49 protein-coding genes and 2 pseudogenes are annotated in these 48,194 nt (G+C 69.6%); 25 read left to right on the top strand and 26 right to left on the bottom strand.

Going from position 1 to position 48,194, the window contains the following annotated elements; genetic code table 11:
- Positions 1-158: 158 nt before the first annotated feature.
- From mqnE to ACIBEI_RS43935, 6 genes are all read right to left on the bottom strand, one after another.
- The gene (mqnE, locus tag ACIBEI_RS43960; protein WP_398896629.1) at positions 159-1,322 is read right to left on the bottom strand and encodes an aminofutalosine synthase MqnE; all 1,164 of its coding nucleotides are present in this window, start codon (positions 1,320-1,322) and stop codon (positions 159-161) included.
- Between the two features lie 53 nt (positions 1,323-1,375).
- Positions 1,376-1,831, bottom strand: a complete 456-nt coding sequence (locus tag ACIBEI_RS43955) for an Lrp/AsnC family transcriptional regulator (protein WP_055616806.1) — start codon at positions 1,829-1,831, stop codon at positions 1,376-1,378.
- A 118-nt stretch (positions 1,832-1,949) separates the two neighbouring features.
- Positions 1,950-2,627 (bottom strand): UbiX family flavin prenyltransferase, encoded by a 678-nt coding sequence (locus ACIBEI_RS43950; RefSeq protein ID WP_398896628.1) that lies wholly within the window; start codon positions 2,625-2,627, stop codon positions 1,950-1,952.
- Positions 2,628-2,658: 31 nt separating this feature from the next.
- The gene (locus tag ACIBEI_RS43945) at positions 2,659-3,231 is read right to left on the bottom strand and encodes a Uma2 family endonuclease (protein ID WP_398896627.1); all 573 of its coding nucleotides are present in this window, start codon (positions 3,229-3,231) and stop codon (positions 2,659-2,661) included.
- A 47-nt stretch (positions 3,232-3,278) separates the two neighbouring features.
- Positions 3,279-4,181 carry a menaquinone biosynthesis prenyltransferase MqnP gene (mqnP, locus tag ACIBEI_RS43940; RefSeq protein ID WP_398896626.1) on the bottom strand — a complete coding sequence of 301 codons (903 nt, stop codon included), beginning with the start codon at positions 4,179-4,181 and terminating at the stop codon, positions 3,279-3,281.
- Positions 4,178-5,638, bottom strand: a complete 1,461-nt coding sequence (locus ACIBEI_RS43935) for a menaquinone biosynthesis decarboxylase (RefSeq protein ID WP_398896624.1) — start codon at positions 5,636-5,638, stop codon at positions 4,178-4,180. The genes mqnP and ACIBEI_RS43935 overlap by 4 nt, the downstream gene beginning before the upstream one ends.
- Before the next feature lie 106 nt (positions 5,639-5,744).
- On the opposite strand from ACIBEI_RS43935, the gene ACIBEI_RS43930 reads away from it, so the two are divergent.
- Together ACIBEI_RS43930 and ACIBEI_RS43925 are read left to right on the top strand one after the other, a co-directional pair.
- Positions 5,745-6,218, top strand: coding sequence for a PLD nuclease N-terminal domain-containing protein (locus tag ACIBEI_RS43930; protein WP_398896622.1), 474 nt, complete (start codon positions 5,745-5,747; stop codon positions 6,216-6,218).
- A gap of 273 nt (positions 6,219-6,491) precedes the next feature.
- On the top strand, positions 6,492-8,477 hold the full coding sequence (locus ACIBEI_RS43925) for an NACHT domain-containing protein (protein ID WP_398896620.1): 1,986 nt from the start codon (positions 6,492-6,494) through the stop codon (positions 8,475-8,477).
- On the opposite strand, the pseudogene ACIBEI_RS43920 reads toward ACIBEI_RS43925, so the two are convergent.
- Both ACIBEI_RS43920 and ACIBEI_RS43915 read right to left on the bottom strand, forming a co-directional pair.
- Positions 8,422-8,538: pseudogene (locus ACIBEI_RS43920) on the bottom strand (DUF397 domain-containing protein); the annotation flags it as partial. The gene ACIBEI_RS43925 and the pseudogene ACIBEI_RS43920 overlap by 56 nt on opposite strands.
- On the bottom strand, positions 8,507-9,451 hold the full coding sequence (locus ACIBEI_RS43915) for a Scr1 family TA system antitoxin-like transcriptional regulator (protein WP_398896618.1): 945 nt from the start codon (positions 9,449-9,451) through the stop codon (positions 8,507-8,509). The pseudogene ACIBEI_RS43920 and the gene ACIBEI_RS43915, both read right to left, overlap by 32 nt.
- A gap of 213 nt (positions 9,452-9,664) precedes the next feature.
- Between ACIBEI_RS43915 and ACIBEI_RS43910 the strand changes: the two are divergent.
- A pseudogene (locus ACIBEI_RS43910) lies at positions 9,665-10,023 on the top strand (hypothetical protein).
- 57 nt (positions 10,024-10,080) lie between these two features.
- Positions 10,081-11,265, top strand: coding sequence for a sensor histidine kinase (locus ACIBEI_RS43905; protein WP_398896617.1), 1,185 nt, complete (start codon positions 10,081-10,083; stop codon positions 11,263-11,265).
- Between the two features lie 130 nt (positions 11,266-11,395).
- Here the strand turns inward: ACIBEI_RS43905 and ACIBEI_RS43900 are convergent, their stop codons facing one another.
- Positions 11,396-12,157 (bottom strand): helix-turn-helix domain-containing protein, encoded by a 762-nt coding sequence (locus ACIBEI_RS43900; protein WP_398896616.1) that lies wholly within the window; start codon positions 12,155-12,157, stop codon positions 11,396-11,398.
- Between the two features lie 257 nt (positions 12,158-12,414).
- On the opposite strand from ACIBEI_RS43900, the gene ACIBEI_RS43895 reads away from it, so the two are divergent.
- From ACIBEI_RS43895 to ACIBEI_RS43865, 7 genes are all read left to right on the top strand, one after another.
- The gene (locus ACIBEI_RS43895) at positions 12,415-13,089 is read left to right on the top strand and encodes a DUF4097 family beta strand repeat-containing protein (RefSeq protein ID WP_398896614.1); all 675 of its coding nucleotides are present in this window, start codon (positions 12,415-12,417) and stop codon (positions 13,087-13,089) included.
- Positions 13,090-13,179: 90 nt separating this feature from the next.
- Positions 13,180-14,169 carry an ATP-binding cassette domain-containing protein gene (locus ACIBEI_RS43890; protein WP_398896613.1) on the top strand — a complete coding sequence of 330 codons (990 nt, stop codon included), beginning with the start codon at positions 13,180-13,182 and terminating at the stop codon, positions 14,167-14,169.
- A complete protein-coding gene (locus tag ACIBEI_RS43885) occupies positions 14,166-14,960 on the top strand; it encodes an ABC transporter permease (protein WP_398896612.1) in 795 nt (264 codons plus the stop codon). Before ACIBEI_RS43890 ends, ACIBEI_RS43885 begins: the two co-directional genes overlap by 4 nt.
- 171 nt (positions 14,961-15,131) lie before the next feature.
- Complete coding sequence (locus tag ACIBEI_RS43880; protein ID WP_398896610.1) at positions 15,132-15,590, top strand: nuclear transport factor 2 family protein; 459 nt, start codon at positions 15,132-15,134, stop codon at positions 15,588-15,590.
- 69 nt (positions 15,591-15,659) lie between these two features.
- Positions 15,660-16,652, top strand: coding sequence for an aldo/keto reductase (locus ACIBEI_RS43875; RefSeq protein WP_398896609.1), 993 nt, complete (start codon positions 15,660-15,662; stop codon positions 16,650-16,652).
- A gap of 318 nt (positions 16,653-16,970) precedes the next feature.
- Positions 16,971-17,438, top strand: a complete 468-nt coding sequence (locus ACIBEI_RS43870) for a GNAT family N-acetyltransferase (RefSeq protein ID WP_398896608.1) — start codon at positions 16,971-16,973, stop codon at positions 17,436-17,438.
- A 94-nt stretch (positions 17,439-17,532) separates the two neighbouring features.
- Complete coding sequence (locus tag ACIBEI_RS43865) at positions 17,533-18,312, top strand: VOC family protein (RefSeq protein WP_398896607.1); 780 nt, start codon at positions 17,533-17,535, stop codon at positions 18,310-18,312.
- A 7-nt stretch (positions 18,313-18,319) separates the two neighbouring features.
- Here ACIBEI_RS43865 and ACIBEI_RS43860 read toward each other — a convergent pair whose 3' ends face one another.
- Together ACIBEI_RS43860 and ACIBEI_RS43855 are read right to left on the bottom strand one after the other, a co-directional pair.
- Positions 18,320-18,976, bottom strand: a complete 657-nt coding sequence (locus ACIBEI_RS43860) for a DUF6518 family protein (protein WP_398896606.1) — start codon at positions 18,974-18,976, stop codon at positions 18,320-18,322.
- A 71-nt stretch (positions 18,977-19,047) separates the two neighbouring features.
- Positions 19,048-19,572, bottom strand: a complete 525-nt coding sequence (locus ACIBEI_RS43855; RefSeq protein ID WP_398896604.1) for a hypothetical protein — start codon at positions 19,570-19,572, stop codon at positions 19,048-19,050.
- A gap of 167 nt (positions 19,573-19,739) precedes the next feature.
- Here ACIBEI_RS43855 and ACIBEI_RS43850 point away from each other — a divergent pair, with 167 nt between their 5' ends.
- From ACIBEI_RS43850 to ACIBEI_RS43840, 3 genes are all read left to right on the top strand, one after another.
- Positions 19,740-20,219 carry a nucleoside deaminase gene (locus tag ACIBEI_RS43850; RefSeq protein WP_398896603.1) on the top strand — a complete coding sequence of 160 codons (480 nt, stop codon included), beginning with the start codon at positions 19,740-19,742 and terminating at the stop codon, positions 20,217-20,219.
- Between the two features lie 97 nt (positions 20,220-20,316).
- Positions 20,317-21,267 (top strand): isopenicillin N synthase family dioxygenase, encoded by a 951-nt coding sequence (locus tag ACIBEI_RS43845; protein ID WP_398896631.1) that lies wholly within the window; start codon positions 20,317-20,319, stop codon positions 21,265-21,267.
- 156 nt (positions 21,268-21,423) lie between these two features.
- A complete protein-coding gene (locus ACIBEI_RS43840) occupies positions 21,424-22,560 on the top strand; it encodes a hypothetical protein (protein ID WP_398896602.1) in 1,137 nt (378 codons plus the stop codon).
- A 121-nt stretch (positions 22,561-22,681) separates the two neighbouring features.
- On the opposite strand, the gene ACIBEI_RS43835 is transcribed toward ACIBEI_RS43840, so the two are convergent.
- The 9 genes from ACIBEI_RS43835 to hemL all read right to left on the bottom strand — a co-directional run bounded on the left by ACIBEI_RS43835 (position 22,682) and on the right by hemL (position 32,558).
- Entirely contained in the window at positions 22,682-23,713 is a 1,032-nt protein-coding gene (locus ACIBEI_RS43835) for a CU044_5270 family protein (protein WP_398896601.1), read from the bottom strand.
- Positions 23,710-24,297 carry an RNA polymerase sigma factor gene (locus tag ACIBEI_RS43830; protein ID WP_398896630.1) on the bottom strand — a complete coding sequence of 196 codons (588 nt, stop codon included), beginning with the start codon at positions 24,295-24,297 and terminating at the stop codon, positions 23,710-23,712. Before ACIBEI_RS43830 ends, ACIBEI_RS43835 begins: the two co-directional genes overlap by 4 nt.
- A gap of 158 nt (positions 24,298-24,455) precedes the next feature.
- Entirely contained in the window at positions 24,456-25,565 is a 1,110-nt protein-coding gene (ccsB, locus tag ACIBEI_RS43825) for a c-type cytochrome biogenesis protein CcsB (protein ID WP_398896600.1), read from the bottom strand.
- Positions 25,562-27,436 carry a cytochrome c biogenesis protein ResB gene (locus tag ACIBEI_RS43820; protein ID WP_398896599.1) on the bottom strand — a complete coding sequence of 625 codons (1,875 nt, stop codon included), beginning with the start codon at positions 27,434-27,436 and terminating at the stop codon, positions 25,562-25,564. The genes ccsB and ACIBEI_RS43820 overlap by 4 nt, the downstream gene beginning before the upstream one ends.
- Positions 27,437-27,439: 3 nt before the next feature.
- Positions 27,440-28,207, bottom strand: a complete 768-nt coding sequence (locus ACIBEI_RS43815) for a cytochrome c biogenesis CcdA family protein (RefSeq protein ID WP_398896597.1) — start codon at positions 28,205-28,207, stop codon at positions 27,440-27,442.
- Between the two features lie 6 nt (positions 28,208-28,213).
- The gene (locus ACIBEI_RS43810) at positions 28,214-28,915 is read right to left on the bottom strand and encodes a TlpA family protein disulfide reductase (RefSeq protein WP_398896595.1); all 702 of its coding nucleotides are present in this window, start codon (positions 28,913-28,915) and stop codon (positions 28,214-28,216) included.
- A gap of 101 nt (positions 28,916-29,016) precedes the next feature.
- Entirely contained in the window at positions 29,017-30,309 is a 1,293-nt protein-coding gene (locus ACIBEI_RS43805) for a hypothetical protein (protein WP_398896594.1), read from the bottom strand.
- Between the two features lie 237 nt (positions 30,310-30,546).
- Positions 30,547-31,221 (bottom strand): histidine phosphatase family protein, encoded by a 675-nt coding sequence (locus ACIBEI_RS43800; RefSeq protein WP_398896592.1) that lies wholly within the window; start codon positions 31,219-31,221, stop codon positions 30,547-30,549.
- On the bottom strand, positions 31,218-32,558 hold the full coding sequence (gene hemL, locus ACIBEI_RS43795) for a glutamate-1-semialdehyde 2,1-aminomutase (RefSeq protein ID WP_398896590.1): 1,341 nt from the start codon (positions 32,556-32,558) through the stop codon (positions 31,218-31,220). Before hemL ends, ACIBEI_RS43800 begins: the two co-directional genes overlap by 4 nt.
- A gap of 489 nt (positions 32,559-33,047) precedes the next feature.
- On the opposite strand from hemL, the gene ACIBEI_RS43790 reads away from it, so the two are divergent.
- A complete protein-coding gene (locus tag ACIBEI_RS43790) occupies positions 33,048-33,707 on the top strand; it encodes a hypothetical protein (RefSeq protein WP_398896589.1) in 660 nt (219 codons plus the stop codon).
- Between the two features lie 180 nt (positions 33,708-33,887).
- Entirely contained in the window at positions 33,888-34,070 is a 183-nt protein-coding gene (locus tag ACIBEI_RS43785; protein WP_398896588.1) for a hypothetical protein, read from the top strand.
- 47 nt (positions 34,071-34,117) lie between these two features.
- Here ACIBEI_RS43785 and ACIBEI_RS43780 read toward each other — a convergent pair whose 3' ends face one another.
- Both ACIBEI_RS43780 and ACIBEI_RS43775 read right to left on the bottom strand, forming a co-directional pair.
- On the bottom strand, positions 34,118-34,672 hold the full coding sequence (locus ACIBEI_RS43780; protein WP_398896586.1) for a flavoprotein: 555 nt from the start codon (positions 34,670-34,672) through the stop codon (positions 34,118-34,120).
- Positions 34,669-35,940: a helix-turn-helix domain-containing protein gene (locus ACIBEI_RS43775; RefSeq protein ID WP_398896585.1), complete on the bottom strand. Its 1,272-nt coding sequence runs from the start codon at positions 35,938-35,940 to the stop codon at positions 34,669-34,671. The genes ACIBEI_RS43780 and ACIBEI_RS43775 overlap by 4 nt, the downstream gene beginning before the upstream one ends.
- Positions 35,941-36,115: 175 nt before the next feature.
- Here ACIBEI_RS43775 and ACIBEI_RS43770 point away from each other — a divergent pair, with 175 nt between their 5' ends.
- The 7 genes from ACIBEI_RS43770 to ACIBEI_RS43740 all read left to right on the top strand — a co-directional run bounded on the left by ACIBEI_RS43770 (position 36,116) and on the right by ACIBEI_RS43740 (position 42,445).
- Positions 36,116-36,565 (top strand): ATP-binding protein, encoded by a 450-nt coding sequence (locus ACIBEI_RS43770; RefSeq protein ID WP_398896584.1) that lies wholly within the window; start codon positions 36,116-36,118, stop codon positions 36,563-36,565.
- A 5-nt stretch (positions 36,566-36,570) separates the two neighbouring features.
- Entirely contained in the window at positions 36,571-37,890 is a 1,320-nt protein-coding gene (locus ACIBEI_RS43765) for a UDP-N-acetylglucosamine 1-carboxyvinyltransferase (RefSeq protein WP_398896582.1), read from the top strand.
- Entirely contained in the window at positions 37,887-39,116 is a 1,230-nt protein-coding gene (locus tag ACIBEI_RS43760; protein ID WP_398896580.1) for a metallophosphoesterase, read from the top strand. Before ACIBEI_RS43765 ends, ACIBEI_RS43760 begins: the two co-directional genes overlap by 4 nt.
- A complete protein-coding gene (gene dcd, locus ACIBEI_RS43755) occupies positions 39,113-39,652 on the top strand; it encodes a dCTP deaminase (RefSeq protein WP_398896578.1) in 540 nt (179 codons plus the stop codon). Before ACIBEI_RS43760 ends, dcd begins: the two co-directional genes overlap by 4 nt.
- Complete coding sequence (locus ACIBEI_RS43750) at positions 39,649-40,185, top strand: dCTP deaminase domain-containing protein (RefSeq protein ID WP_398896577.1); 537 nt, start codon at positions 39,649-39,651, stop codon at positions 40,183-40,185. The genes dcd and ACIBEI_RS43750 overlap by 4 nt, the downstream gene beginning before the upstream one ends.
- On the top strand, positions 40,182-41,279 hold the full coding sequence (locus ACIBEI_RS43745) for a glycosyltransferase family 4 protein (protein WP_398896575.1): 1,098 nt from the start codon (positions 40,182-40,184) through the stop codon (positions 41,277-41,279). Before ACIBEI_RS43750 ends, ACIBEI_RS43745 begins: the two co-directional genes overlap by 4 nt.
- A 92-nt stretch (positions 41,280-41,371) precedes the next feature.
- Complete coding sequence (locus tag ACIBEI_RS43740; protein ID WP_398896573.1) at positions 41,372-42,445, top strand: serine hydrolase domain-containing protein; 1,074 nt, start codon at positions 41,372-41,374, stop codon at positions 42,443-42,445.
- A gap of 39 nt (positions 42,446-42,484) precedes the next feature.
- Here ACIBEI_RS43740 and ACIBEI_RS43735 read toward each other — a convergent pair whose 3' ends face one another.
- Positions 42,485-42,700, bottom strand: coding sequence for a KTSC domain-containing protein (locus ACIBEI_RS43735; RefSeq protein ID WP_398896572.1), 216 nt, complete (start codon positions 42,698-42,700; stop codon positions 42,485-42,487).
- A 110-nt stretch (positions 42,701-42,810) separates the two neighbouring features.
- Positions 42,811-43,110 carry a DUF6087 family protein gene (locus tag ACIBEI_RS43730; RefSeq protein WP_398896571.1) on the bottom strand — a complete coding sequence of 100 codons (300 nt, stop codon included), beginning with the start codon at positions 43,108-43,110 and terminating at the stop codon, positions 42,811-42,813.
- A 291-nt stretch (positions 43,111-43,401) separates the two neighbouring features.
- On the opposite strand from ACIBEI_RS43730, the gene ACIBEI_RS43725 reads away from it, so the two are divergent.
- Positions 43,402-43,956, top strand: a complete 555-nt coding sequence (locus tag ACIBEI_RS43725) for a GNAT family N-acetyltransferase (protein WP_398896570.1) — start codon at positions 43,402-43,404, stop codon at positions 43,954-43,956.
- A gap of 70 nt (positions 43,957-44,026) precedes the next feature.
- Here the strand turns inward: ACIBEI_RS43725 and ACIBEI_RS43720 are convergent, their stop codons facing one another.
- A complete protein-coding gene (locus ACIBEI_RS43720; protein ID WP_398896569.1) occupies positions 44,027-45,253 on the bottom strand; it encodes a M20 family metallopeptidase in 1,227 nt (408 codons plus the stop codon).
- 102 nt (positions 45,254-45,355) lie between these two features.
- Positions 45,356-46,909 carry an AbgT family transporter gene (locus ACIBEI_RS43715; RefSeq protein WP_398896568.1) on the bottom strand — a complete coding sequence of 518 codons (1,554 nt, stop codon included), beginning with the start codon at positions 46,907-46,909 and terminating at the stop codon, positions 45,356-45,358.
- Positions 46,910-47,024: 115 nt separating this feature from the next.
- On the opposite strand from ACIBEI_RS43715, the gene ACIBEI_RS43710 reads away from it, so the two are divergent.
- Complete coding sequence (locus ACIBEI_RS43710; RefSeq protein WP_398896567.1) at positions 47,025-48,050, top strand: Lrp/AsnC family transcriptional regulator; 1,026 nt, start codon at positions 47,025-47,027, stop codon at positions 48,048-48,050.
- The last annotated feature ends 144 nt before the right edge of the window (positions 48,051-48,194 follow it).

Genomic DNA, 48,194 nt, shown 5'->3' with positions numbered 1-48,194 from the left:
CGGCGCCCCCCCCCGCCCCCCCCCCCCCCCCCCCCCCCCCACCCCCCCCCCACACCCCCCCCCCCCCCCCCCGCCCGGGGGGGGGGGGGGCGCCGCCCCCCCCCCCCCCCCGCGACCAGCCCCCACCCACCCGCACCCGACCAGTCACACCAAGAACGTCAAACCCTCATCGGCTGAGGCGACTCACGACGCCCCGCGTCGGGACCGTCGTACTCGCGGATGATCTCGTACCGGGTGTTCCGCTCGACCGGGCGGAAGCCGGCGTCGCGGATCAGGTCGAGCAGATCCTCACGCGTCAGCTTGTTCGGCGTGCCGTAGTTGTCCGCGTCGTGCGTGATCTTGTACTCGACGACCGACCCGTCCATGTCGTCCGCACCGTGCTGAAGCGCCAGCTGCGCGGTCTGCACACCGTGCATGACCCAGAAGACCTTGACGTGCGGGACGTTGTCGAACAACAGCCTCGACACCGCGAAGGTCTTCAACGCCTCCGCACCCGTCGCCATCTGCGTCCGCGCCTGGAGGCGGTTGCGGACCTTGCCGTCCTTCACGTCGACGAAGTCGTGCTGGTAGCGCAGCGGGATGAAGACCTGGAAGCCGCCGGTCTCGTCCTGGAGTTCACGCAGCCGCAGCACGTGGTCGACCCGGTGGCGAGGCTCCTCGATGTGCCCGTAAAGCATCGTGCACGGAGTCTTGAGACCCTTCTCGTGCGCGAGGCGGTGGATGCGCGACCAGTCCTCCCAGTGGGTGCGGTGGTCGACGATGTGCTGCCGGACCTCCCAGTCGAAGATCTCGGCGCCGCCACCGGTCAGCGACTCCAGACCCGCGTCGATCAGCTCGTCCAGGATCTCGGACGCCGACAGACCGCTGATCGTCTCGAAGTGGTGGATCTCCGTGGCCGTGAAGGCCTTCAGGGAGACGTCCGGAAGGGCCTTCTTCAGTTCGCTGAGCGAGCGCGGGTAGTAGCGCCACGGCAGGTTCGGGTGGAGGCCGTTCACGATGTGCAGCTCGGTGAGGTTCTCGCCCTCCATCGCCTTGGCGAGACGGACGGCCTCCTCGATGCGCATCGTGTACGCGTCCTTCTCGCCCGGCTTGCGCTGGAACGAGCAGTAGGCGCAGGACGCGGTGCACACGTTCGTCATGTTGAGGTGGCGGTTGACGTTGAAGTGGACGACGTCGCCGTTCTTCCGCGTCCGCACCTCGTGGGCGAGCCCGCCCAGCCAGGCCAGGTCGTCCGACTCGTACAGCTCGATGCCGTCCTCGCGGGTCAGCCGCTCACCGGCCCGGACCTTGTCCTCCAGCTCGCGCTTGAGCCCGACATCCATGCTGCTTCTACCTCTCGTAAGTGACGAACCCTGCCAACCGTACGCCCCGCTGCCTACTCCTCCTCGGGCAGCTCACCCACCCGGTTCTCCCACTTCGTGGAGAGCACGATGGTCGTACGGGTCCGGGAGACGCCCTTGGTCCCCGACAGCCGCCGGATGGTCTTCTCCAGACCGTCCACGTCGGGCGCCCGCACCTTGAGCATGTAGGAGTCGTCGCCGGCGATGAACCAGCAGTCCTCGATCTCGTTGAGGTCCTTGAGCCGGTGCGCCACGTCCTCGTGGTCGGTGGCGTCGGAGAGCGAGATGCCGATGAGGGCGGTGACGCCGAGGCCGAGCGAGGTCGCGTCGACCGTCGCGCGGTAGCCGGTGATGACACCGGCGGCCTCCAGGCGGTTGATGCGGTCGGTGACGCTGGGTCCCGACAGTCCGACGAGGCGTCCCAGCTCCGCGTAGGAGGCCCGGCCGTTCTCCCTGAGGGCCTGGATGAGCTGCCTGTCCACCGCGTCCATGCGATCGATAGCCTTCCGCTGAAAAGTTCCTGAAGTGATGTGTGGGTACTGCGCGTTGCTCGGTCGTACGGGTCGAACGTGGTGCTCGGGTGCTGCCCGGGTGCTACTCCGGTACTGCTCAGGTCGTCGTGCGTGAGCCCCCGCCGAGTTCGCCCTCCCAGCGGCGGTAGAGCGTGTGCCCGACGCCCGCCGCGTCCAGCACGCGCCCGGCGACGAAGTCCACCAGGTCCTGGATGTGGGTGGCTCCCGCGTAGAACGCCGGGGAGGCCGGCAGTACGGTCGCGCCCGCGTCGTCCAGTGTCACCAGATGCCGCAGGGTCTGCCCGTTCAACGGGGTCTCGCGGACGGCGACGACCAGCTTGCGCCGCTCCTTGAGCGTGACGCTCGCGGCGCGCTGCAACAGGTCCTTCGAGAGGCCGAGCGCGACCCCGGCGACACAGGCGGTGGAGGCGGGCACGATCAGCATGCCCTTCGAGGCGTACGAGCCCGACGACGGCCCCGCCGCCAGGTCCCCCGCGCTCCAGTGCCGTACGTCGTCGACGTCCACCGCGAAGGTGCCGGGCTTGCCGTCGGCCCCCCGGCCCAGCCACTCCCGGAGGTCCTCCTGCCAGTGGCCGTCCCGGAAGCTGATCCCGGTCTCGTCGAGCAGCGTGAGCCGCGAGGCCCGCGAGACGACCAGGTCGACGCTCTCACCGGCCGCGAGGAGGGCACGCAGCACGGCTGCCGCATACGGCGTTCCGGACGCGCCGGAGACCCCCACGATCCAAGGCCGACGCTGAGTTTCTCCTGCGTTCACACCCTGAGCCTACCGGCGGACCGCCCGGAGCTCAGGACCGGTCGCGCGCCTTCGGATCCATGGGAAGACCTGCGGTGGCGATCGTCAGCTTGCCCAGCGGCGAATCGACGGTCAGGTCCGTGCCGTACGGGATGATGTCGCGGCCCCGGTAGCCGTCGGCGCCCGGGTTCCACATCGTGACGCAGTGGCCCTTGAGCGGGTCGAGGATCAGGTAGTTGGCGATGCCGCGGGAGGCGTACCAGCGGGGCTTCACCTCGTAGTCGCGCCGGACGCTCTCCGGAGACACCACCTCGGCAAGGAACTCGATCAGGTCGAACGGGTACGCGCTGCGGTTCTCGGCCTCCGCTTCGGCGGGGATGACCGCGAGGTCCGGGCAGAACTCGTTGGCGTCATCGAATGGAAAGGCCACATCTCTCACCACGACCCACTCCGGCGGCAGCTGGTCCTCGACGAGGGCCCACGGGCGCTGGATGGTCCGCCCGTGGAACGGCCTGACCGGATCCATCACGATGCTGCCCTCGACAATCTCCGTCAGGTAGCCGGGGAACATGTCCTCCAGCTTGCTGAGCTGCGAGTGCAGGCGGTCACGGTCCGAGACGGTCACGGTGGCCTCCCTGGGGTTCCTGCCCTCGATGGTAGGCCGCACGCTATTCACACGGTCAGACCGCGAACCAGAAGATCAAGCAACGCACACCCGAACAGGGCAATCCCGATGAAGCCATTGACGCTGAAGAACGCCCTGTTCACGCGGGACAGGTCATGGGGCCGGACGATCGAGTGCTCGTACAGGAACGCGCCCGCGACGATCACCAGGCCGACCCAGAAGAAGGTGCCCGCGTCGGTGGCCAGGGCGTACCAGACGAAGAGGGCCGTCGTGAGGGTGTGGCAGACGCGCGCGCCCCAGACGGCCGCCGGGATGCCGAAGCGGGCCGGGACCGACATGACGCCGATCTCGCGGTCCGTCTTCACGTCCTGGCAGGCGTAGATGAGGTCGAAGCCGCCGATCCAGATGCCGACCGCGAGGCCGAGGATCACCGCGTCCCAGGACCACTCGCCGGTGATCGCGAGCCAGCCGCCGATCGGCCCCATCGCCTGCGCGAGACCGAGGATGGCCTGCGGGAAGTTCGTGAACCGCTTGCCGTACGGGTACACGACCATCGGGATGACCGCGATGGGCGCGAGCGCCAGGCAGAGCGGGTTGAGCAGGGCCGCCGCGCCGAGGAAGAAGACCAGGGCGACCAGCGCGCCCGTCCACGCGTGCTTCACCGACATGGCTCCGGTGACCAGCTCGCGATGGGCCGTACGGGGATTGCGGGCGTCGATCTCGCGGTCGATGATCCGGTTCGCGGCCATGGCGAACGTACGGAGGCCGACCATCGCGATGGTCACCAGCAGCAGCCGGCCCCAGTGGATGTTCCCGTCCAGCGTGAACATCGCCGTCAGCGCCGCAATGTACGCGAAGGGCAGCGCGAAGACGGAGTGCTCGATCATGACGAGGCGCAGGAACGCCTTGGTGCGCCCCGGCTGCGGGATCGCGGCTGATGCGCTGCTCACGAGAGTCCGTACTCCTTCCACCGGCGGTCGACCTTCGCCGCCGTCTCCGGGTCGGACAGCACCATGTCGGGCCAGCCGCCGTCCCGTGTGTACCCCTCCTCGGGCCACTTCTTCGTGGCGTCGATGCCCGCCTTGCCGCCCCAGAACTGCTGGTACGAGGAGTGGTCGAGGTGGTCGACCGGCCCCTCCACGACGGTGAGGTCACGGGAGTAGTCCGTGTTCCCCAGCGCGCGCCACGCGACCTCGTGCAGATCGTGGACGTCGCAGTCGGAGTCGACGACCACGATCAGTTTGGTCAGGGACATCATGTGGGCGCCCCAGACGGCGTGCATCACCTTCTGGGCGTGCTTCGGGTACTTCTTGTCGATCGCGACGATCGCGCAGTTGTGGAAACCGCCCGCCTCGGGGAGGTGGTAGTCCACGATGTCCGGCACGATGATCTTGAGGAGGGGGAGGAAGAACCTCTCCGTCGCCCGGCCCAGCGGACCGTCCTCCGTCGGCGGCCGGCCGACCACGATCGACTGGAGCAGCGGCCGCTTGCGCATCGTCACGCAGTCGATGGTCAGGGCGGGGAAGGGCTCCTGCGGCGTATAGAACCCGGTGTGGTCGCCGAAGGGGCCTTCCGGGAGCATCTCGCCGGGCTCCAGCCACCCTTCCAGTACGACCTCGGCCTGCGCCGGCACCTGCAGCGGCACGGTCTTGCAGTCGACCATCTCGATCCGCTTGCCCTGAACGAACCCTGCGAAGAGGTACTCGTCGATGTCACCGGGCAGGGGGGCCGTGGACGCGTACGTCACCGCGGGCGGACACCCGAAGGCGATCGCGACCGGCAGCCGCTCGCCCTTCCGCGCGGCCACCTGGTAGTGGTTGCGGCTGTCCTTGTGGATCTGCCAGTGCATGCCGATGGTGCGCTTGTCGTGGCGCTGGAGGCGGTAGAGCCCGAGATTGCGGATGCCGCTCTCCGGGTCCTTGGTGTGGGTCAGGCCCAGGTTGAAGAAGGACCCGCCGTCCTTGGGCCAGGTGAAGAGGGCGGGCAGTTGGTCCAGGTCGACCTCGTCGCCCTGCAGCACCACCTCGTGCACCGGCGCGTTGTCGGACTTGATCTTCTTCGGCGGTACGTGGGTCATGGCGCCGAGCTTCCCGAAAGCCTCGCGCACGCCGATGAACCCCTGCGGCAGCTCCGGCCTGAGCAGTCCGCCGATCTTCTCGCTGATCTCCTCGTACGACTTCAGGCCGAGCGACTTGAGGAGCCGGCGGTCCGTCCCGAACACGTTCATCGCGAGCGGCATCGCCGACCCGCGCACGTTCTCGAAGAGCAGGGCGGGACCGCCCGCCTTCTGGACGCGGTCGACGATCTCCCCGACCTCCAGATACGGGTCCACCTCGGCCTTGATGCGCTTGAGGTCGCCCTCACGCTCGAGCGCCCGGAGCAGGGAGCGAAGATCGTCGTAAGCCATGCGTTCCAGTATCGGCTACTCGCTACCCTGAACCTGTGACGGGGGCCGCTCACCCGGCCCCGATCTTGCACGCATCTCCACTCTCCACACGCAGGGGGACCGCCGAATGCTTCGGGTGCTGATGATTCTGGTGCCGTTGGGGCTCAGCATCTATGCGTTCATCGACTGCATCACGACCGACGAGAAGGACATCCGGTACATCCCGAAGCCCCTCTGGGCGATCCTCGTGCTGCTGTTCCCGCTCGTCGGCTCCATCTCCTGGCTGATCGTCGGCCACCAGCGCAAGCCGCGCGGCATCTCCGGCCGGGGCGGCCGGGGCGGCTGGGTCGCGCCCGACGACAACCCGGAGTTTCTGAAGTCCTTGAAGGACGACAGCAAGGACCAGGGCAAGGACAAGGGCAGGGGCAGGGGCGAGGGCAAGGACAGCGGCAGCGACGACGGCCCGACGGACGCCGTGACGGGCGACGAGGCGCACCTCAAGAACTGGGAGGACGACCTCCGCCGCCGCGAGGAGGAACTGAAGCGCCGGGAGGGCGGGACGGGCGAGGGCCCTGACGACGCCGCCCCGCCGAAGGCCTGAGGATCTCGCCCCCGCCGCCCCTACCCATTCCCGTCCCGATGCTGTTGGCGCATCCCGTCACCGGCTGGCAACTGTGGGCACAGTCCCAGCGACACACCGTGCAGACGGTGTGTCGCTGGGACTGTGCCCACACTCGCCCCTCGCTCGGCCCGGAGTGCTCCACACGGTCAGTTCCCCGCGGGGGCGGCCCGGCGGTAGAACGCCTGGGTGGTGCGCACCGAGCGTTGCGCGATCCTGCGTGGGTGCCGTTAACTTCCTTGTCGGGAGGGAGAGTTGGCAGACGACGACAGAGTTGGCGTACGCAACACCGTGCACGGCGGCCTCCGCGACAGCACGTTGATCCAGGCCCAGAGCGTCGATGTCCACCGCCACGAGGTCGTGCCGCGACGCTGGACCACCTGGGCGGAGGATCTCGCACGGCAGGTGCGGGACGTCGAGCAGGCGGCGTGGCGGCGGTTGCTGGGTGACGATCACAGGCGGATCGACCTGCGGTACCGCCTCGTCGACGAGGCCGGACGCCCGGCCCGAAACGCGCGCGAGGCGGGTCGGACGCTTGCCTTCGAGTCCGCCCTGCCGTCGGGGCCTGGGGGTTCCTCCGAGTCGGAGCCGTCCAGACTCCCGGACATCTGGACGTACTTCACCTCCCTCAGCCCGCGCCGTCTCGTCATCACCGGACCCGCGGGTTCCGGCAAGACCATGCTCGCGCTGGAGCTGCTGCTCGCGCTGATCGAGAAGCGCGGGCCCGGCCATCCGGTGCCCGTGCGGATTCCACTGGCCAGCTGGGACACGCGCACATCACTGGACGAGCTGCTGATCGACCAGTTGCGCCGGGTGTACGACTGGCCGCGCCGCCGCGCCCGGCAGCTGGTCGAGCACCGTCTCGTGCTGCCCGTACTCGACGGCCTCGACGAGATGGACGAACCGTTGCCCTCCGGCCACACGGACCCGAACGCCCCACGGGCCCGGGACGCCCTTGAGGCGCTCAATCGCCATCAGCACGGCAGGGAGCCCGGCGCGCTCGTCCTGACCGTCCGGGACGAGGCGTACGCGGCCCTCGCCCGCAGCGAAGAGCCCGACCGGAAGAGGCGGTTGCTCGACGCCGCGCGCGTCGCCGTCGAACCGGTGCCCGCGCCCGACGCCCTCGCCTACATCACCGAACGCGCCACCGACCGCACCCGCTGGCAGCCCCTGCTCGACCACCTCGCCGCCTACCCGGACGGCCCGCTGGCCCAACGGCTGTCCACACCGTGGCGGCTGTGCCTGGTCGCCACGGTGTACGAGGCCGGCGGCGACCCGGGCGAACTGCTCCAGCGGCGCCGGGCGCGGAAGCTGGACGAGTTCCTGCTGTCGCGATACATCCAGGCCGTCACGGCGCTGCACCCGGGCGGCCACGATCACGCGGACGCCCACCGGTGGCTGCACCCCCTCGCCCGGCACGCCCGCGGTGACGGGGACGCGGACAACGGGCCGCACGCGGTGCTGGCGTTGCACGAGCTGTGGCGGATGGAGGGTGCCAGGAAGATCTTCGACACTCGTCTGGTGGCGTCCCTCATCGCGTACATCCTCCTGCCCTGGGTGTCGACAGCCTTCGGCCTGACGCCGAACGTCGTGGGCTTCACCGCCGCGCTGATCGCTGGTGCAACCCTCGCCTGGAAGGACTACCCGCTCGACGTGAACCCGCGTACCCTGCGCCATCTCGTGCCGTGGCGCCATCCGGGACTGGTCGCCGCGCTGCTCGCGGTCACGGCGGCCGTCGGGGGTGCCACCTGGCTGGCCCTGGACTTCAGGTGGGCGGTGAGCGCCGTGGCCGGGATGGTGCTCCCGGCGGCGGTCGCGAGTCTGCTGCGCAGGCCCTCCGACGTCGCGACCCCCCGCCAGGTCATGAGACAGGAGTTCACGGCGACCGCGGCGAGCGCACTCCTCGTGATCGTGGGCTCGGTGGCCACCCTGAGTCACTGGTACAGCTTCGGGGACAGCCTGATCATCGCGGTACCCGTCACCCTGTACGGAGCCGCTTTCAGCTACGGCGGCGCCGGCTCCCGTTACCTCGCCTTCCGCTACGGCACCCGCGGTACGTTCCCGCTGCGCCTCGGTGCCTTCCTCGACTGGGCAGCGGAAGCCGGACTGTTACGGCGCAGCGGTTCGGGATTCGAGTTCCGCCACCGGGAGTTGAGGGACTGGCTGGCGGACCACACGACGGCCGCTAGGCCGAGTACCGCACGCCCTCGACGAACACCGCCCAGGCGCTCCGCTGGATGAGCAGGGTGGGCCCGGTGGGGTTCTTGCTGTCACGGACGGGGACGATGTCGGGGATAGCGGGGGCGACTTCGACGCAGTTGCCGCCGTTGTTGTCGCTGTAGCTGCTCTTGATCCAGGTCGCCGCGCTCAGCTCGTACCTGTCCATGATGCTCGTACCCCTCCATCACGTCGCTGATGAGAGCGGCGGATTCGCGGGCCGACGGGATGTCCGCCCTGAGCACATCATAGGTCTGGCTGTAGCGCGCGAAGACGGCCGGATCGTCGTTGAAATGCCCACGGTCCAGCGACTCCGAGTACACCCACTCGTGCCCGTCGGGCAGCTTGATCAACGACATCGAGCCCCTGGGGCGGACGAGCCCGAAGAGGCCCGCCGGGGCCACCTGGATACGGATGTTGGGGCGCTGTCCGACGCTCAGCAGATGCGCGCACTGGTCACGCATGACCTCCGGACTCCCCACCGCGTTGCGCAGACAGCTCTCGTCCAGGACGGCGACGTACATCGGACCACCGTCGGCCAGGAAGCGCGGCTGGCGGCTCAGCCGCGCCCGGACACGCTCCTCCACCTCATCACCGCTCGCGACTTGGGAGAACAGCGCGTGCGCGTAGCCCGGCGCCTGCAACAGGCCCGGGACGACCCGTTCTTGATACTCCCGCAGGGCCACCGCCTGCGCATCCATCTCGGCCCTGCGCTCGAACCAGTCCGGATGCTGTACCTCCGGATACCAGTCGATCCGCCCCCACAACCGCACCAACACCCCACCCGTACCCAGCAGTTCGTCGCACGACTTGGCGAACGTGTCCTGCGGGACGCGCGTACCGGCCTCCACGCGGGCCACGTGCGAGCGGTCGCAGGGGATCTGGCGGGCCAGGCCCTCCTGGGTGAGGTCGGCGGTCTCGCGGAAGTGTTTCAGGACCTCCCCGAACACGGCGGCGGTCGTGACCGCCGAACCACCCTCGGCGTTGCGTCGACTCACGGCGTCCGTTCCCCTCCGTGACAGTGGGCCAGTGGCACGCGTCATGCGTTGAAACGGGCTGCTCCGTTCAGCAACGCTGGATGCACCCAGAGTAATGAGCCAACGTACGGAGCGTCAGTGGAAGCAGAAACAGCGCCGGAACGCGGAGCCCTCGTCTACGACCCGGTGACACAACGGGTCGGCGAGTACCGGGACACGACAGGCCCGTACGCGATGCTGCGCCCGGTGGGCGGCGGCCGGGAGTGGCAGGCCGACCCGGAGCGGATCCGCCCGGCGACCGCCGACGAGCGCCTGGCGGCGGCTCTCAAGGCCGCCAACAGGCGGTCGGGGAGGGCACTGTGACGGTACGTCAGGCTGTGGAGGAGGAAGACCTGAGCCGTCCGCCCGTGCCCGTCCCCGGCTGCCCGGCTTGCACGGAGCTGGCGATACGCCGTGACGACGCCCGTGCCTGGTGCGACCGCAGCGCGGAGACCGACGCCGATGTGCTGCTGAGACGGCATCTGCGTGCGGCCAGCGTGGAAGACATGCACCGTCAGAAACATCACGCCGACCACGGGGAAGCAGGCCGTTGACGGGAAGGGGGAGGGGCAGGTGAGGGGCGGGTGAGGGGCAGAAGGAACCGGCGGTTCATGACCAGGCGTCCGCGACCGCGACCGCGTCCGATGCCGATGCCGGTGTCGGTGTCGACGGCCCGGCTCGTCGACGCGCTGCTCGTCGCCCTCGCGGCGCTGGACGTGTGGTGGCAGCTCGACCGGGACACCCCGGTTGAGGTGGTCCTCTCGGTCGCCGCCTGCGCGGCTCTCGCGATGCGGCGGCGCTTCCCGCTGCCCGTCTTCGTGCTGTCGCTGCCCGCCGCACTGTTCTCGTCGGTCGTGGTGGCACCCCTGGCCGCGCTCTACACACTGGCCGAACTCAGCCGGGACCGGCGTCTGTTGACCGTCTGCGCCACCGCGTCGGCGGCGGCCTCCGCCATGCCGTGGCCACTGTCGGAGTACGCGTCGGACGACCGCACCTGGACCTTCGTCAACTTCGTCTACCTGCTGGCCACCGCGGCGGCCCCGGTCTTCCTGGGCCAGCTGGTCCAGGCCCGGCGCGACGCCGCGGTCCGGCTCGTCGAGATCGAGGAGGCACGCGAGCACGAGCGGCTGCTGCACGCCCAGAACGTGCTGGCCCGCGAACGCGCCCAGCTGGCCCGGGAGATGCACGACGTCGTCTCCCACCAGGTGAGCCTCATCGCCGTACGGGCCGGGGCGCTGCAGGTCGGCGCGCCGGACCCCGGCACGCGCGAGGCCGCCCGGACCATCCGCGAGCTGAGCGTCACGACGCTCGACGAACTGCGGCACATGGTCACGCTGTTGCGGGCCTCGGGCGGCCGTACGACCGAGCTGACCCCGCAGCCGACACTCGCGGACCTGCGCCAACTGATCGACACGAGCGGTATCGAGGTGAGCCTGGAGGGCGAACTGCCGCCCGGCATCGGGGCCCCGGTCCAGCGCGCGGTCTACCGGACCGTGCAGGAGGCCCTCACGAACGTACGCAAACACGCGCCCGGCGCGACGGCGACCGTACAGCTGTGGCACCGGGACGACGAGCTTGGCGTGACCGTCACGAACACCCCGCCGACCCGTCCCACCCTCGAACTGCCCGGTTCCCAACAGGGATTGATCGGCCTGGGCGAACGGGCCGAGAACCTCGACGGCTCCTTCGAGGCGGGCCCGACGACGGACGGCGGCTACCGGGCCCGACTGCGACTGCCTGCGACGACGACGGCGACGGGGACGGGGACGGGGACGGGGACGGCGGCGGCGGACTGACGAGCGCGGGGAGGCCGTCGCTGCGGGGCGCGCAGAAGGGGCCTCGCGCTTCTGCCGCTCACCCCCGCAACCCGCCCCGCCGCTCACCCCATCCCTCGCCCCCGTAGCTCACTCCCACCAGTCGCTCCCGTCACTCACCACCCTTGTCCGGGCTCGGCTCGGCGGCGCCGCTCGGGGTCGGTTCGGGTTTCGTGTGGAGGACTTCGCGGGCCTGGTCCGCGGCGCGGATGAGGCTCTCGCTCACGAAGTCGAGGAAGCGGGCGATGTTTTCGAGGCGGGCGGCGGCCGGGGTGTCGGGGCCGAGGACTCCGACGCCCTGCCGTGCGGTCTCGGCGAGCTGGAAGGTGCCTCGGGCGCTGGCCACCATCGACTGGTACCAGACGTCGTCGTCGACCGTGTACCGCTCGCGACGGTTCTCGTCGCGGTCCCGGCGGACGAGGTCCTGGCTCTCCAGGAACGCGATCGCCTTGGAGATGGACGCCGGGCTGACCTGGAGGCGCCGGACGAGTTCGGACGCGGTGAGGCTGCCCGAGTCGCTGGTGAAGAGGCAGGCCAGCACCCGGGACATCATCTTGGGCAGGCCCTGCCGCATGAAGACGGTGGTGAACGTCTCCTCGTACTCGCGCACGGCTTCCGCGTCACGCCCGTACGGCTGCGGGGTTGCCGCCGACCCGCGGGGCTCGGCCTGCCTGCGCCGGTGGGCGCGGCGCTCGGTGGCGCGGTGGGCGAGGTCGGGGCGGTAGGCGGTGGGGCCGCCGTTGCGCATCACCTCACGCGTGACCGTCGAGGTCGGACGGTCGATACGCCTGGCGATCTCCGCGTAGGCGAGCCCGTCGGCCAGTCCCAGCCCGATCTGCTGGCGTTCCTGCTGGGTGAGTCTGCCTCCCGGCATCACGGTCCCCTTTCACGCTTGTTCAACGCCTGCAGCATAGCGTTCACTCGCAACCCAATGCAACGAGCGACATGACTGGCGTTGCATTAAATGCCAGACGGTTGCAACGATATTTAACATCTGACCTGCACTGATGCCTATCGAGTGCAACAATCTCATTGCGAGATTCATGAACGCAACGTAGCGTTTCGGTTGTCAGAAACAAGCAGCGCAAGACCGACAGCGGTGCGGAACAAGCACCGCAAGAGGAGAACACCATGCACAAGTTCGACACCCCCGCCGCGATCTCCGCCGTTCTCGACATCCCGGCGGGACGCATCCGCTTCATCGCCGCCGACCGGGCCGACACCACGGTCGAGGTCCTGCCGGCGAACAACTCGAACAGCCGCGACGTGAAGGCCGCGGAACAGACCGAGGTCACGTACGGCGACGACGGTGTCCTGAGGATCGAGACCTCACCGGCGAAGAACCGGATCCTCGGTCACACCGGATCCGTCGAGGTGACGGTCCAACTGCCCGTCGGCTCCCGTATCGAGGCGAAGGCGGCCAGCGCCGAGTTCCGGGGCGTCGGGCGGCTCGGTGACGTCACCTTCGAGGGCGCGCAGGGCTCGGTCAAGCTCGACGAGACCGCGAGCGCCCGCCTCACCCTCCTCGCGGGTGACGTCGCGGTCGGCCGTCTGGGCGGTCCCGCGGAGATCAGCACCCAGAAGGGCGGCATCCACATCGCCGAGGCCATGCGCGGCACGGTCGAACTCCGCACCGAGGCCGGAGAGATCACGGTCGGCGCCGCACGCGGAGTCTCCGCCTCCCTGGACGCCGGCACCACCTACGGCCGCATCAACAACGCACTCAAGAACACCGACGGCGCCGACGCCGCCCTCAGCATCCGCGCGACCACGGCCTACGGCGACATCACCGCCCGCAGCCTCTGAACGACCACATCGTCCACAGGCTCTGGACGGCATCAACATCCGCTGTCCCTGGGCGACTTCACCCACCGCAGCTCTGAAGGAGCACCCATCATGACCGACTTGGCCATCGCGGCGAACGGGCTGCGCAAGTCCTACGGCGTCAAGACCGTCCTCGACGGCGTCGACGTGGCAGTCCCCGAAGGAACGGTCTTCGCCCTGCTCGGCCCGAACGGTGCCGGCAAGACCACCGCCGTGAAAATCCTCTCCACCCTCATCTCCGCCGGCCCCGGCACCGGCGACGTCCACATCGGCGGCCACGACCTGGCCGCCGACCCCCAGGCCGTGCGGGCCGCGATCGGTGTCACGGGTCAGTTCTCCGCCGTGGACGGCCTGATCACCGGCGAGGAGAACATGCTCCTCATGGCGGACCTGCACCACCTGTCCAAGCAGGAGGGACGCCGGACCGCCGCCGAACTCCTGGAACGCTTCGACCTGGTGGAAGCGGCGAAGAAGCCAGCCTCGACCTACTCCGGCGGCATGAAACGCCGCCTGGACATCGCCATGACCCTGGTCGGCAACCCCCGGATCATCTTCCTCGACGAACCCACCACCGGCCTCGACCCCCGCTCCCGCCACAACATGTGGCAGATCATCCGGGAGCTGGTCACGGGCGGGGTCACGGTCTTCCTCACCACCCAGTATCTGGAGGAGGCCGACGAACTCGCCGACCGCATCGCGGTTTTGAACGACGGCAAGATCGCCGCCGAGGGCACCGCCGAGGAGCTCAAGCGCCTGATCCCCGGCGGACACGTACGACTGCGCTTCGACGCCCCGGCCGCGTACGAGACGGCCGCCCTCGCGATCAGCGAGGCCACCCGGGACGACGAGGCACTCTCCCTCCAGATCCCCAGCGACGGCAGCCAGCGCGAACTGCGCTCCATCCTCGACTGGCTGGACGCGGCCGACATCGACGCCGACGAACTCACCGTCCACACCCCCGACCTCGACGACGTCTTCTTCGCCCTCACCGGCCCGGCCAACATCCCCAACCAGCCCAACCAGCCCACCCAGCCCGGCCAGCCCAAGGAGACCGCCCGATGAGTACCCTCGCCCTCGCCGTCCGCGACTCGTCCACGATGCTGCGCCGCAACCTGCTCCACGCCCGGCGCTACCCGTCCCTCACCCTGAACCTGCTGCTCACCCCGATCATGCTGCTCCTGCTCTTCGTGTACGTCTTCGGCGACACGATGAGCGCGGGTATAGGCGGTGGCGGCGGTCCGGACCGGTCCGCGTACATCGCTTATCTCGTCCCGGGCCTGCTGCTGATGACCATCGGCAGCACGACCATCGGCACCGCGGTGTCGGTCTCCAACGACATGACCGAGGGCATCATCGCCCGCTTCCGCACGATGGCGATCCACCGCCCTTCGGTACTCATCGGACACGTCGTCGGCAGCGTCCTGCAGTGCGTGATGAGCGTGATCCTCGTCGGCGCCGTCGCCGCGGCCATCGGCTTCCGCTCCACGGACGCCACGGTCCTGGAGTGGCTGGCGGCGTTCGGGCTGCTCGTGCTCTTCGCCCTGGCGCTCACCTGGATCGCGGTCGGTATGGGCCTGATCAGCCCCAACGCCGAAGCGGCCAGCAACAACGCGATGCCGCTCATCTTCCTGCCCCTCATCTCCAGCGCCTTCGTCCCGGTCGACTCCATGCCGGGCTGGTTCCAGCCGGTCGCCGAGTACCAGCCGTTCACACCCGCCATCGAGACCCTGCGGGGCCTGCTGCTCGGCACCGAGATCGGCCACAACGGATGGCTCGCCCTCGCCTGGTGCCTGGGTCTCGCGGTGCTCGGCTACTTCTGGTCGACCGCGAAGTTCAACAGCGACCCGAAGTAACCGCCGTGACAGCGCGGGTCACGTCCCCCGCAACTCGTCCCGCCCCAGGGCGGCGTACTCCGAGACCACGTCGGAGGACGCCGCCCTGTAGGCGTCCTCTACGGGACCGACGGAGACTGGCTCTACGGGACCGACGGACACTGGAGACCCGAACGAAGGGAGACTGATGCCATGCCGGACACAGCAGCCGTGAACTCCCCGGGCCCCCGCGAGGTCCTGGCCCGCTATCAGCAGGCGATGCTCGACGGTTCCGCGGACGACCTGGCCGACCTCTACGCGGTGGACGGCGTCCACGAGTTCCCGTTCCTCTTCCCCGGCATGCCCGAGCGGTACCAGGGGCGCGAGGAGGTGCGTGCGGGCTATCGGGCTGCCTGGGGTGCGAGCCCGGCGCGGCCGCGGGAGATCCGTGACGTCGTCGTGCACGACAGCACCGACCCCGAGGTGATCACCGTCGAGCAGACCGTCACCGGGACCGTGACCACGACCGGCCGGCCCTTCAGCTTCCCCGGCCTTCTGGTGATCCGGGTCCGCGGCGGCCTGATCACACATGTCCGCGACTACATGGACGGGCTGGGCGTGGCACATGCGATGGGCCGCCTGCCGGCGGTGGTCACCGCCCTGTCCCAGTAGGTGCCGACTCCGGCGCGTTGCGTCAGACGGGTCGTGTTAGACGGACCGTGTCGCGGGGAGAGGTTGGTGATGAGAGCCGACGACCTCGTACCACTGGGCCGCACGGGACTTCGGGTCAGCCGTCTCGGTCTGGGACTCGCCTCCCTGGGCGGCCTGTTCGAGCCCGTGCCCGAGCAACAGGCCGCCGACACCATCGACACCGCCTGGGAGTTGGGCGTACGACTCTTCGACACGGCTCCCGTGTACGGGTACGGGCGCTCGGAGACCCGTACGGGCGCGGCCCTCGCCTCGCGGCCCCGGGACACGTACGTGCTGTGCACCAAGGTGGGACGGCTCATCGAGCCCGGCGGGCCGGACACCCAGCCGATCTGGGCGGACCCGCCGGCCGGGGTCGGGCCCCGGCTCGACTACTCGTACGCCGGGGTGCTGCGGTCGGTCGAGGAGAGCCTGGCGCGGCTGGGGCTCGACCGGATCGACGTCCTTCATGTCCACGATCCCGACGAGGACTTCGGGGCCGCGGTGGGCGAGGCGTATCGCGCGCTGGCCGATCTGCGGGCCGAGGGTGTCGTCGGCGCGGTCTCCCTCGGCGTCAATCACGCGCCCGTGGCGGCGCGCTTCCTGCGGGAGGCCGCAGATCCTGGACCCGACTGCGTGCTGCTGGCCGGGCGGTACAACCTCCTCGACCAGTCGGGGCTCGACGAGTTGCTGCCGCTGTGTGTCGAGCGGGGGGTGGCTGTCATGGCGGCCGGGGTCTATCAGTCGGGGTTGCTGGCGGATCCGCGGTCGGGGGCTCCGCACGGGTACACGTCCGTTCCGGCTGAACTGGCCGCGCGGATCGGGGCGTTGAGGCAGGTTTGCGCGGACTTCGGCGTCTCGCCGTTGACGGCTGCCGTCCAGTTCCCCCTCGCCCATCCCGCGGTCACCAACGTGGTCGTCGGTGCCCGCTCGCCCGAGGAGGTGGCGGGCACCGTGTCCCTCTTCGACCAGCCTGTTCCGGGGGACTTCTGGGCGGCGGTGAAGGGGAGGGGGTTGCTGCGGGAGGGGGCGCCGACGCCCGCGTAGGGAGGGGGTTTTCTTCGCCCCCGCCGCCCCTACCCATTCCCGTCCCTTACTCAGGGGCTCCGCCCCCGAACCCCCGCTCCTCAAACGCCGGAGAGGCTGGGGGGGTGGGGGCTTGCGGGGTGGGTTGTCGGGTGCGGGCCGGTGGGGGCTTGTCGCGCAGTTCCCCGCGCCCCTAAAGACCTTAGGGGCGCGGGGAACTGCGCGATCTTTTACGGGGGTTCGGGGGCGGAGCCCCTGAGTAGTGACGGGAATGGGTAGGGGCGGCGGGGGCGAAGAACACGGTTGACTCCCACCCGCCCGAGGCGATTCCCTGCCGCCATGACTGACCTTCGTATCGAACGGGTCGACGCCACCGAGCCCCTGCTCGAAGACTGGCGGCACGTTCACAACGTGATCGTGCCACCCGCCGCCATGGACCTCGACGAGGTGCGGGAACGGGCCGGACGGAATCACCTGGAGGTCGCCTACCTCGGAGATGTCCTCGGCGATGTCCTCGACGGCGTCCTCGTCGGGTGTACGACGGTGCGACCCCCCACGGACGACACGGCGACGGCCACCGTGATCGCCCGCGTACTCCCCGCCCACCGCCACCAAGGACTCGGCGAGCAGCTCTATGTACGGGCGCTCGCGCAGGCCCGCGAACTCGGCGCCCGGCGGATCGAGACCGTCGTACTGGCCGCCAACACCGAAGGACTGCGGTTCGCGGAACGGCACGGATTCGTCGAGTTCGACCGGTACACCCTGCCGGGCGAGAGCGCGCTCTGGATCGACCTACGGCTGGCGTGAGTCCTGGTCGGGTCGGCCGCAGTAGGACGTGATCTGGCCTACACGGCTCCTATCGTCGGGCTCACAGCCTCCGCCCACCGACCAAGGAGCCCCCATGAGCCTCGTCACCACCATCCAGCCGGACGGTACGCCCACGTGGATCGACCTCCGGGTGCCCGACCTCGATCGAGCGCTGGAGTTCTACAACGCGCTCTTCGGATGGGAGTACGCACCGGACTCCGCGAAGACCGGCCTCGGCACGGTCTGCCTGCTGCGCGGACGCCCCGTCGCGGCCATCGCCCAGGCCCCGGCCATCGCCCAGGCCGCCCCGGCGACCACGAACCCCGACTGGACCATGTACTTCGCGACCGCGGACTGCGACGGCACCGCCAAACGCGTCTCCGACGCGGGCGGATCCGTGCTCATGGCTCCGACGGACATCGGCGAACACGGCCGCGCGGCCCTCGCCGAGGACCCGGTCGGCGCCCGCTTCGGCCTCTGGGAGGCGCGGGCACACGTCGGCTGCGAGGTCGTGAACGAGCCCGACTCACTCGTACGGAACGACCTGGTCACCCCGGACCCCGAGCCGGCCCGGGCCTTCTACACGTCCGTGTTCGACTACACCCTGGACGGCAACAAGACCCTCCCGGACCTCGACTTCACCTTCCTGCGCCGCCCGGACGGCCACGAGATCGGCGGCATCTTCGGCTTCCCGGTCGCCCCCAGGTCCATCTGGGCGACCACGTTCGAGGTGGCCGACACGGACGCCGTCGCAGGCCGTGCCGTCGCGGCGGGCGGCACCGCCGACACCCCCGAGGACACCCCGTACGGCCGGAGCGCCACTCTCAAGGACCCCTTCGGCGTGGAGTTCTCGGTCATCACCAGGCCCGCCTAGGACAGCGTCACACCGATCCGAGCAGGCCGTTGAGGATGCCCTTCTCGGCAAGGTAGAAGGCGAGAGCGCTGACGGGAGAGAGCACGGGGCACAGCCAGTAGCGGTGCACCCCGGCGCGCGCCAGACAGCCGGTCAGGAGGGCGGTGAGCAGCGCGCCGACGGCCAGGAAGACGGCCGCCTCTCCCCAGTAGCCGAGCGCCAGGCCCAGCCAGAGTCCCTCCCCCAGCACCACCATCGGGACGGCCGCCGCGGCCACCGCCCGTACGTCCCCCCGCCCGCGCCGCACCGTCCACCCGGCCCACCCCAGCAGCGGCCCTCCGGCCAGCCCCGCCACCGACCACACGGCGGCGATTCCGAGCCCTCCGGCGCCGAACGTGTCCCCGAGCGTGGACGCCGTGTAGTAGCCGCAGCAGGTGGCGAGCATCATCGACGCCCCGCCCCAGACGGCGAGCGGCCGGGTACGTATCAGGGCACCGGCCACGGCGGTCCAGATGATCCAGGTGGACACCGAGTTGGTCGCCCGCTCCAGCAGGGGCGTCGTCCCGTGCAGGCCGTACGTCGCCCAGCCGAGCAGAAGCCCGAAGGCGGCGGTCGCGGTCATGGTCGCCGTAGCGGTGAGGACACCGGCGGAGCTGCCGCCACGGGACACGGTTCCGGTAGACATGGCCGCACTATACACACTGCGTATACGCAGAGTGTATAGACTTCTCTCGTACGCAGCGGGGCTCCGGCGCCCTAGGACCCCCGCGGCGCTCCCCATTCGTATCCGTGCGCGGTGAAGGCCTCGGCGAGGCGGCGCCAGGGCAGGCCGCAGCGCTCCCGGGCCAACTCCCCGCCGTCCGGGGCGACCAGCACGAGTTGCTTGCCGTCCCGGCATGCCAGGGCGATCTCGTCGTACGTGAACTCCTGGTCCGCGTCCCTGATCGTGAGCACCACCCGACTGTTGGAGATACGGGCCGTCAGGGACTCGTACACGGCGATGAACCCGACCAGCACGCCCAGCGCCAGGCCCACGGCGACCGCGCCGACGGTGAGCCAGGGTTCGGGGACCGAGGCCAGCAGCCGGGCCGGCCCCTTCATCGGCACCCAGGGCAGCGACAGCCACAGGTCGGCCAGGAGCGTGAGCAGCCAGCCGCCCACGCCCCCGCACCCCACGCAGACGAGCATGAGCTGCCAGACCGGCTCGGCGAGCACGGTGGCCTCCCCCGAGCCCGCCACCGTCTCGCCCCGCGGATCCGGACCGCTCTTCTCAACGTCCACGCTGCTTCTCCCCCGTCCGGCGCCGATGGTGCGGTTTCCAGTCTTGCGGGCACCGGCTGTCCGGTCGTCGGCCGATGGTCTATGTGCCCGCAACTTTGGTCGCCCACCGGGTATTTTCCGGACGTCGCCCCGGCATACCGGCCGAAGGAAACAGGAAAGTGGAAGGCATGGATCAGGCACAGGCACAGGCACAGGCGCAGGCGCAGGCGCAGGCACGCGCATGGCTGGTCACCGCTGTCGAGGAGGCACGCACGGGGCTGGACGAGGGCGGCATCCCCATCGGGGCCGCGTTGTACGGAGCGGACGGCACCCTGCTCGGGCGCGGGCACAACCGGCGCGTCCAGGACGGCGACCCGTCGATGCACGCGGAGACGGCCGCCTTCCGGAACGCGGGACGGCAGCGTACGTACAAGGGCACGACGATGGTCACCACCCTCTCCCCCTGCTGGTACTGCAGCGGTCTCGTCCGGCAGTTCGGGATCTCGCGGGTCGTCGTCGGGGAGGCCGAGACCTTCCACGGCGGGCACGACTGGCTCGCCGAACACGGCGTGGAGATCGTGCTCCTCGACGACCCCGAGTGCACCGCCCTGATGCGCGACTTCATCAAGGACCGACCCGAGCTGTGGAATGAGGACATCGGTGAGTGACACCACCGCCCCCAGCGGCCCCAGCGGCCCCAGCGGCAGCAGCGGCAGCAGCAGTCCCGGTACCTCCCGTACCCCCCGTACCCCCCGCAGTCCCCGTATCCCGACCGTCGATCTGCGGCCCTGGGTCTCCGGCGGCCCGGCGGCCCGCGAGGAGATCGCGCGTACGGTCGACGCGGCGCTCCAGAGCGCCGGATTCCTCCTGGTGACCGGCCACGGTGTCGATCCCGCCCTCCGCGCGGACATCCGCGAGGCCGCCCGCGCCTTCTTCCGGCTGCCCGCCGAGGTGAAGCAGCCGTACGCCGTCAAGGTCGGCGGCCGCGGCTGGCTCGGCCCGGGGGCCGAGGCCAACGCCTACTCGGAGGGCACGGAAACCCCGCCCGACCTCAAGGAGTCCCTGACCTTCGCGACGCGCGAGCCCTTCGACGACCCGGCGACGAACGCGGAGTGGTACGCGCCGAACGTCTGGCCCGCGGAGGCCCCCGAACTCCGGGCGCTGTGCGAGGAGTACCTGACCCGGATGGCCGAGCTGGAGAAGCACCTCCTCGCCCTGCTCGGCGAGGCCCTGGGCCTGGAACCCGACTTCTTCACCAGGCACATGGGCCACCCGACCTACGGCTTCAACATCAACTGGTACCCGGGTACGGAGGTCATCGGCGAGCCCGAGGAAGGCCAGTTCCGCATCGGCCCGCACACCGACTTCGGCACGGTCACCATCCTCGACCGCCAGGCCGGCAAGGGCGGTCTGCAGGTCTACACGGACGAGGGCGGCTGGGAGGACGCGCCCTTCGACCCGGAGGCTTTCACGATCAACATCGGTGACCTGATGGCCCGTTGGACGGGAGACCGGTGGCGTTCCGGCCGTCACCGCGTGCTGCCCCCGCCCGCCGACGCCCCCGCCGAGGAGCTGATGTCCCTCGTCTACTTCGGCGAGTGCACTCCGGGCACCGTCGTCGAGTCCGTCCCGGCTCCGGTGGGACGGGTGGCCCACGAGCCGGTGGACTCGCACGTGTATCTGCGGGCGAAACTGGACTCGATCACGGTGGTCTGACACCGATTCCGCGATCAGTCTCCGCCAACCGCGGCGACACTTTCGCAAGCTGCCGGACATCATGCGGCCTACTCCGAATCAACTCCCCCTCTCCGCGCTGCTGTTGATACACCTCTCAACAGCACGGAGAACCGGACCGCCCCAGGGGGAGATGCGGTGCACAGTGGGCTGCACGGCCGAGGGGCGTTGTTCGACACGGATCCGCCCGGCCTCGTCGCACGGCTTGTCGGGCTGTGCCCGTTCCAGCACGGGCCGACTCCTCTGGAGTACGCGAAGGAGCCGCCGTTCGTGGTGTTCACGGGCGGGCCCGGGCTCGGCAAGAGCGCGGTGCTCGGCGAACTCCGCGCCGCCTACGCGGGACACACTCCCCTCGCGCTGATCGACTGCGAGGACGAGCTGTTCGCGCGACCTCCCGCGCGGCGGCCCGGCGAGGCCTGGTCGCCCGTGTCTCAGGCCGTCCTGACGATCGCCGAGCAGCTCGCCGAACCGGTCGCCGGTGCCGGGCGGATCGCCTTTCCGCGTCTCACGGCGGGGCTGTTGGCTGTCGCCGCGGGCGGCTGGCGCGACCGCGACCTGCCCCGCATCCGGCAGGAGGCCGAACGGATCCTGCTGCTCAACGACACCGGCTCCTGGGTCGCCGGATTCACCGGCCGCTGGGTCGGCCGGGTGTCGACCAGACTGGTCGACGCGCTGTCCGGTACGGGGCTGGTCGTCGAGCCGATCATCGAGGCGACCCTGGAGGTCTTCTCGGAGGGCGTCACGCCCACCCACCGCCGGCTGCGGAAGGCGGCCACCTGGTACCGCGACTGCCCGAGCGCGGGCGGCAACCCGAAGCTCGGACTCATCCTGCTCGCCGGGCACTTCAGGGCGGGCGGCGACTCCCGCACCCACGCCGAGCGGTATCTCGTACGGGCCCTGCTGGCCGATCTCGACGACGCCTACACCGGTGCCGTACAGCGCACCCACCGGCCCGGACGCCCGGTCGTCCTCGTCGACAACGTCCAGGCCACGGCCGGTGTCGGCCTCATCGGCCCCGTGCTGCGGGACCGGGCCGACGGCATCGCCGACCGGGTGGCGTTCTTCGCGGGGCTGCGCGGCGACGGCCACCCCTCCCTGCACAACGCCGCGCGCCGAGCCCTGCCGGAGGTGGCCCGTGCCACCGGCTGGGAGCCCGGCCGCACGGTGTCGTCCCGGGCGCTGCTCGTGCCGCTGTCACTGCCGCTGCCGCTGTCGTTTCCACTGCCGCCGTCGGCCGGGCCTTCTCCGCAGGCCGATCCTTCTCCGCAGGCCTGATCTTTTCCGCAGGCCTGGTCCTTTCCGCAGGCCCGGTCTTATCCGCGGCCGACCCTTCTCCACAAGCTGTGGAAGGCGGGCCGTGAGGGGGGACCGGCGAGCGGTACCGGCCCCCGGGCCCCTACGGCCGCTCGCCCTTCTTGTCGACGACAGCCCGTTCCAGGATGGCGACCGAGCCCACGAGCTCGCCCGCCGCGAGGGGCTGGCACCGGTTCTCCGGGGCGGAGAGGTTCACCGTGCTCAGCCCCATGTAGGCGAGAGTCTTCTCGTCGAAGATCAGCTCGGAGCGGGGCTCGCCCCCCTGCCCGAAGCCGATGGCACCGACGCCGTCCATGGCGACGGCCACTCCGGTGCGGCCCGCCGCGTCCCGGGCGCCTTCGAGGACGATCAGCCCGGGGATCTTCGAGACGGCCCGGTAGAGCGCGGCGGCGGTCTTCGGCGGCAGGAGGCTGCCGGTGAGCAGCTCGCCGGCCTTCACGAAGGCGGCCTCGTCGGCGGACCGCTTGCCGGAGGGCTTCTCACCGGGGTCGAGCCCGTAGAGCCAGCGGTACATCCCCTCCGTGTCGGTGGGGAGTTGCAACGCCTGCTCGTAGAAGTTGATCGTGTGCTTGCCGGGCAGTTGCTTGGCGATCGGCCGTTCCACCACACCGCCGCCGGTCCTGTGCTCCCGCGACAGGCCCACATGCTGACCGTCGACGGACTCCCAGCGCTCCCGTACGCCGTATTCGTGGCCCTCCAGGGTCCTGGGGCAGTCCCCCACCGTCTTGCTGGGGTCCATCTTCCAGTGGTAGGTGTCGGTCTTCGTGTAGACGAACTCGTCACCCTCGGCCCCGGTCGGCAGCTTCGAGGCGGCCACGGCGATCCGCTCCAGCAGATGGTCCGGGCTCTCCGAACTCCTGCGCTCCGGGCGGTCCGACGCCGCGGAGTGCGGCCTGGGCGGCCCGTCCGAGGCCGCGTCCCGGGTCACGCTGACCCCGATGACGACGGCGACCGAAAGGCCCGCGGCCACCACCGGGGCCACGAAGGCCGGGCGGCGCCAGACCGGCGTCCGTACGGGCAGCGGGGTCTGGTCGCTCGCGATCTCACGCATCAAGTGCTCCTTCAGGGCGCGGTGACGGCCCGGCGGGAGGTCCTTCTCGGGAATCGTGCTCACTTGTTCCCCTCCTGGATGGGCCCGGCCACGGACGGGCGGCCATCCCTCACCTGTCCGCGCCCGCCGACGAGTTCCGCCGCGAGCTTCGTGCGCGCCCGGGAGAGCCGGGAGCGCACCGTGCCGACCGGGACGCCGAGCGCCTCGGCGGCGGCCGCGTAGTCGAGACCGCCCCAGACGCAGAGCGCGAGCACCTCGCGCTCCGGGCGGCGCAGCCGGTCGACGGCGACGCGTACGGACCTGAGGTACTCCACGTCGTCGATCCGGGCGGCGACCTCGTCAGCGAAGTCGCGCTCGGCCTCGGCGGGCGGCAGCCGTGCCACCGCCGCCGCGTGACGCCGGGCGGCCCGGCGCCTGTTGCGGGCCACGTTCGTGGCGATGCCGAGCAGCCACGGCCGCGGCGAACCGCCCTCCTCGTCCAGCCGCTCCCGCAGCCGCCAGGCCTCCAGGAACGTCAGCGACACGATGTCCTCGGCCCCGGACCAGTCGCCCGTCAGCCGGAAGGCGTGGTTGTAGACGGAACGCGCGTACGCGTCGAAGAGCCCGCCGAACGCCTCCGCGTCCCCGGCCCGGATACGGGCGCGCAACTCCCGCTGATCCGGGCGGTCCCCCTGATTCGTCTCCACGTCCCCCACCTGTCCGTACGACGAAGGCCGGTTCCCGTGACGTGCGTCACATGGAACCGGCCTCGGGTCGTACGAGGGTGTCAGACGGAGGTGCCGTACGGGAGTGCCGTACGGAGGTGTCAGACGCCCGCGTAGGAGTGCTTGCCGGAGACGAAGATGTTCACGCCGTAGTAGTTGAACAGCCAGCAGGCGAAGGCGATGAGCGCGATGTACGCGGCCTTGCGGCCCTTCCAGCCTGCCGTGGCGCGGGCGTGCAGATAGCAGGCGTAGGCGACCCAGGTGATGAAGGACCAGGTCTCCTTGGGGTCCCAGCCCCAGTAGCGGCCCCACGCGTCGCCCGCCCAGATGGCGCCCGCGATGATCGTGAACGTCCACAGCGGGAAGACGGCGGCGTTCACGCGGTACGAGAACTTGTCGAGGGACGCCGACGCGGGCAGCCGCTCCATGACGGACGTGGCGAAACGGCCGGGCTTCCCGCCGGTCGTCAGCTTGTTCTCGTACGAGTCCTTGAAGAGGTACAGGATCGTGCCGACCGCGCCCACGTAGAAGACGGCACCGCAGAAGATCGCGGTGGAGACGTGGATGTAGAGCCAGTACGAGTGGAGGGCGGGAACCAACTGGTCGCTGGCGATGTACAAGACAGTGACGGCGAGACCGAGATCGAGGAGGACCGTGGTCACCAGGAAGAGGCCCATCCAGCGGACGTTCTTCTTCATCGCGAGCAGCGCGAGGTACACACCGACGGCGACGGTGGAGAAGGTGATGTTGAACTCGTACATGTTGCCCCACGGCGCCCGCTGCACCGACAGGGCCCGCGCGAGCACCCCGCCGAACGCGATGAGGAAGGCGAGCACGGTCAGGGACACGGCGATACGCCCGTAGAGGTCCCCCTGCTCGTCCCCGCCGTGCGCGCCGGGCCCGTCCGGCACGTCCCGGGAGCCGGGAGCGGCCCGCGTGACGACCTTGGGCCGTTCCAGTACGGCGGTTCCGCCCGCGTTCTTCACGGTGACCGCGGGAGCCGCCGCCTTCTTGCTCTTGGCGTCCTTGTCCGCGGTCAGCGCGGCGGCCGTCCGGCCGACCTTGCTGCGGCTGCCGAAGAGCCATTCGGCGATGTACGCGAAGAAGGCCAGCGTGTAGACGGCCATCGCGGAGTAGATCAGCGTGTTGCTGAGGTTCGCGAGGTTTTCGTTGGTCGCGGCGGCTAGCTCGGTTGCGGCGGCGAGAGTCACTTCTCAGCCCCTTCGGCGGCAGGTACGGCGGGGGGTTCGGGGGTGGAGTTCTTTGCTTCCGGGTCCGGGTCGGGCTCCGGTGTGTCCGGTGCGCCCGGCGCCAGGTCGTACAGGATCCCGGCCAGGTCGCCCAGTTCCTCCGGGACCTTGGCGGACTCGCTGCGGCCGAGGCCGGCCATCTCGACGACGGTGACGCCGTCGGGACCGGTGGTGGCGCGGACCCAGACGCGGCGGCGCTGGATGAAGAGGGAGGCGGCGAGGCCGAAGATGGCGGTGAGGGCTCCGGCGAGGGCCCAGCCGGAGCCGGGCTGCTCGGTGACCTGGAAGCCGGCCCACTCCTTGATGTCCTTCTCGAAGGTGATCGAGCCGGCACCGTTCGGGAGCTTCATGGTCTCGCCGGGCTTCAGGTTCTCCCTGAGCTGCTTGCCCTTGGAGTCCTTGAACCCCTTCATGTTGGTCTTGTCGAGCTGGTACACGCTCTGCGGGAGGCCCGAGTCCACACCGAGGTCGCCGTGGAAGGCCTCCAGGTTCAGCACCGGGTTGAGCAGCGCGGGGAACTGCGAGACCACCGCGGTGTTCGCCCCGCCGTACGACGGCAGGAAGAAGGCCCGGAAGCCGAGCTGGTCCTTCTTCCCGTCGGCGTCACGGTAGCCGTCCATGACCTTGATCGCACCGGTGGAGGTGACGTTGGAGTCGAGCGGGAGCAGCGGCACGGCCTGGCTGTAGACGACGTCGCCCTTGCCGTCCCGGACGGTGACGACGGGCGCGTACCCGTGGCTGACGAGGTAGACCTTCGTGCCGTCGATGTCGAGCGGCTCGTTGACCTCGATCTTTCGCTGCTTCTCCGTGCCGTCGGCGCCCTCGCTGTAGGTGACGGCGGCCTCGTAGATGCGCGGGGTGCCGCGGTTGGGCCCAGACGGCTCGTACGTGCCCCTGAAGTTGTCCAGGACGAAGCTGAACGGCTCCAGGTCGTCCGTGCTGAAGAGGCTCCCGGACTTGAAGTCGTCGTACTGCGTGAGGGTGTTGGCGAAGCCGTCGCCCTCGACGATCAGCTTGTTGCCCTCGTACTTGAAGAGCTGGCCCCAGGCGAAGGCGATCAGCATCACGATCAGCGCGATGTGGAAGGCGAGATTGCCGACCTCCCGGAGGTAGCCCTTCTCGGCGGCGACGGCGTCCCCGGCGGCGTGCGCGCGAAAGCGCCGCCGCGTCAGCAGCTTCAGGGCCTCCTCGCGGACCGCCTCCGGCGCGGCCTCGGTGCGCCATGTCGTGTACGCGGGCAGCCGGTTCAGCCGTCGCGGGGCGCCCGGCGGCCTGCCGCGCAGCTGGCCCACGAACTGCCAGGTGCGGGGCACGATGCAGCCGATGAGTGAGATGAACAGCAGGATGTAGATCGCCGAGAACCACGCCGAGCTGTAGACGTTGAAGAGGCCGAGCTTCTCGTAGATCGGGCCCAGGGTCTCGTGCCGGCCCATGAAGTCGGCGACCTTGGTCTCGTCCTGGCCCGTCTGCGGGATCAGGGAGCCGGGGATCGCGCCGAGCGACAGCAGGAAGAGCAGGATCAGCGCGACCCGCATCGAGGTCAGCTGCCGCCAGAACCAGCGGGCCCAGCCGACGATCTCGCGGCCGGTCCACGCCAGCCATCCCGCCGCGCCGGGGGCGCGCACACCACCGAAGGAGCCCGGTACGACCGTGTCCCGGGGCGCGGTGGACAGCTGGGCTCCGGCCGCACCGAGTTCGCCCGCGTCCCGAGCCGCGGCGGTGTCGGTCGCGGCGGTGTCGTTCTCCTGACCGGCCGTTTCACCGGTCGCCTCACCCGTCGTCCGACCGGCCGCCTCACCGGTCCGCACGTCCGTGTCCCGTGTCGTGCCCATCGATCAGACCCCTACCGTGAAGCCGTTGGACCAGCCCTGCATCTCCTGCACGATGCTGTCCCACGCGCCGGTCAGCAGCAGCAGACCGGTCGCGATCATCATTCCGCCGCCGACGCGCATCACCCACACGTAGTGGCGCTTGACCCAGCCGAAGGCGCCGAGCGCCTTGCGGAAGGCGACGGCCGCGAGGACGAAGGGCACGCCCAGACCGACGCAGTACGCGATGGTCAGTATGGCCCCGCGACCGGCGCTCGCCTGGTCGGAGGAGAGCGCCAGTACTGAGGCGAGGGTCGGGCCGATGCAGGGCGTCCAGCCGATTCCGAACAGCGCGCCCAGCAAGGGGGCGCCGACCAGCCCGGCGACCGGCCGCTTGTGGAAGCGGAACTCCCGCTGGGTCAGCCAGGGCATCATCCCCAGGAAGAACACGCCCATGAGGACCATGAGCACGCCCAGCACCTTGGACAGAATTTCCTTGTGCTCCTGCAAGGTCGACCCGAAGTAGCCGAACAGCGCCCCGCCGGAGACGAACACGACGGTGAAGCCGAGCACGAACAGCGAGGCTCCGGCCACCATCCGCCCGCGCCGCGCGTCGGCCAGGTCGGTACCGCTGACCCCGGTGACGTACGACAGATAACCGGGCACGAGCGGCAGTACGCACGGTGAGAAGAAGGAGACGAGCCCGCCGAGTACGGCGATCGGGATGGCGAGTACCAGCGCCCCGGTGAGGACGGTCTGGTTGGGGTCGGTGCCCGCGGCTACGAGAAGGGACACGAGCCGTCACTTCTCCGCGAGGATCGGCTTGAGCATCTTGCGCAGGCTCGCCTCGCTGAGCGCCGACAGCGAGCGGGAGGCGACCTTGCCGTCCCGGTCGAGCACGAGCGTGGAGGGGATCGTCTGCGGGTTGAGCGTGCCCTTCTTGAAGCGGAGCATCAGCTTGCCCGTCGGGTCGTACAGGCTCGGGTACGTGACCCCGTGCGCCTTCTCGAAGGCGATCGCCGGACTGGTGCTGGTGTCCCGGGTGTTGATGCCGACGAACTGCACGCCCTGGTCCTTGAGGTCCTCGGAGACCTTGACGAAGTTCTTCGCCTCCAGGCGGCACGGGCCGCACCAGGAGCCCCAGACGTTCAGGACGACGATCTTGCCCTTGTAGTCGGCGATGTCGAGCTGCTTGCCGTCGATGGTCTTGCCCGAGAGTTCGGGAGCCGCGACCCGGCTGCCCTGCTTCACCGTCGCGATGCCGTCGGAGCCGGTGACGAAGCCGGTGTTGCCGGTCCCGCCGGACTTGCCCCCGGAGCCGCACGCGGACAGCAGCAGCGCCGCGACGACGGCCCCGCCGGTCAGCAGGACGGCGCGGCCATGACTACGGCCGCGGCTCTGGCCGCGGCTCTGGCTGCGACTGCGGCCGTGGGCCCGGTTCGTGCGGTTCGTGCGCTGAGGGGTCCGGATCGAGCGCTGGGGGGCGCGGCTGGCGGCACTCATGTGAAAAGTTTCGCATGTCCGTTCCGAGGATCTTGCGCACCCCCCTCGCAGGCGGAAACCCGCATGTCAGACGCCATTTCGGGCACTGTTCCGGGCGACCGTCAGGCCGCCTTGCCCGAGCCCTTCTCCGACCCGTTCGCGGAGTTCGTACCGACATCGCCGAGGAACCCGTTCCAGCCACCGGCCGGTTCCTGCCCCACACCAAGGGAGCGCAGCTTCTCCAGGACGGCCGGGTCCTGCGCGTCGAGCCAGTCCACGAACTGGCGGAACGACACCAGGCGTACGTCCTTCTTGCCGGCGATGTGCTTCAGCGCACCCTCGACGGCATCCATATAGATGCCGCCGTTCCACTCCTCGAAGTGGTTGCCGATGAAGAAGGGGGCGCGATTCGTCTCGTATGCCCGCTTGAAGCCAGCTATGTACGACTTGGTCGCCTGCTCGCGCCAGGCCGGGTAGTTGGCGGGCGGCGCCTGCGTCGAGTTGACCGACTGGTTGGCGAGGATGTTGTAGTCCATCGAGAGGACCTCGAAGGTGTGGCCGGGGAAGGGGATCGCCTGGAGCGGCAGGTCCCAGAGGCCGCCGTTCTTCCTGGGCCAGACCTGGGTGCCGCCGGGCGAGGAGGCGTCGTAGCGCCAGCCGAGTTCGCGGGCGGTGGGCAGCAGGTTGCTCTGACCGAGCAGACAGGGCGTGCGGCCGCCGATGAGTTCCTTCTCGTAGTCGAAGGGCAGCGCGGGCACCTCGGCCTCGCTCCAGCCCGTGTTCGTACGCCATTCCTTGACGAAGGACTTCGCCTGGGCTATCTCGCTCTTCCACTGGGCGGGCGTCCAGTTGCCGACCGTGCCGCTGCCGCCACAGAAGTGGCCGTTGAAGTGCGTGCCGATCTCGTGGCCGTCGAGCCAGGCCCGCCGGACGTTCTTCAGCGTCGACTTGATGTGGTCGTCCGTCAGATAACCGATGTCGGACGCGCCCGGCGCGTTGTTCGGCGGGAGGTACTTGCGCTTTTTCGACTCGGGCAGCAGATAGAGCCCGGAGAGAAAGAACGTCATGCTCGCGTCGTGCTCTTCGGAGAGTTTCAGGAATCGCTCGAAGAGGCCGTTGCCGACGTCACCCGCGCCGTCCCAGGAAAAGACGACGAACTGCGGCGGGGTCTCACCGGGTTCGAGACGCCGGGGCCTACCGGGCTGCTTCGGCTGCTTCCCGGTGAAGGAGGTGGAACCGTCACCGATGGGGCGTACGGGGTGGTCGCCACGCTTGTTTCCGCCGTTACCGCGGTTTCCGGAACCCCCGACCCCGCCGGAGCCGTCTCCCAGTGCGGTACCGCAGCCCGCGAGCCCCATCGCGGCCGCGGCCCCGGCCCCGAGCCCCAGCGCTCCCCTTCGGCTGATGTCGCGCATTCCGTCCCCATTCGTCGTGCCCTGCGCCCATGTCGAATGGACACCGGGTTAGAGGGCACGACGAACACGTGGGTTCCCGGTCACACGCACATATTTCGGTGACTATCCGAAGATGAACCTGTAACGGACACACCGGAACGCGACAGACGGTTTTACCCGTCTCGATAGGGCTGGGTCCCACCATTCAGGGGCGCGGGGAACTGCGCGACAAGCCCCCACCGGCCCGCACAACGAGAACTACGCCCCGAAGGCCTTGGACTTACCCTTCACCGGCTTGGCCCCGGCCAGCAGATGCGCAGGCACAAGATCCCGCGCAGGCTCGCTGTAGCCAACGGACACGATCCTGTCGCCCTGATACGTGAAGGTCGTCAACGACGCCAACGTGCACTGCCGCTTCCGCGGGTCGTGCCACAACCGCCGCCGCTCCACATAGGACCGCACGATCCAGATCGGCAGCTGATGACTGACACACACGGCCTCGTGCCCCCGAGCCGCGTCCCTCGCGGCATCGAGCGCCCCCATCATCCGTACGACCTGGTCCACGTACGGCTCGCCCCAGGACGGCTTGAACGGGTTGACCAGGTGCTTCCAGTTCTCGGGCCGGCGCAGCGCACCGTCCCCGACCCCGAAGGTCTTGCCCTGGAAGACGTTGTCGGCCTCGATCAGCCGGCCGTCGGTCGCGAGCTCAAGACCGTGCGACTTGGCGATCGGCGTGGCAGTCTCCTGCGCCCGCTCCAGCGGCGAGGAGACGACATGCGTGATGTCCCGCGAGGCGAGGTGCTCGGCGACCCGCTCGGCCATCTGCTGCCCGAGCTCGGACAGGCGGTAGCCCGGAAGCCGCCCGTACAGAACCCCGTCCGGGTTGGCGACCTCGCCGTGCCGCATCACGTGTACGACGGTGATGTCACTCATGCTGCCGTGGCCTCCGCTGCTGCCCGTGCCGCCGCCGGAAGGGCGTCGGCGATCCGCTGAACCGCCCGTTCGTCGTGCGCCGTCGACACGAACCAGGACTCGAACGAGGACGGCGGCAGGTACACGCCCTGCGCCAGCATCGAGTGGAAGAACGCGGTGAACCGGTACGACTCCTGCGCCTTCGCGTCCTCGTAATTGCGTACCTCCGTCTCGGTGAAGAAGACGGAGAACATGTTGGACGCGTTCTGCAGCCGGTGCGCCACACCTTCCTTGGTGAGGGCGTCCGCAACGAGCGTACGGATCTGCTCGGACACCGCGTCGACCTTCACGTACGCGGCGTCGTCGAGCAGCCGCAGCTGCGCGAGCCCGGCGGCGGTCGCGACCGGGTTCCCGGACAGGGTGCCGGCCTGGTAGACGGGCCCGGCAGGCGCGAGGTACGCCATGACATCCCGCCGCCCGCCGAACGCGGCGGCCGGGAAGCCGCCTCCCATGACCTTGCCGAAGGTCATGAGGTCGGGGGTGACGCCGTCCACGCCGTACCAACCGGCCCTGCTGGTCCGGAAGCCGGTCATGACCTCGTCGGAGATGAACAGCGCGCCGCCATCGGCACAGATGTCCTTGAGCCCCTGGTTGAACCCGGGCCCGGGCGGCACCACACCCATGTTCCCGGGCGAAGCTTCCGTAATAACGCAGGCGATCTCACCGGGATGGGCCCGGAAGGCCTCGCGCACGGCGTCGAGATCGTTGTACGGCACGACGATGGTGTCCCCGGCCTGGGCGCCGGTGACGCCCGGAGTGTCGGGAAGCGCGAAGGTGGCGACGCCGGAGCCGGCCGCGGCGAGCAGCGCGTCCACGTGCCCGTGGTAGCAGCCGGCGAACTTCACGACCTTGGCACGCCCGGTGAACCCGCGGGCCAGCCGGATCGCGGACATGGTGGCCTCGGTCCCGCTGGACACGAGCCGCACCTGCTCCAGGGGCTCGATCCGCGCGACCATCTCCTCGGCGAGCGCGACCTCGCCCTCCCCGGGCGTACCGAAGGAAGTACCTCGGGACACGGCCTCCTGGACCGCCGCGATCACCTCGGGACGGGAATGGCCGAGGATCATCGGCCCCCAGGAACAGACCAGGTCCACGTACTCCCTCCCGTCGGCGTCCGTCAGGTAGGGACCGCTGCCGGACACCATGAACCGGGGCGTACCGCCCACGGCCCGGAACGCGCGGACGGGAGAGTTCACGCCACCGGGCGTGACGGCCGCCGCACGGTCGAAAAGGGTCTGCGAGACCGGGGCCTCGTAGGGATAAGGGACGGCCTCCCCCGCCACAGGTACCTGGGGCACCTCAGGCACCTCGGATACCTCGGATACCTCGGATACCTGGGATACCTGGGGCACCTCGGGTGACGCACCGCCGGAGATGTTGTTCGCCTCTGCCATGCCCTTCAGCGTACGGCCCGGGGCAGAGCCGGGGCGGGTCGCCCCGGCTCTGCCCCGGGGTCTCCGACCACGGGGACCCCCGCCCGAACCCCCCACTCCGGATGCCCGATTTCACCGATATCTGCTAATCGGCTCGGGAACGGTATACCCTGCTGTCACGTGATACCGCGCGCCGCTCCACTCTTCGTTGGTCACCGCGAGCGCGAACTACCTAGACTCCCTGAAGGTGCCGTTCTCGGGGATAGTTGACTTCACACGCGTGGGGTCGGTCCACGGCGACGGACAAGTGTTTCAACGCACGTTTCGGCGGGCGGTCGTGGGGGAGGTCACTCTCACGATGATCGGGTTGCGTGGCGGGGGTCGCGCGCCTTAGAAAAGCAGTCGGGTGGAGATATGCATCGCGGTGGCGGACTGGGCGAGGGGACCGATGACCTGGGTCCTCGGCGTGCCCGGCGGGGGAAGCACCGACGCGAGGCGGAAGCGGCCGAGACACGTCAGGCAGAGGGATCGCAGGGCGACTCTGAGCGGATCGACCCGTCGAGCCGTATGGACGGTATGGACTACACAGACCGCGGGGCGGACCAGCTCAGGGCAGGAAGCGGGAATGGTGGCCGGGTGGGGGTGACGTACAAATACTTCGGAGCCCCGGACGGCGCGACCGCCGCACGCGTTCCGATCTCCATGAGGCCCGAAGAACTCGGCGGCGACGAGCTCGGCATGAACGGCATGTTCACCAAGATCAAGCCGGAGACGATGGCCGCGATGGTCCTCACCGGCATAGAGGGCATACCGCTGCACAAGGTGCCCCCGCTGGAACTCGTCGTCCTCCACCCCGACTACGCCGTCGTCAAGCTCCCCATGACCGTCGTCGACCCCCTCCGCGGCATCGGCGAGGAGGCCGTGGGCGCGGCCGCCTTCATCTGGTCCACGGTCCCGGACCGCGGCGGCCCCCGAGACGCGTACAACGTGTACCAGCTGCTGCACGAGTGGCAGGACTTCAGCCATCGGTTGCATGAGGCGGGGCATCAGCCTTATTGCTTGGTGTGGCCCTGACCTGGGGTTTCATGGTGTTCGGGCGGGGTTTTCGAACCCCGCCCCTTTCATGTGCCCGGATGGGGCCGTCAGGCGGCCAGGGCACATTTAAGGCACGAGGTCGCAGCGGCGGCGGGCGGTGAGCTGGTGCTGGGCCAGGCTGCGCGTGAGGCGTGTGCACTCCGATCGGCGGGCCGCAGCATGGCCGAACTCGAACGAGCCGCCATCGTCTTCGAGCGCGCCACCCGTTCCGGCATCGCCTCCGACCGTGCCAACGCCCGCGTCGTGCGTCGCAGTGTTCAGGTGATCTGGAAGGCCCGGCGCGGCGTGGAGCAGTCAACGCCTGGTGCACAGTGCAACGCCCTACTGCTCCGCCCCACATGACCCCGTCGGCTTCGTCTCGGGAGTCCTCGAACGGGCAGCCGCGCTGATCACGCCCGCGCGGACAGCCGGGGAGCGAGAAGTTCCAGCGCCTCCTCCCAGCGGAAGCGGTCGGCCCCGCCGCCGGCTTTGGGCTTGTGCGGGTCGTACGAGCCGATCAGAACGCCCATCCCGCGTAGCCGTTCCAGACTCTGCTGGTACGCGGGGTGGGCAGCCTGAGCCGCGTTGAGGTAGGGCACGACGGCTGTGGGGATTTCCATGCCGTACGCCTCGCACAGGATGCCCAGGGCTAGCGTGTCGGAGATACCTGCGGCCCACTTGTTGACCGTGTTGAAGGTGGCCGGCGCGACCGCGATCGCGTCCGCGGGCGGGAGCGGCCGGAGGTCACCGGGAGTGCGCCAGGCCGAGCGGATCGGGTAGCCGGTCTGCGTCTCGATCGCCTCGGTGTCGAGGAAGCCCAGGCCCTGCGGGGTGGCGACGACGCCGACGTGCCAGTGGCGCTCCTGGGCTGCGGTGATCAGCTTGCCGACGTCGCCGGCGATGCCGCAGGCGCAGACGACGACGTACAGGAAGGGCTTCTTTTCCGGGGCGTTCGGCTCGGTCACGCGGGGACTCCCAGTTGGCGACTGAAACGGTGCAGTTCCGGCAGGGTACGGCGCCGGTCGCGGGCAGCCATGTCGGCGACCAGGTCGCGCACCGCCGGGCGGCGGATGTCCTGAGCAGCGCAGGTCTCGGCGATGCGCACGGCCTGGTAGCCATCGGAGAGACGGCCCTGCTGGCTGTAGGCACGGGCGGCCTCCACCCACAGAGCGGCACGACGCTCGGGGACAGGGATGTGCCGACGCATGAGCGGGCGGGCTGCTTGGAGAGCAAGCCCGGAGTCACCGAAGGCCACCAGTGCGCTCAGCTCGTGGAGAGCGACGTTGGTGGGGCTGAAGTTGGCCCAGGCATCGGCACTGTCGAGGGCCACGTACCGTGCCACCTCTTTGGCTTCGGAGAGGAACTCCTTGGTGGCCTCGCGGTTGCCCCCGCCGCTGGCCGCCGTCACACCGCGCAGCAGCAACAGCCCTACGGCCGCCAGGTACTTCGGGGAACGGCGATCGTAGGAGCCGGTGAGCTGATCGGCCGTGTGCCGGACAAGGGTGACGGCCTGAGAAGTGTGCTTCTCGCGGGCCAGGACGTGGGCCTGCACCCGGACACTGGAGGCGAGGACCACGGGATCACCGGAGCGTTCGGCCTCGGCCATCGCTCGGCCGACCGCGAGCCAGGCATTGCCCTGGTCGTGCTGTTTCAGCAGGAGGCTGGTCGAGGTCTGGTAAGTAGTGGCCAGCAGCGCGGACAGCACGTCGCTGTCCACCACACCGCTGGAAGCCAGTCTGAGGTCCGCGATCAGGCCGGGCAGCGCGCGTTCCAGTTCCACGTAGTCGCACGTGTAGAAGAGCCTGCGGGCCGTGCCGACCCGCTCACGCAGAACCGCTGTATCCAAGGGAGCGCCGGTTTTCGTCGGGCCGAGGCCAGGCAGAAGGGCCTGGACCAGGTCGTCGTGGGCGGCGGCTGCGGCGGCAGGGGTCGCGAGCGCTGCGATGCTCGCGGCGAGGAAGGCACGGCGGTGCATCTCTTCAGCTTCGGGATCGGCGGTAACGGCATCGAGAACGACGGCGAGGCCCAACTGCTCGGGTGGAATCATGAGTTCCTGCGCAACGGCGCGCAGGACACGGATGTCCTCTGTGCCACGGCCGCCCTCCAGTCGGCTCACCTTGGACTGGTGGTAGCCGAGCGCGGCGGCGACGTCCTTCTGCGAGCGTCGGTGTAAGACCCGCGCCTGACGGATCGCTTCGCCGATCCGTCTCGCTTCGCTGTGTGCCTCGGCCATCTGCCACGGCCCCTTTCGCCGTCGCCGATCCTGCCTGCTCAACCGAGCGTAGATCAGCGGTACTTCGTCGCGATGCAGCTCCTGCATAACCGATGCAGCGCCAGCACCTGGGCTAACCACCCACCGCTACGAGCTGGTTGCGTGAAGTGGCCGCACCAACCTCGGGAGGCCGCTCATGGCAGCGCACCAGCTCACTCTGTCCGTACCCACCACACCCGCCGCGGTCACCGCCGTCCGGCACCAGGCGATGAACGCCATAACGGGCTGGGAGACGGAGCTGGACGACGCGCTGATGCACACCGCCGAACTGGTGATCAGCGAACTGGTCACCAACGCACTCCGGCATGCGGGCACCGGGCAGGTCTCCCTGTCGGTTCAGGTCGTCGAAGCCGGCCTGCGCATCGAGGTCGACGACTCGAACCCTGCGCTCCCCCAACTCTGCTTCCCGCTCTGCTTCCCGGACGAACACGCCGAGAACGGCCGCGGGCTGTTCCTCGTCGCCGTGCTGGCCGACCGGTACGGCGCCGATCCGACACCCACCGGCAAACGGTGCTGGGCCGAGATCGCCCTGCCCACCCGCTCGGGCCAGGAGATCGCCGTCTCCCTTCCTCTGCAAAGGAGTTGACTGCAATGACCACCGCCTCCACCCCGGCACGGGCCGCCGAGGTGATCGCCGTACGCCCCGGTCCCCCGCTCGTCGGCAGCGTGACCGTCGATGGTTCCAAGAACGCCGCCCTGCCGCTGCTGGCCGCCGCGGCAGCCCTGGGTCGCCCCGTCCGGCTGTGCAACATCCCTGCCAATACGGACGTCCAGATCATGTTGGCGCTGTTGCAGCAGGCGGGCTGGCATGTCGCAGAGCCCGTCGGGGAGCCGGCCAGTGCGGTGATCCTGCCGACCGAGAGCCGGTGCGTATCTCCCGTACTGGCGCAGGCCGCCCACATCCGTGCCTCGTACTACCTGGTGCCCGCTCTGCTCGCCCGGCATGGCGAGGCACGGCTGCCGTGGCCCGGCGGCTGCCGGATCGGTGCACGCGGGATGGAGCTGCACTTCAAGGTGTACGAGGCGTTCGGCGACCGGAGCGCAGTGGAGGACTCCTGCTACCGCGTCGAGAGCGTCTCGCCGCGCACCGGCACCGTCTCCCTCATGCTGCCGTTCCGCTCCCGCGGGGCAACCGTGGCCGCCGTACTGCGCGCCGTCACAACCGGTCGACCGTTACGGCTGGGTGAGCCCAACCTCTCCCCAGAGATCCTCTGGGTGCTCGACGCCCTGAGGGCCGTGGGCTGGAAGACCCAGGCGAGTGAGCACCTCCTCAGCCTCCTACCGCCGCCTCCTGGCCAGGACGAAGCTGTCGTCTGGGCAGTGCCTGGCGACAAGATCGAGGCAGGCACGCTGGCGTGCGCGGTCGCGGCAACCGGAGGTACCGCACGCATCGCGGGCGTGCACGGCAGGGACGTAGGCCCGCTCGTCGCCGCGTTCCGGCGACTGGGCATCCCTGCCGACGCCGATTCCGGCGTCCTCTCTGTCCACTCCCAGGACGCGCGACCGACGGGCCGCGCGCTGCGCGCCATCGCGTCCCTCAGCCCCGGTGGCCTGGACGCCGACTTCGAACCACCTCTGATGGCACTCGCCCTCAACCTGCCGGGCACCCACCTGTTCGCCGACGCGATCAACCCCGGCCGCCACGGCAACCTGCTCCCCCAACTGACCCGCCTCGGCGCCGAGATCGAGGAGACCTCCCCCACCGAATGCAGCCTGACCGGACCCCAACGACTGACCGGAGCGGGCGTGGAGGCCACCGACATCCGCACCGGCTCCGCCCTCATGGTCGCGGGCCTCACCGCCAGCGGTGTCACCACGCTCGGTGGCCTCGATCAGCTCCGGCGCGGCCACGCCGACCTGCCCGGCAAGCTACGCGCCCTCGGCGCCGACATCTGCGAGGTCACCCCATGACCACCCAGCGCACCCTGCGCCAGATCGTGGCCACCACCGACGTCCACTCCGCCCTCGACAACGCCGTGCCCTTCCTGAGCCACCTCCATGCTCTCCGCCCGACCTCGCTCATCGTCGACTGCGGCGACTTCTTCGAAGGTTCCGGCTACTACCGCCTCGCCCAAGGGGCCATCGAGCGCGAGATCCTGCTCCAGCTCTACGACGTCCTGGCTCCCGGCAATCACGGCTGGCCCCACTACTTCGAACCTGACCTCCACCGGCTCACGGTGTGCGCCAACGCTGTCCAGGCCGATACAGGCGACGCGCTCTTCCGGCGCCTCTGCACCACTCGCGTCTCGGGGCGACGAGTCGGAATCACCGCAGTGATCGGACAGCAGGCGTTCAACGCCATCCCTGCCGAGCATCGAACCGATCACCGCGTGACCGACCCCGTCCAAGCCCTGCGCGTGGTAATGCTCGCCCACCACCACGAGGTCGACGACTGGATCCTGCTCAGTCACTCCGGCTTCGACGAGGACCTCAAGCTGGCGGCCGTCTGCCCCTTCCTCGACGTGATCTTCGCCGGGCACTGCCACAGCGCCCAATACGGCCCGGTTCGGGTCGGCGACACTCTCGTCGTCAAGGGGCGCGAACTCGCAGACGGGTACGCGATCGCCACGCCCGTCGGACCAGGCTGGGGCGCTGGCCCGACTCGCTTCCGGGACCGTGCTCCGGCTCTTGTCCCTGCCGAACTGGAGCCATTGGAAACGAAGATCGGCGAACTCGGACAGCAGCTGACCGCCGTCCTCGGCCCCGTGACCAAGGCGTATCGGCACAAGACTCCCGATCGCCACAACCTGCTCGTCGACCTCTCAGCGCGCCTGCGCACAGGACTCGGCGTCGACGCGGTCATCCTCAACGAGACCGTGCTCCGTCCCGTCCCACTCGGCGGCATCCTCACCCTGGGTGATCTGCTCGCCATCGAGCCCTTCGACAACCAGCTCGTCCACGCCCATGTCCCAGAAGACTTCCGTCAGGACCTTCATGGCCTGCTGGCCCATCTCGCCGAGCAGGCCGGGTCGCTCGTCACCACACCGGATCCTCTGCCGGACGGCATCACCACTGTGCTGACCACCGACTACCTCGCCGACACCTGCCTCGCGGGCCGGACCCACGCCGCGGGGCTGCTTCTAGGCCAGGCCGTCAAGCATGTCCTCACAGCGCCCTCCCAAGGAAGCCCACGATGATCCTCACCGGCCCAGAGATCACCGCCGCCGCCCAGGACGGCCGCCTGCGGATCGCCCCTTTCGCCCCCGACCAGGTCAACCCGAACAGCTACAACGTTCGCCTCGGTCCGACTTTGCTCACCTACACCGCCGACGTCCTCGACGCCCACCAGCCCAACCCGACCGCCGAGTGCACCATCGGCCCGGACGGCTTTGTCCTCCAGCCCGGCGAGCTCTACCTCGGCCACACGCTCGAAGAGGTCGGCTCCGACACCCTCGTACCACTGCTGTTCGGCCGCTCATCCATCGGACGGCTCGGCCTGTTCGTCGAGATCACCGCCCCCATCGGCGATATCGGCTTCCATGGCCAGTGGACCCTGATGCTCACCCCCATCCGTCCCCTGCGCGTCTACGCCGGCATGCGGATCGGGCAGATCATGTTCTTCGCGTCCGTCGGCCCCGTCGCCCTCTACCGCGGCAAGTACCAGGCAGCAGCCGGCCCGCAGCCCTCCGGCTACTGGCGCGACGTGACGAAACTCCAGGCGGCTGCCTCGTGATCCTCACTGGTCCCGCCATCGCCGCGGCGCAGGCCGCAGGAGAGATCACCATCGAGCCGTACGATCCGGCCCGCCTCTCCCCCAACGCCTACGACTGGCGTCTCGGCGACACCCTGCGCATCTGCGACACCGACCTGGACGCCGCCGCCCCAACTCCGTACACCGAGACCGCCATCCCAGGCTCCGGACTCGTTCTGCGTCCCGACGTGCTGTACCTCGGCGCCACCCACGAGAGGACCGGCTCGGAGACGTACGCCCAATTCCTGAACGGCGATCGCACCATCGGCGCGCTCGGCATCTGGGTCCACGTCTCCGCACCGCTCGGTCACCAAGGTCACGCCATCCACTGGACCCTGGAGATCCGCGCCGCCAGACCCGTCCGCGTCTATCCCCGGATGACCTTCGGCAAGCTCGTCTTCCTCCGCTGCCTCGGCACCCCGGCCAGCTACCAACTGCACGGCCTCAAATACACCGCGACCGCAGGCATCGGCATCTCACGCCTCTACGAAGAACTCGCCGGAGGTGCCATGTGAGCCCCCGGGTCGCGACCGTCCTCGACTTGCCCTTCGGCAGCGCTGGCGGAAGCGTCGAGCTTTTCCTCGACCTCTACACCGGCGAGAACCCGCTGATCCCGGCCCGGGCTTTCATGCTCGCCCCACAGACACATCCGCCTCGCCTACCTGCGGGGCTGGACCTGATGGCTGCGGCCGGCAAATGCCTCTCCGGACCGCCCTTCACAACGTACGTCAACGCGTTGCGCCGGACCCTGGCGCAACGCATCGACCCGTCCAAGGTGGACGTCCTCCACCTCCAGCACCTCGCTTTCGGCGGAACCCCGGCCCTGATGCGCGCGCTGCCTGCCCACCCCCGCATCGCGCTCGTCCACGGCACCGACCTGCTGTTCGCAGAAGCCCACCGCGACCAGCTCCGAGTCCTGCAAGAAACCACACGGCTTGCCGATGCCATCGTCGTCCCCACCGGCGCCATGGCCGATCGCCTCCTCCAACTCGTCCCCATCACCGATCGCAGGAAGCTCATGAAGATTCCCTGGGGCATCCCCGATCACCTGCTCACCGCTCCTCCGGCGCGCCCCGCTCGCCGGCCAACTGAGCACCTCCGGCTGCTCTATGCAGGACGCCTCACTCCCGAGAAGGGCATCGAGGCGCTCCTGCTCGCGATGCCCGTCGCCCGGGCCGTCGAACTGAGCATCGCGGCACCCCGCCACCAGTTCCGCAGCCTGACCCCGCTCCTGCGCCTCCTCAAAGTCCACGTCCGCTACCTCGGCTGGCTCAGCCGTCCACAACTATGGAAAGCCTTCGCCGATCACGACGCCCTTCTCATGCCCTCGACCACCCTCGAAGCCATGGGCCTGGTCGCCCTCGAAGCCCAGGCCTGCGGGCTGCCGGTCATCTACCAGCCCGTCCCCGGGCTGAACGACACCCTCGCCGCAACCGGCCTGGCTACCGACTTCACCAACCCGGCCAGCCTCGCCCAAGCCGTTAACCGACTCCGCAGCGCACCCGACCTCCTGCCCGCTCTCCAGGCCGCAGGCCGCACCAACGCCGCCCGCCACCCCCTCACCGCCACGGCAGCTGCCCTGCACGACCTCGGCACACAGCTCGCCTGACCACCCACGCCGCAACGGGAACTGCGCACGGCTCATCACTACGCTGAACGCCGGGGCACCACACGGCACGGCCCACGACCGATCGGGAGAACATGGCGCTCGACCTCGATACCGACCGCATCCACCAGCTCCTCCACGATGGCGCCCGCGACAAGGTCTACCCCGGCGCCGTCTGGGCCATCGGCGACAGCCAGGGCATCCAGGCCAGCGGCACCGCGGGCGTCGTGGATCCCGAGCGGCTCAGTGAGCCGATGCGGCGCGACACCGTCTTCGACGTCGCCAGTCTGACCAAGATCCTCGCCGTGTGGTCGACCATCGGTTGTCTCGTCGAGGACGGCAAGCTTCAACTCAACGCGCCACTGGGCGACTTCTGGTCCGAGGTGAACGGACTCCCTCTGGCCCAGGCAACCGCACGTCACTTGCTCGCGCACACCGCCGGCGTTCCGCTCCGAGCCAACCTTCGGAACCTCTACGGAACCGATCCCCAGGACATCCGCGACGGCGTCCTCCGCGAAGCCCTGCACCGGCCGCCCGGCGAGGCCGTGGAGTACACCGACCGCGCCGCGCTCATCCTCGGCTACCTCGCCGAACACCTCTCCGGTCAGAGCCTCGACACGCTGGCATACAGCCGCGTGTGGCAACCCCTAGGCATGACACAGACCCGCTTCGGGCCGCTACCCGACGGTGCAGCGGCCAGGTGCGCGCCAACCGAACTCGACGACGGCACGGGAACCCATCTCAAGGGATCCGCACACGACTTCTCAGCCCGTTTGCTCGGCGGGGTATGCGGCATCGCAGGGGCCTTCTCCGTCCTCGATGACCTCGCCAGGTTCCTGCGCTACCTGTTGGCCCCGGCCCGAGTGAGCGAGCCACTCGGATTCGGCCCGGACTGGGTCAAGGAATCCCTGCAGATCCACACAGGTGAACTAACCCCGCCCCGTGGCCTGTTCTGGCACCCGGCTCCGGGCACCGCGCCCAAGGCGGACGACGTCTGGGTCCACTACGGCTTCACTGGCACGGGTGTGTGGATCTCCCCCGGAAAGAACCGATGGGCGACTCTGCTCACCAACAAGCTCTACTACACCCGTGACCGCGAGCCACTCACCCTTGTCCGCAACACATTCCGCTCATTGGCATTCACTGACCAAAGGCGCGCGACCACTTGATACCTGGCCAAAGGCTACCCCCGTAAGGACTTCGTGGCGTCAAGCGATTCTCACAACTGGGTAGCCCGCCTTCTTTACAAAGACATCAAGATATGCCCCCTTGCTGGCCGCATTCATCAGTCCGCTGAAAACGGCCTCAGGTACGCCCGCGTACTGGTAGATCGATCCATTTCTGAACTGCACTTCGAGCGTCCCCGAGTTCGACTCATAGCCGACGGACGCCAGGTTGGTGGAGGCGACGGGTATCCGCTGCACAGAATCTCTCCCAAGTTCGGTACGAGGCGAGGCAAGACCGGTCAGTCCTGGACGCGCCGCATGGGCAGGCCAGCAGATTGAGTGGGGTTTCCGGACCCCGAGCTTCGGTCCTACCTGGGCGCCGGAGGTTTGCGGTGTTTCCCTTCGCCTGAGCCAAGCGGCTTCGGCTTCGCCCCTCCTGGCAGGGGCTCGCAGCTCTCCGGGTAGAGGACGGCCTTGGTCTCGGCCAGGTTGGCCGCGAAGGCGTACGACTCCCAGACGTACCCGTTCCACCGCTCGATGACGCGTGGCGTGTCCGGTTGCAGAAGCGCTCCCCTGGAACCGTCGCCAGACACAACAGGCACGGCACGAAGCCGGCCGATCTTCGCGTCACGGCGTTCCGCCCAGTCCTTCAGCGGTTCGTCGTCCATCCTGGCGTTCCTCACGTCGGTGGTGGCTGACTCAGGAGGGTAGCGGCCGCTGCGGGCCGTTCGGGTTCCCGAGCCAGACCGCTTGCCCGTCCTGGGAGACCGTCACGCCGAACGCCGCGGTGTTCGGTGAGCTGTACTCCTCCCAGGTGGCCGCCTACGTGTTCACGATCATGGGCGGGGATCCCCTACCCGGCCGCGTGGGCACGCTCATCGGCGACTTCCACCGGGGCCTGTTCGTCCTGGCCCCTCCGCCTCCTACGCACGAGACTGGGCAGACCGCATGCGAACCGAATGGAGTCGAGCGTGACCGACCTGCGTCACTTCCAGCACGGGGACCTCCCCGAAGGGTTCCGGCAGATACTCATCGACGTACACGCCGACGCCTACGCCGACCAGCTGGACGACCCCTTCCATCAGCGCTTCGCCTGGTTCGTCGACCACTGGTCGGGCATCATGGACGGCTTCTCCTGTGTCGTCGCGTACGACGTCGACGAGCCGGTCGGCTTCGCCTACGGCGCCCCGCTCGCCCCCGGCCGCGAGTGGTGGCGCTCCACCGGATTCGAGCCGAAGGACGGTTGCTCCTCCACCTACGCCGTGTCCGAGGTGATGGTGCGCCCAGGCTGGCGGAAGCAGGGAATCGCCGACCGCTTGCACGAGGCGCTACTCAAGGAACGTACGGAAGACCTCGCCGTACTGCTGGTCGACGTCACACACTCCAAAGTCCAAGCGCTCTACGAGACATGGGGATACGACAGAGTCGGCGAGCAACAGCCGTTCGCCGACTCACCGGTGTACGCGGTCATGCTCAAGGGTCTTCGGGGCCGAGTCGGGAACCGGAACCCCTGACCGGCCCTCACCTGGGTCCGGGCGAGGGCCCTGAGGCGCCCCCGCCCACGGATGTGCGCCGCTGCCGCACTCAGCCCCGCAACGGCCGCGTAAGACGCCCAAGCAACCCCGCCACCAACGCCGTCTGCGCCGGCACCGTGTCCGGGTAGATGAACTCGCCCTGGGCGTGGGCGCCGTCGCCGACCGCGCCCATGCCGCAGAGGACCGGGAGGCCGAGGGCGGCGACGAAGTTGGCGTCGCTGGCGCCGCCGACGGCGGTGTCGGGGAGGGAGTCGCGGCCCTGTTCGCGGGCGACCTCGCGGGCGAGGGCGAGGAGAGGGGCGGAGGCGGCGTTGAGGGTCATCGGGGGGCGGTTCCAGGCGTGGTCGATCTCGATGCGGACGCGGGGGTCGGTCACCTTGATGGCGTCCAACTCCGCGTCCACACGGGCCTGTTCGGCCTCGCTGCTGACGCGGATGTCCACGCCGGCGGTGGCCTGCCCGGCGACTACGTTGATGGCCGAACCGCCCCTGAAGAGCCCGGTGTTGATCGTGGTGCCCCGGTCGGGCGCGGCGACCTTCGCCGCCGCGACCACGAACTCCGACAGCGCGGTGATCGCGCTCGCCCCGTCCTGCGGCGCGAGCCCGGCGTGTGCCTCGACACCTGTTGCCGTGACCTGGAAGATCCCCGTGCCCTTGCGGGCAGTCTTGACCGCGCCGTGGGCGGTCGGCTCCAGCACCAGCGTGACGTCGGCCTTCTGCGCGACCTCCTCGATCACCGGCCGCGAGGAAAGGGAGCCGATCTCCTCGTCGCCGTTGAAGAGGAAGGTGACGGTGGGCACGGGCGCGCCGCTCTCCCGGGCCAGTTTCAGGGCCCAGATCCCTTGGGCCAGGCCGGTCTTCATGTCGAAGATGCCCGGCCCGCCGAGCTTCTCCCGCCCGTCCTCGGACGCCCCCGGCTGCTCCCATCCCGCGAGCGTCCCGGTCGGCCACACGGTGTCGTAGTGGCCGACGAGCAAGACGTGCCCGGCACCCGTCCCAGCGCCGGCGCCCGTCCCGGCACCGGTGCCGGTACCGGTACCGGCGTACGTCAGAGTCAGCGTGTCCCCGCACTCGCCGCCCGGATAGCGGTGCGCGTGGTCCGGCTGCCCGAGCCGCTGGACTGTCAGTTCGCGCAGGAGGTCCAGGCCGGTCGCCAGGCCGGGGAGGTCGTAGCTGCTGGTCTCGTGGCGTACGAGGGTCAGGATGTCGTCGACGATCCGCGACGACACCTCCTGGGCCCGGGTGGTGAGGGCGGCGGCTGCGGGTGATGCGGTCATCTTCTTCTTTCTCTTACGGAGGTGGGGTTCTTTCTCTTGCGGAGGTGCTCTTACAGAGGTGGGGCGGCGGTCCTCGGCGAGGTGCGGTGGCGGAGGGTGCGGTCAGCCGACGCCGAAAGGGATGCCCAGCAGGTACCAGGCCACGAAGAACGCGACCCAGACGACCCAGACGACGGCGGCGATCGGGATCGTGAAGGAGGCGAGGGTGCCGATGCCCGCGGACTTGCGGTACTGCTGGATGAAGCCCAGGGCCATCACGAAGTACGGGCTCATCGGGGTCACGCAGTTGGTGACCGAGTCGGCGACGCGGTAGACGGCCTGGGTGGTCTCGGGCTCGATGCCGATGAGCATCAGCATGGGTACGAGGACGGGCGCGGCCAGGGCCCACAGGGCGGAGCCGCTGGTGATGACGAGGTTCATGAAGGTGATCAGCACGGCGATGCCGACCAGTACGGTCCAGCCGTGCATGTCCAGTTCGCGCAGGGTCTCCGCGCCCTTGACGGCGAGGATGTTGCCGATGTTCGTCCACTTGAAGTAGGCGAGGAACTGGGAGATCGCGAAGAACAGGACGAGGATCGGCGCCATCGAACGCGTACCGTCGACCATCGCGGTGATGATGTCTCCGGCGGCGGAGAAGCTCCCGGTCATCCGGCCGTAGACCGTGCCGAGCACGGCGAAGAACACGCCCAGGACGAGCGCCATCCCGCCGATCAGCGGGGACTCGACGATGCCGCCGCCCTCGCCGCGCAGCGGTGAGGACGCGGGGATCATGGCCACCGCCAGGAACGCGACGAAGCCGAGGGCGACCAGCCCGGTCACGCGCAGCGCGCGGCGCTGCTGCTCGGTGACCTCGATCGCCTCCAGTTCGTCGGCGTCGAGGGCCGCGACCGGCTCGTCGGGCTCCAGGTCCGAGCGGCGGGCCAGGACCTTGTCGACGACGAGGGTGATCACCAGGGCCACCAGGACCGACGAACCGAGCCCGAAGAAGTAGTTGGCCACCGGGGTGACGACGTAGTCCGCGTCGATGGTGTGGGCGGCGGCCGTGGAGATCCCGGACAGCAGTACGTCGGTCGTGGTGAGCGACGGGGAGGCGTCGTAGCCGGCGGCGATCGAGACGTAGGCGACCACGCAGCCGAGCACGGGGCTGCGGCCCGCCGCGCGGAAGACAAGGGCGCCGAGCGGGATGAGCGTGACGTAGGCGGCGTCACCGGCGACATGGCTGACCATGGCCGTCATCGACAGCGCGAAGGTCAGGTACCTGCCCGGCACCCGCGCGACCATGCGGCGCAGCAGGGCGGAGAACAGTCCGCTCCGCTCGGCGACGGCGATGCCGAACATCACGGTGAGGATGGTGGCCAGTGGAGGGAAGGCCGCGAAGTTCTCGACGGCCCCCTCGACGGCCATGGTGAGTCCGGCCTTGCTGAGCAGGTTCTGCACGTCGATGGTCTCGTGCGTGCCGGGGTGCACGGCGCTGACACCGACCGCCGCCAGCACGGCGCTGAGGACGGCGACGACCCCCGCGAGGATCCAGAAGAGCCAGAACGGGTTGGGGAGTCTGTTCCCGACCTTCTCTATCGCCGCGAAGCTCCGGAACGCGGCACGCAGGGCTCTCGACCGGGGCTCGGTCGGCTGTGGCTGGGCAGAGGTGGCACTCATCGGTACCTCTTCATGCATTTGAGGGATGTTCCCGCGAACAATGGCACTCAGATGAGAGATTCTCTATACCCTGGATGTAACGGTGGGATTAATCGGCAGTCTAAGGTGGGGCGCTATGACCAGCCCTCTCCTCGACGAGCTCGACCGGCGCCTCATCGGGGCACTGCATCTGGCACCCCGGGCCACCTGGGACGACATCGGCGCGATCCTGTCCGCCGACGCCGGCACGCTGAAGCGCCGCTACGACCGGCTGCACGAGGCCCGGATGGTCCGCGTGATCGGGCAGGCCGACTGGGGCATGCACTCCACGGCGATGCCGGTCCACGTCTTCCTGGACATCACCGGCGAGACCCCGCTGGCCGTCCTGGACCGCCTCCGGGGCCTACCCCACCTCCAACTGCTGGCACAGATCTCGGGCGACTACCCGCTCTACGCCGTCGTGCACGCCCCCTCCGAGGCGGCCACCAGCGAGGCGATCGACCGGATGTTCTCCGTGCCCGGCGTCCGCCGCGTCAAGGCCCTGCCCGCGCTCAGCACCCTGCGCCGGGGCATCACCTGGGATCCGCAGTTCCTGACCGACACCGAACGGGCCGGCCTGCTCGAACTCACCGGCACCCGCCCCGAGGGCACCGCGACCGCGACACCCCCCGCCAAGCCCCTCAGCGAGGCCGAACGCACCGTCGTCGCCCAGCTGCTCCAGGACAGCCGGGCCTCCGCCGCGAGCATCGGCCGGGCCGCGGGCCTGGCCACCTCCACCGCGCACCGGGTCGTCCGCCGGGTCCTCGACGAGCGGTGGGTCCAGCCGCGCCTGGAGATCGTGTCGGACTGGCTGGGCTTCCAGACCCCCTTCGTGCTCCGCCTGCGGATCGCACCCGGCGAGACCCCCGACGTCATGCGCCGCATCGACCGGCTCCCCCAGACCCGGCTCGCCGCCCACGTGGCCAGCGACATGTCCGTCCTCGCCACCGGCCTGGTCACCGACCGCTCCGCCCTGGCGCTCTTCATCGACAACGAACTCGCCAGGATCCCCGGCATCCTCACCGTCAGCGTCGACGTCATGCTCGCCGAACCACGCCGCTACTGGCTGGACCGCGACCTGGCCTCGGGCCTCGGTACGTTCCACGCGCCGGCGCTGCTCTGAGCCATCTGAGACATCTGAGACATCTGAGACGGAACGCCCGTGTGGGCGGGGGGGGGGCCCGGAGGGGTGGCGGGGAGAGGCCCGCGGCCACTGGGGCGCCGCCTCGGGGGGGGGGGTAGGGGGGCGGGCCGGGCAGGGACGGAG

Source organism: Streptomyces sp. NPDC050988 (assembly GCF_044456225.1).
Lineage (GTDB): Bacteria > Actinomycetota > Actinomycetes > Streptomycetales > Streptomycetaceae > Streptomyces.
Note: the sequence above shows the minus strand (reverse complement) of the source record. Positions and strands in the feature narration are given on the sequence as shown.

Excerpts from the sequence above, each read along its gene's own strand:
- ACIBEI_RS43775 (WP_398896585.1), bottom strand. The coding sequence starts at position 35,940 with ATGGCCGAGGCACACAGCGAAGCGAGACGGATCGGCGAAGCGATCCGT.
- ACIBEI_RS43880 (WP_398896610.1), top strand. The coding sequence starts at position 15,132 with ATGCCGGACACAGCAGCCGTGAACTCCCCGGGCCCCCGCGAGGTCCTG.
- ACIBEI_RS43900 (WP_398896616.1), bottom strand. The coding sequence starts at position 12,157 with ATGCCGGGAGGCAGACTCACCCAGCAGGAACGCCAGCAGATCGGGCTG.
- ACIBEI_RS43820 (WP_398896599.1), bottom strand. The coding sequence starts at position 27,436 with ATGGGCACGACACGGGACACGGACGTGCGGACCGGTGAGGCGGCCGGT.
- ACIBEI_RS43850 (WP_398896603.1), top strand. The coding sequence starts at position 19,740 with ATGGATCAGGCACAGGCACAGGCACAGGCGCAGGCGCAGGCGCAGGCA.
- ACIBEI_RS43890 (WP_398896613.1), top strand. The coding sequence starts at position 13,180 with ATGACCGACTTGGCCATCGCGGCGAACGGGCTGCGCAAGTCCTACGGC.
- ACIBEI_RS43870 (WP_398896608.1), top strand. The coding sequence starts at position 16,971 with ATGACTGACCTTCGTATCGAACGGGTCGACGCCACCGAGCCCCTGCTC.
- ACIBEI_RS43740 (WP_398896573.1), top strand. The coding sequence starts at position 41,372 with ATGGCGCTCGACCTCGATACCGACCGCATCCACCAGCTCCTCCACGAT.
- ACIBEI_RS43935 (WP_398896624.1), bottom strand. The coding sequence starts at position 5,638 with ATGGCTTACGACGATCTTCGCTCCCTGCTCCGGGCGCTCGAGCGTGAG.
- ACIBEI_RS43955 (WP_055616806.1), bottom strand. The coding sequence starts at position 1,831 with ATGGACGCGGTGGACAGGCAGCTCATCCAGGCCCTCAGGGAGAACGGC.
- ACIBEI_RS43720 (WP_398896569.1), bottom strand. The coding sequence starts at position 45,253 with ATGACCGCATCACCCGCAGCCGCCGCCCTCACCACCCGGGCCCAGGAG.
- ACIBEI_RS43730 (WP_398896571.1), bottom strand. The coding sequence starts at position 43,110 with ATGGACGACGAACCGCTGAAGGACTGGGCGGAACGCCGTGACGCGAAG.
- ACIBEI_RS43885 (WP_398896612.1), top strand. The coding sequence starts at position 14,166 with ATGAGTACCCTCGCCCTCGCCGTCCGCGACTCGTCCACGATGCTGCGC.
- ACIBEI_RS43865 (WP_398896607.1), top strand. The coding sequence starts at position 17,533 with ATGAGCCTCGTCACCACCATCCAGCCGGACGGTACGCCCACGTGGATC.
- ACIBEI_RS43810 (WP_398896595.1), bottom strand. The coding sequence starts at position 28,915 with ATGAGTGCCGCCAGCCGCGCCCCCCAGCGCTCGATCCGGACCCCTCAG.
- ACIBEI_RS43715 (WP_398896568.1), bottom strand. The coding sequence starts at position 46,909 with ATGAGTGCCACCTCTGCCCAGCCACAGCCGACCGAGCCCCGGTCGAGA.
- ACIBEI_RS43770 (WP_398896584.1), top strand. The coding sequence starts at position 36,116 with ATGGCAGCGCACCAGCTCACTCTGTCCGTACCCACCACACCCGCCGCG.
- ACIBEI_RS43875 (WP_398896609.1), top strand. The coding sequence starts at position 15,660 with ATGAGAGCCGACGACCTCGTACCACTGGGCCGCACGGGACTTCGGGTC.
- ACIBEI_RS43895 (WP_398896614.1), top strand. The coding sequence starts at position 12,415 with ATGCACAAGTTCGACACCCCCGCCGCGATCTCCGCCGTTCTCGACATC.
- ACIBEI_RS43930 (WP_398896622.1), top strand. The coding sequence starts at position 5,745 with ATGCTTCGGGTGCTGATGATTCTGGTGCCGTTGGGGCTCAGCATCTAT.
- ACIBEI_RS43860 (WP_398896606.1), bottom strand. The coding sequence starts at position 18,976 with ATGTCTACCGGAACCGTGTCCCGTGGCGGCAGCTCCGCCGGTGTCCTC.
- ACIBEI_RS43760 (WP_398896580.1), top strand. The coding sequence starts at position 37,887 with ATGACCACCCAGCGCACCCTGCGCCAGATCGTGGCCACCACCGACGTC.
- dcd (WP_398896578.1), top strand. The coding sequence starts at position 39,113 with ATGATCCTCACCGGCCCAGAGATCACCGCCGCCGCCCAGGACGGCCGC.
- ACIBEI_RS43800 (WP_398896592.1), bottom strand. The coding sequence starts at position 31,221 with ATGAGTGACATCACCGTCGTACACGTGATGCGGCACGGCGAGGTCGCC.
- ACIBEI_RS43785 (WP_398896588.1), top strand. The coding sequence starts at position 33,888 with ATGGCCGAACTCGAACGAGCCGCCATCGTCTTCGAGCGCGCCACCCGT.
- mqnE (WP_398896629.1), bottom strand. The coding sequence starts at position 1,322 with ATGGATGTCGGGCTCAAGCGCGAGCTGGAGGACAAGGTCCGGGCCGGT.
- ACIBEI_RS43725 (WP_398896570.1), top strand. The coding sequence starts at position 43,402 with ATGGAGTCGAGCGTGACCGACCTGCGTCACTTCCAGCACGGGGACCTC.
- ACIBEI_RS43710 (WP_398896567.1), top strand. The coding sequence starts at position 47,025 with ATGACCAGCCCTCTCCTCGACGAGCTCGACCGGCGCCTCATCGGGGCA.
- ACIBEI_RS43805 (WP_398896594.1), bottom strand. The coding sequence starts at position 30,309 with ATGCGCGACATCAGCCGAAGGGGAGCGCTGGGGCTCGGGGCCGGGGCC.
- ACIBEI_RS43790 (WP_398896589.1), top strand. The coding sequence starts at position 33,048 with ATGCATCGCGGTGGCGGACTGGGCGAGGGGACCGATGACCTGGGTCCT.
- ACIBEI_RS43765 (WP_398896582.1), top strand. The coding sequence starts at position 36,571 with ATGACCACCGCCTCCACCCCGGCACGGGCCGCCGAGGTGATCGCCGTA.
- ACIBEI_RS43905 (WP_398896617.1), top strand. The coding sequence starts at position 10,081 with ATGACCAGGCGTCCGCGACCGCGACCGCGTCCGATGCCGATGCCGGTG.